The sequence below is a fragment of the Methylobacterium sp. J-090 genome, assembly GCF_022829345.1.
Lineage (GTDB): Bacteria > Pseudomonadota > Alphaproteobacteria > Rhizobiales > Beijerinckiaceae > Methylobacterium.
Window position 1 is genome coordinate 1 of the sequence record NZ_JAKSXV010000094.1, and the last position, 57,671, is coordinate 57,671.

41 protein-coding genes and 1 pseudogene (1 of these 42 running past the window's edge) are annotated in these 57,671 nt (G+C 68.5%); 26 read left to right on the forward strand and 16 right to left on the reverse strand.

Annotation, left to right across the window (positions count from 1 at the left end):
- Positions 1 to 8: 8 nt before the first annotated feature.
- Positions 9 to 545: an apolipoprotein A1/A4/E family protein gene (locus MKK49_RS16540; protein WP_244030520.1), complete on the reverse strand. Its 537-nt coding sequence runs from the start codon at positions 543 to 545 to the stop codon at positions 9 to 11.
- A gap of 405 nt (positions 546 to 950) precedes the next feature.
- Between MKK49_RS16540 and MKK49_RS16545 the strand changes: the two genes are divergently transcribed.
- Both MKK49_RS16545 and glgX read left to right on the forward strand, forming a co-directional pair.
- The gene (locus MKK49_RS16545) at positions 951 to 2,372 is read left to right on the forward strand and encodes a trehalose-6-phosphate synthase (RefSeq protein ID WP_244030354.1); all 1,422 of its coding nucleotides are present in this window, start codon (positions 951 to 953) and stop codon (positions 2,370 to 2,372) included.
- Positions 2,373 to 2,530: 158 nt separating this feature from the next.
- A complete protein-coding gene (gene glgX / locus MKK49_RS16550) occupies positions 2,531 to 4,627 on the forward strand; it encodes a glycogen debranching protein GlgX (RefSeq protein WP_244030521.1) in 2,097 nt (698 codons plus the stop codon).
- Positions 4,628 to 4,661: 34 nt separating this feature from the next.
- Here glgX and MKK49_RS16555 read toward each other — a convergent pair whose 3' ends face one another.
- Together MKK49_RS16555 and MKK49_RS16560 are read right to left on the reverse strand one after the other, a co-directional pair.
- On the reverse strand, positions 4,662 to 5,135 hold the full coding sequence (locus MKK49_RS16555) for a YidB family protein (protein ID WP_244030356.1): 474 nt from the start codon (positions 5,133 to 5,135) through the stop codon (positions 4,662 to 4,664).
- Between the two features lie 71 nt (positions 5,136 to 5,206).
- A complete protein-coding gene (locus tag MKK49_RS16560) occupies positions 5,207 to 5,419 on the reverse strand; it encodes a hypothetical protein (RefSeq protein WP_244030358.1) in 213 nt (70 codons plus the stop codon).
- A gap of 218 nt (positions 5,420 to 5,637) precedes the next feature.
- Here MKK49_RS16560 and treZ point away from each other — a divergent pair, with 218 nt between their 5' ends.
- The 5 genes from treZ to glgB all read left to right on the forward strand — a co-directional run bounded on the left by treZ (position 5,638) and on the right by glgB (position 21,631).
- Complete coding sequence (gene treZ / locus MKK49_RS16565; RefSeq protein WP_244030360.1) at positions 5,638 to 7,449, forward strand: malto-oligosyltrehalose trehalohydrolase; 1,812 nt, start codon at positions 5,638 to 5,640, stop codon at positions 7,447 to 7,449.
- Positions 7,449 to 12,356, forward strand: a complete 4,908-nt coding sequence (locus MKK49_RS16570; RefSeq protein ID WP_244030362.1) for a malto-oligosyltrehalose synthase — start codon at positions 7,449 to 7,451, stop codon at positions 12,354 to 12,356. Before treZ ends, MKK49_RS16570 begins: the two co-directional genes overlap by 1 nt.
- A gap of 169 nt (positions 12,357 to 12,525) precedes the next feature.
- Entirely contained in the window at positions 12,526 to 15,909 is a 3,384-nt protein-coding gene (locus MKK49_RS16575; protein ID WP_244030364.1) for a maltotransferase domain-containing protein, read from the forward strand.
- A 169-nt stretch (positions 15,910 to 16,078) separates the two neighbouring features.
- Positions 16,079 to 19,336, forward strand: a complete 3,258-nt coding sequence (gene treS, locus MKK49_RS16580) for a maltose alpha-D-glucosyltransferase (protein WP_244030366.1) — start codon at positions 16,079 to 16,081, stop codon at positions 19,334 to 19,336.
- The gene (glgB, locus tag MKK49_RS16585) at positions 19,337 to 21,631 is read left to right on the forward strand and encodes a 1,4-alpha-glucan branching protein GlgB (RefSeq protein WP_244030368.1); all 2,295 of its coding nucleotides are present in this window, start codon (positions 19,337 to 19,339) and stop codon (positions 21,629 to 21,631) included.
- A gap of 82 nt (positions 21,632 to 21,713) precedes the next feature.
- Here glgB and MKK49_RS16590 read toward each other — a convergent pair whose 3' ends face one another.
- The 4 genes from MKK49_RS16590 to MKK49_RS16605 form a co-directional block, all read right to left on the reverse strand.
- Positions 21,714 to 22,406, reverse strand: a complete 693-nt coding sequence (locus MKK49_RS16590; protein WP_244030370.1) for a hypothetical protein — start codon at positions 22,404 to 22,406, stop codon at positions 21,714 to 21,716.
- Complete coding sequence (locus tag MKK49_RS16595) at positions 22,403 to 23,383, reverse strand: hypothetical protein (protein WP_244030373.1); 981 nt, start codon at positions 23,381 to 23,383, stop codon at positions 22,403 to 22,405. Before MKK49_RS16595 ends, MKK49_RS16590 begins: the two co-directional genes overlap by 4 nt.
- A gap of 240 nt (positions 23,384 to 23,623) precedes the next feature.
- The gene (locus tag MKK49_RS16600; protein ID WP_056094434.1) at positions 23,624 to 24,655 is read right to left on the reverse strand and encodes an aspartate-semialdehyde dehydrogenase; all 1,032 of its coding nucleotides are present in this window, start codon (positions 24,653 to 24,655) and stop codon (positions 23,624 to 23,626) included.
- A gap of 279 nt (positions 24,656 to 24,934) precedes the next feature.
- Positions 24,935 to 25,945 (reverse strand): LLM class flavin-dependent oxidoreductase, encoded by a 1,011-nt coding sequence (locus MKK49_RS16605; RefSeq protein WP_244030375.1) that lies wholly within the window; start codon positions 25,943 to 25,945, stop codon positions 24,935 to 24,937.
- 248 nt (positions 25,946 to 26,193) lie between these two features.
- Between MKK49_RS16605 and MKK49_RS16610 the strand changes: the two genes are divergently transcribed.
- The 4 genes from MKK49_RS16610 to MKK49_RS16625 all read left to right on the forward strand — a co-directional run bounded on the left by MKK49_RS16610 (position 26,194) and on the right by MKK49_RS16625 (position 30,231).
- Positions 26,194 to 27,048 (forward strand): hypothetical protein, encoded by an 855-nt coding sequence (locus MKK49_RS16610; RefSeq protein WP_244030377.1) that lies wholly within the window; start codon positions 26,194 to 26,196, stop codon positions 27,046 to 27,048.
- A gap of 105 nt (positions 27,049 to 27,153) precedes the next feature.
- On the forward strand, positions 27,154 to 27,555 hold the full coding sequence (locus MKK49_RS16615; protein ID WP_244030379.1) for a hypothetical protein: 402 nt from the start codon (positions 27,154 to 27,156) through the stop codon (positions 27,553 to 27,555).
- A gap of 137 nt (positions 27,556 to 27,692) precedes the next feature.
- Positions 27,693 to 28,493: a TVP38/TMEM64 family protein gene (locus tag MKK49_RS16620; protein ID WP_244030381.1), complete on the forward strand. Its 801-nt coding sequence runs from the start codon at positions 27,693 to 27,695 to the stop codon at positions 28,491 to 28,493.
- Between the two features lie 259 nt (positions 28,494 to 28,752).
- Positions 28,753 to 30,231 carry a sensor histidine kinase gene (locus tag MKK49_RS16625; RefSeq protein ID WP_244030383.1) on the forward strand — a complete coding sequence of 493 codons (1,479 nt, stop codon included), beginning with the start codon at positions 28,753 to 28,755 and terminating at the stop codon, positions 30,229 to 30,231.
- A 3-nt stretch (positions 30,232 to 30,234) separates the two neighbouring features.
- Here the strand turns inward: MKK49_RS16625 and bioB are convergent, their stop codons facing one another.
- Positions 30,235 to 31,257, reverse strand: a complete 1,023-nt coding sequence (gene bioB, locus MKK49_RS16630) for a biotin synthase BioB (RefSeq protein ID WP_244030385.1) — start codon at positions 31,255 to 31,257, stop codon at positions 30,235 to 30,237.
- Positions 31,258 to 31,303: 46 nt separating this feature from the next.
- On the reverse strand, positions 31,304 to 32,188 hold the full coding sequence (locus tag MKK49_RS16635) for a fumarylacetoacetate hydrolase family protein (protein WP_244030387.1): 885 nt from the start codon (positions 32,186 to 32,188) through the stop codon (positions 31,304 to 31,306).
- Between the two features lie 379 nt (positions 32,189 to 32,567).
- On the opposite strand from MKK49_RS16635, the gene MKK49_RS16640 reads away from it, so the two are divergent.
- Positions 32,568 to 33,887 (forward strand): OmpP1/FadL family transporter, encoded by a 1,320-nt coding sequence (locus MKK49_RS16640; RefSeq protein WP_244030389.1) that lies wholly within the window; start codon positions 32,568 to 32,570, stop codon positions 33,885 to 33,887.
- Positions 33,888 to 34,345: 458 nt separating this feature from the next.
- Positions 34,346 to 35,590 (forward strand): sensor domain-containing diguanylate cyclase, encoded by a 1,245-nt coding sequence (locus tag MKK49_RS24705; protein WP_244030391.1) that lies wholly within the window; start codon positions 34,346 to 34,348, stop codon positions 35,588 to 35,590.
- A gap of 124 nt (positions 35,591 to 35,714) precedes the next feature.
- Here the strand turns inward: MKK49_RS24705 and MKK49_RS16650 are convergent, their stop codons facing one another.
- Positions 35,715 to 37,517, reverse strand: a complete 1,803-nt coding sequence (locus MKK49_RS16650; RefSeq protein ID WP_244030393.1) for a PHA/PHB synthase family protein — start codon at positions 37,515 to 37,517, stop codon at positions 35,715 to 35,717.
- 147 nt (positions 37,518 to 37,664) lie between these two features.
- Between MKK49_RS16650 and MKK49_RS16655 the strand changes: the two genes are divergently transcribed.
- From MKK49_RS16655 to MKK49_RS16670, 4 genes are all read left to right on the forward strand, one after another.
- Positions 37,665 to 38,000: a hypothetical protein gene (locus MKK49_RS16655; RefSeq protein ID WP_244030395.1), complete on the forward strand. Its 336-nt coding sequence runs from the start codon at positions 37,665 to 37,667 to the stop codon at positions 37,998 to 38,000.
- Positions 38,001 to 38,173: 173 nt separating this feature from the next.
- Positions 38,174 to 39,421 carry an LL-diaminopimelate aminotransferase gene (locus tag MKK49_RS16660; protein ID WP_244030522.1) on the forward strand — a complete coding sequence of 416 codons (1,248 nt, stop codon included), beginning with the start codon at positions 38,174 to 38,176 and terminating at the stop codon, positions 39,419 to 39,421.
- Between the two features lie 139 nt (positions 39,422 to 39,560).
- Positions 39,561 to 39,773 (forward strand): hypothetical protein, encoded by a 213-nt coding sequence (locus MKK49_RS16665; RefSeq protein WP_244030397.1) that lies wholly within the window; start codon positions 39,561 to 39,563, stop codon positions 39,771 to 39,773.
- A 139-nt stretch (positions 39,774 to 39,912) separates the two neighbouring features.
- Positions 39,913 to 40,230 carry a hypothetical protein gene (locus MKK49_RS16670; protein ID WP_244030399.1) on the forward strand — a complete coding sequence of 106 codons (318 nt, stop codon included), beginning with the start codon at positions 39,913 to 39,915 and terminating at the stop codon, positions 40,228 to 40,230.
- A gap of 16 nt (positions 40,231 to 40,246) precedes the next feature.
- Here MKK49_RS16670 and MKK49_RS16675 read toward each other — a convergent pair whose 3' ends face one another.
- A complete protein-coding gene (locus MKK49_RS16675) occupies positions 40,247 to 40,651 on the reverse strand; it encodes a DUF2809 domain-containing protein (protein WP_244030401.1) in 405 nt (134 codons plus the stop codon).
- A 98-nt stretch (positions 40,652 to 40,749) separates the two neighbouring features.
- On the opposite strand from MKK49_RS16675, the gene prfB reads away from it, so the two are divergent.
- Positions 40,750 to 41,878, forward strand: a protein-coding gene (gene prfB, locus MKK49_RS16680; protein WP_244030403.1) for a peptide chain release factor 2 whose coding sequence is annotated in 2 segments (ribosomal slippage) — positions 40,750 to 40,818 and positions 40,820 to 41,878 — 1,128 coding nt in all. Because the reading frame shifts where the segments join, the coding sequence is not laid out codon by codon here.
- An 8-nt stretch (positions 41,879 to 41,886) separates the two neighbouring features.
- Here prfB and MKK49_RS24545 read toward each other — a convergent pair.
- Positions 41,887 to 43,041, reverse strand: coding sequence for a M23 family metallopeptidase (locus tag MKK49_RS24545; RefSeq protein WP_279595585.1), 1,155 nt, complete (start codon positions 43,039 to 43,041; stop codon positions 41,887 to 41,889).
- A gap of 150 nt (positions 43,042 to 43,191) precedes the next feature.
- Positions 43,192 to 43,659, reverse strand: coding sequence for a peroxiredoxin (locus tag MKK49_RS16690; protein ID WP_244030405.1), 468 nt, complete (start codon positions 43,657 to 43,659; stop codon positions 43,192 to 43,194).
- Positions 43,660 to 43,797: 138 nt separating this feature from the next.
- Here MKK49_RS16690 and MKK49_RS16695 point away from each other — a divergent pair, with 138 nt between their 5' ends.
- Positions 43,798 to 47,247, forward strand: coding sequence for a DUF3971 domain-containing protein (locus MKK49_RS16695; protein WP_244030407.1), 3,450 nt, complete (start codon positions 43,798 to 43,800; stop codon positions 47,245 to 47,247).
- Positions 47,248 to 47,289: 42 nt separating this feature from the next.
- Here MKK49_RS16695 and tyrS read toward each other — a convergent pair whose 3' ends face one another.
- Positions 47,290 to 48,567: a tyrosine--tRNA ligase gene (gene tyrS, locus MKK49_RS16700; RefSeq protein WP_244030409.1), complete on the reverse strand. Its 1,278-nt coding sequence runs from the start codon at positions 48,565 to 48,567 to the stop codon at positions 47,290 to 47,292.
- A gap of 112 nt (positions 48,568 to 48,679) precedes the next feature.
- Here tyrS and MKK49_RS16705 point away from each other — a divergent pair, with 112 nt between their 5' ends.
- From MKK49_RS16705 to ribB, 4 genes are all read left to right on the forward strand, one after another.
- Positions 48,680 to 49,819 (forward strand): anhydro-N-acetylmuramic acid kinase, encoded by a 1,140-nt coding sequence (locus MKK49_RS16705; RefSeq protein WP_244030411.1) that lies wholly within the window; start codon positions 48,680 to 48,682, stop codon positions 49,817 to 49,819.
- Between the two features lie 78 nt (positions 49,820 to 49,897).
- Positions 49,898 to 50,989: a catalase family protein gene (locus MKK49_RS16710; protein WP_244030413.1), complete on the forward strand. Its 1,092-nt coding sequence runs from the start codon at positions 49,898 to 49,900 to the stop codon at positions 50,987 to 50,989.
- Between the two features lie 83 nt (positions 50,990 to 51,072).
- On the forward strand, positions 51,073 to 52,176 hold the full coding sequence (gene aroC, locus MKK49_RS16715; protein WP_244030415.1) for a chorismate synthase: 1,104 nt from the start codon (positions 51,073 to 51,075) through the stop codon (positions 52,174 to 52,176).
- Positions 52,177 to 52,226: 50 nt separating this feature from the next.
- A complete protein-coding gene (gene ribB, locus MKK49_RS16720; RefSeq protein ID WP_244030417.1) occupies positions 52,227 to 53,303 on the forward strand; it encodes a 3,4-dihydroxy-2-butanone-4-phosphate synthase in 1,077 nt (358 codons plus the stop codon).
- Positions 53,304 to 53,325: 22 nt separating this feature from the next.
- Here ribB and fusA read toward each other — a convergent pair.
- Both fusA and MKK49_RS16730 read right to left on the reverse strand, forming a co-directional pair.
- Positions 53,326 to 54,198: pseudogene (fusA, locus tag MKK49_RS16725) on the reverse strand (elongation factor G); the annotation flags it as partial.
- Positions 54,199 to 54,386: 188 nt separating this feature from the next.
- Positions 54,387 to 55,316: a histone deacetylase family protein gene (locus MKK49_RS16730; protein ID WP_244030419.1), complete on the reverse strand. Its 930-nt coding sequence runs from the start codon at positions 55,314 to 55,316 to the stop codon at positions 54,387 to 54,389.
- A gap of 190 nt (positions 55,317 to 55,506) precedes the next feature.
- Here MKK49_RS16730 and MKK49_RS16735 point away from each other — a divergent pair, with 190 nt between their 5' ends.
- From MKK49_RS16735 to MKK49_RS16745, 3 genes are all read left to right on the forward strand, one after another.
- Positions 55,507 to 56,148 carry a L,D-transpeptidase gene (locus tag MKK49_RS16735; RefSeq protein WP_244030421.1) on the forward strand — a complete coding sequence of 214 codons (642 nt, stop codon included), beginning with the start codon at positions 55,507 to 55,509 and terminating at the stop codon, positions 56,146 to 56,148.
- 167 nt (positions 56,149 to 56,315) lie between these two features.
- On the forward strand, positions 56,316 to 56,753 hold the full coding sequence (locus MKK49_RS16740; protein WP_244030423.1) for a hypothetical protein: 438 nt from the start codon (positions 56,316 to 56,318) through the stop codon (positions 56,751 to 56,753).
- 190 nt (positions 56,754 to 56,943) lie between these two features.
- A protein-coding gene (locus MKK49_RS16745; RefSeq protein WP_244030425.1) for an acetyl/propionyl/methylcrotonyl-CoA carboxylase subunit alpha crosses the window boundary here: on the forward strand, positions 56,944 to 57,671 show its start. Its footprint extends 1,276 nt past the window's final position; 728 of the gene's 2,004 nt are visible here — the first part of the coding sequence; the start codon lies at positions 56,944 to 56,946; the stop codon falls past the right edge of the window.

The window sequence follows — 57,671 nt, forward strand, 5'->3', positions numbered from 1 at the left end:
CGCCGGCCTCAGATGCCGTGATCGCGATGGAGGCCGGGTGCCGGCACGTCGCCCAGGGAACCGCCCCGGACCGGAACCTCACGGGGCTCGTAGTCGCGTACGGCCGACATGCTCGACGACTTGATGAATCGAGCCACCACGAACCCGGTCACGAACGTGGCGACCGCCACGGCCACCGGGGCCCGGCGGGCGAGCGCCTCGGCGTCCTCGTAGAACTCCGAGAAGCTCTTATTCTCGATCTGGGTGCCGAGGTGCTCCAGGCCTTCCGCAGCGCTGTCGAAGAAAGCGCGGATATTGGGCCGATCCTCGAAGGTCTTGCTGGAATCCCGTACCGTGCGCGCAAGGTCGTTGACCGACTGGGCTGCGTCGCCCTTGCGGCGCTCGACATACTCCTCGGCGTGCCCGCGTGCCGCGGAGACGAAGCCCCGGCCGCGCTCGACCGCCTCGTCGGCGATGCCCTCGACGTCGCCGCGCAGGGCTTTCCAGTCGGCCGTCTCGCGATTCGCCGCAGCCTCCGCACCCGGCGACCCAGTGGGTTGATTCACGTTCACGGTGATACTCCTCGGCGCTGATCGGTTGCGCTGTTGCCGCAGTTCAACAGCGCCCGTGGAGACAGGGTTCCGAACGGGCGAAACGCTGCGCGTCAGTCTGCGTTCAGGTCGCGGATCCTAGGAGGGAAAAGCTTGACCGGAGACCGTCGCCGTGACGACAGATCAGGACCGAGACCGTCGTGGCGTGCCGCTTCGGTGGACGCCCGGATCGCGGGTGTGGCGGATTCCGGGCGAGCGTATTTTGCCGTGAGGCGGGCGCGGGCGCCCCTTGACCGGGATAGTCTTAACGCGCTTGGCTGCAACCAACGGATCGCGCTCGGCTTCCGCGCGTTCACCCACTGTATCAGTCTGAGCGCGCGCGATTCCCGCGCCGCGCCCTGAGGACCGGAGCCGGCTTACGTGGCACGTCTCGTCATCGTATCGAACCGCGTCGCAATCCCCGAGGATGGGGGCAAGGCCGTGGCGGCCGGCGGTCTCGCCGTCGCGGTCAAGGAGGCCTTCACGGCCTATGAAGGGTTGTGGTTCGGCTGGAGCGGCAACGTCGTGGAGAATCCCTCCACGGAGCCGACCCTGATCGACCGCGGCCGAGTCCAGTACGCCGTCGTCGATCTCTCGCCCCAGGACCACCGGGAATACTACAGCGGCTTCGCCAACCGCGCCCTGTGGCCGATCATGCATTACCGGCTCGGCCTCGGCGCCTTCTCGCGCTCGGACTATGCCGGCTACCAGCGCGTCAACCGAATCTTCGCCCGGGCGCTGGCCGACTTGATCCAGCCCGACGACATCATCTGGGTGCACGATTACCACCTGCTGCCCCTCGCCTCCGAGCTGCGCGGCCTCGGCATCGCCAACCCCATCGGCTATTTCCACCATATCCCGTGGCCGGCGGCCGACGTGTTCAACACGCTGCCGGCGAGCAACGACCTCCTGCGCGGGATCGCCGACTACGACCTCATCGGCCTGCAGACCGATCCGGACGTCCACAACCTCACCCGCAACCTCATCGACGAGCTGCGCGCGATCCCGCTCGGCGGCGGTTCGCTGATGGTGGACGGGCGCCGAACCCGCATCCGCAGCTTCCCCATCGGGATCGATGTGGCGGGCTTCAAGGAAGCGGCGGAGAATGCCGGCGCCAACCGGACCGTGCGGGAGACCATGGCGGGCCTGCGCACCCGCAAGCTCCTCATCGGCGTCGATCGCCTCGACTATTCCAAGGGCGTGCCCGAGCGCATGGAGGCGGTGGAGCGCTTCTTCGCCTCGAACCCGGACCAGCGCGGCAACGTCGTCTATATCCAGATCACGCCGAAATCCCGGACGGAGGTTCCCGAATATGAGGAGCTCAGCCGCGAGGTGAACGAGACCGTGGGCGAGATCAACGGCAGCCTGGGTGAGCCGAACTGGACCCCGATCCAGTACGTGACCAAGGCCTATCCCCGCCCCGTCCTGGCCGGCCTCTACCGCGCCGCCCGCGTCGGCCTCGTCACGCCCATGCGCGACGGCATGAACCTGGTGGCCAAGGAGTACGTCGTCGCCCAATCCGACGAGGACCCCGGCGTTCTCGTGCTGTCGAAGTTCGCCGGCGCAGCGCGACAGCTGCCGGAAGCGCTCCTCGTCAACCCCTACGACCGGTTCGAAGTGGCCGAGGCCATTCGCACGGCCCTCTACATGCCGCGCGGCGAGCGCCTGGAGCGGTGGAAGCCGATGCTCGATCGCATGATGCGCGAGGACGTCGACTGGTGGGCGCGCAACTTCATGACGGAGTTGGAGAACTTCCGCACCGTCGAGCGTGAGCCGCCGAGAGCGGCGGCAGCCGCCGAATAGCCCCTGCGCGGTGGCAGCCGTTGAACCGATCCACGCGGCGGTGGTTGCCGAATCGATCCTACGCGGCGCGCGCTGCGGAATAAGCCTTGCAGGACCCCTGTCGGGCGGCCGATGCCCGCCGAGTGCCTCTCACGACGGACGTGCGTTTGACTGACGATATGATCGGCCTCGACGATGGCGTGCTCGCGCCGCTCGGGGCTCACTTCGACGGCCGCGGCGTCAACTTCGCGCTGTTCTCCCAGCATGCCACCGCCGTAGACCTCTGCCTGTTCGAGCCGGGCGAGCGCCACGAGACCCGCCGCATCCGGCTGCCCTGCCGCACGGACGATGTCTGGCACGGCCACCTGCGCGGCGTGTTTCCCGACCAGCTCTACGGCTACCGCGTCCACGGGCCGTGGGACCCGGCGCGCGGCCATCGCTTCAATCCGGCCAAGCTCCTCCTCGATCCCTATGCCCGCGAGATCCAGGGGCGTATCCGGTGGCACGATGCCCTCTACGGCCACCGGCGCGGAATCCTGCGCGAGGACCAGATCGACCGGCGCGACAGCGCGGCCTACATGCCGCGCGGCGTGGTCACCGCGCCGGAGGTGCCCAACCTCGCCACTAAGCCCGTGCGCCGGCCGCTCGCGCAGACGGTGATCTACGAGGCGCACGTCAAGGCTCTGACCCAGCTTCACCCCGACGTGCCCGAGGCCGCGCGCGGTACCTACGCGGCGCTCGCGCATCCGGCGATCATCGAACACCTGTTGAAGCTCGGCGTCACCGCCATCGAGCTCCTGCCGATCCAGGCCTTCGCCGACGACCGCTTCCTCGTCGACAAGGGGCTGGTGAACTTCTGGGGCTACTCGCCGCTGAACTACTTCGCGCCCGATCCGCGCTACCGGGGACCGGCCGGGATCGGCGGCCTCAGGGCGGCGATCCGCGAACTGGCGGCGGCCGAGATCGAGGTGTTCCTCGATGTCGTCTACAACCATACGGCGGAGGCCGACCATTCCGGCCCGACCCTGTCGTTCCGGGGCATCGACAACGCGAGCTACTACAAGCTCGAACCGGACAACCCGCGCCGGGAGATCGACTGCACCGGCTGCGGCAACACCCTCGACCTCGACCACCCCCGCGTGATGCAGCTCACCCTCGATTCCCTGCGCCACTGGGTGACGGCCTACGGGGTCGCCGGCTTCCGCTTCGATCTCGCCACCAGTCTCGGCCGCGTCCCCCACGATTTCTCGGCGAAGGCCGCGTTCTTCCAGGCCGTGGCGCAGGACCCCGTCCTGTCCCGGGTCAAGATGATCGCCGAGCCCTGGGACATCGGCCAGGGCGGCTATCAGCTCGGCGCCTATCCGCGCGGCTGGAGCGAGTGGAACGACCAGTTCCGCGACAGCGTGCGCGGGTTCTGGCGCGGCGACCGGGGCGTGCTGTCGAAGGTCACACAGGGGCTCTCGGGCTCGCGCGAGATCTTCGCCGGCTCCGGCCGCACGCCGCTCGCCAGCATCAACTACGCTGCCTCCCATGACGGCTTCACCCTCGCCGACGTCGTCGCCTACGAGGACAAGCACAACCTCGCCAACGGCGAGGACAACCGCGACGGCCACGGCCACAACCTCACGCGCAATTACGGCGTCGAGGGACCGACCGACGACCCCGCGATCGTCGGCCTGCGGGCCCGTCAGAAGCGCAACATCCTCGCTACGATCATGCTGGCGCAAGGCGTGCCGATGCTGCTGATGGGCGATGAGCGCTCGCGCAGCCAGGGCGGCAACAACAACGCGTACAACCAGGACAACGCCACGAACTGGGTCGATTGGGAGAGCGATCCCGATCCGGCGCTCACGGCCTTCGTCGCCAACCTGACCCGCCTGCGCCGGGAACAGCCGGCCCTGCGTCGGCGCGACTTCCTCGACGGCGGCGCCGTCGAGGACGGGCCGTTGCGCGACGTGCACTGGCTCTCGCCCTGCGGCGCGGAGATGGACGGGGACGCCTGGGCTGACGAGGGCCGGCAGGCCTTCGGCATGCAGATCGGCAACGATCTACCCGACGCCGACCGTCTCCTCCTCCTCGTCAACGCCGCCGAAGAGCCCTGCGACTTCACCTTCGCGGCCGTGATCGGAGGGCCCTGGAGCCTGGTGTTCGACACGACGCGCGCGACGGGCGCGGTTCCGGAGGGGCAGACCCTGTTCCCGGCCGGCGCGCGCCTGCGCCTCGATGGCCGTGCGCTCTACGTCCTGCGGACACGGCCGGCGACCTACGGCCGGTAGATCACCCGGGTGTCGGGGGGCCCGAGGCGACGCCTCACGCGTGCGACGGGAGCCGGCCGTCCGGGGTGTATTGATCGATCGCCCCGGGCAGATCCCGCGAGAGGCGGGCCAGCAACTCGTCCCGCGACAGGCCGGTCTGCCGTGTGAGAGTCGCGATCACGTCGGGGCCGATGGCTTGTTCGAGATGCGTCGGCTCGATGGTGCGGTTCGGCGCCGTATCCACCCACGACTTGGCGGTCTCCCCATGCCCTGCCTGGGTGAAGCGATCGACGAGTTCGGACACGCCGCCGCTCAGCAGACCTCCGACGCCCGCGCTGCCCAACCCGCTCAACAAGCCGCCGAGTCCGCCCTGTTGTGCACCCGCCCCGGGTGATTGTCCGTGGCTGGTCGGATCGGCGGTGCCCTTGGCGAGGCCGCCCAGCATCTCGGCGATCTTATCCCGGTTCTGGTATCCCGCCACGGCGAGTAATCCCAGAAGGGCGGTCATCGAAGGAAATCCGCGGCTCATTTGGCTGTCTCCCGAACACACGTTTTCGGGAACAAGCGGGCGATGGGCACGCGGGTTCCGCGACCACGCGCTCAGGGCGCCGGTGCGCGCCGAAGTTCGTGCCGGGCCTGTTCCAGGAACTCGTCGCGCTCGGCTTGGCTCAGGGCCAGGATCGGGCATCCGTTTCCCCGAATACCGTCGGGATCATCGAAGGGCTCGGCATCCCAGCAGCGTTCCCCATGCCCCTTGCGGGCAAAGTTCAGCTTGGCGCGTGCCAGCACCAGACTCTCTTCGGGTTCGCTCATGACGATCTCCCGCACCATATACAGGACAACGTATCAGGTTTGACGGCAGCGTCGATGGGCACGACCGCACCGCACAAAATCTAACCAGCTTGACGGTTGCCCCCGCCCGCCACCGCGTTACCTCGAAGGAGGGAACCAGACCGATGCACACGGCCTTCTGACAGGTGCGCGGCCCCGGACCCGCCGAACGACCCCACGATCACGGAGATGGCGACCTGATGCGGCGCAACCATACGATGCCCTTCGGTGCGCAGGTTGAGAAGGACGGCGTCCGCTTCGCCCTTTGGGCCCCCACGGCCACGGACGTGACCCTCGTCCTCGACGGCGCCGATCATGCGGTTCCCGACACGGGCGAAGGCTGGCGCGTCGTGACCGTTCAGGGCGTCGCGAACGGTGCCCGCTACGGCTACCGCATCGACGGCGACCTCGTGGTGCCGGACCCCGCCTCGCGCTTCCAACCCGACGACGTGTCGGGCTTGAGCGAGGTGGTCGATCCGCGCGCCTTCGACTGGACCGACGCCGCCTGGACCGGCCGCCCGTGGGAAGAAACGGTTCTCTACGAACTGCATGTCGGCACGGCGACGCCGGACGGCACCTACGCGGCACTGGAGGCCAAGCTCGAAGAACTGCGCGATCTCGGCGTCACCGCCATCGAGCTGCTGCCGCTCGCCGACTTCAAGGGCACCCGCAACTGGGGTTACGACGGCGTGCTGCCCTACGCGCCGGACGGCGCCTACGGCCGTCCCGGCGACCTCAAGCGCCTCATCGACAGGGCGCATTCCCTGGGCCTGATGGTCTTCCTCGACGCCGTCTACAACCATTTCGGCCCGGCTGGGAACTACCTCAACGCCTACGCCAAGACGTTCTTTACCGAGCGCCACCAGACGCCGTGGGGCGCCGGAATCAACTTCGACGGTGAGACCAGCGGCCGCACGGTGCGGGACTTCTTCATCGAGAATTCTCTCTACTGGTTGGAGGAGTATCACTTCGATGGGCTGCGCTTCGACGCCGTCCACGCCATCCTCGACGACTCCGAAAAACACTTCATCGGCGAACTCGCCGAGACGGTTCGCGCACGCCTGCCCGGCCGCCATATCCATCTGGTGCTGGAGAACGAGGCCAATCAGGCGAAGTGGTTGGAGCGCGAGGCCGACGGCCGGCCCATCCAGCACACGGCGCAATGGGCCGACGACCTGCATCATTGCTGGCACGTGCTGCTGACCGGCGAGGAGGCCGGCTACTACGAAAGCTTCGCCGACAAGCCCGTCGCCCACCTCGCGCGCTGCCTGGCGGAAGGCTTCGCCTATCAGGGCGAGCCGTTCCCGACCCTCGACAACCATCCGCGCGGCGAGCCCTCGTCCCACCTGCCGCCCTCCGCCTTCGTCACCTTCCTGCAGAACCACGATCAGGTCGGCAACCGGGCACTCGGCGAGCGCCTGAGCGCCTTGAGCGACCCCGCCAAGCTCGCCCTGGCGCGGGCCGGCCTGCTTCTCAGCCCGCAGATCCCCATGCTGTGGATGGGCGAGGAATGGTCGGCCTCGACGCCGTTCCTGTTCTTCGTCGATTTCGCGCCGGACGAAGAGCTGAACAAGGCCGTGCGCGAGGGGCGGCGGCGCGAGTTCAAGAGCTTCGCGGCGTTCGCCGACGACACCTCGGTCATCCCCGATCCGACGGAGGCGAAGACTTTCACGGATTCGCGCCTCGACTGGTCGGAAGCCGAGCGCGCCCCCCATCGCGGCGTGTGGGCCGACACCCGCAACCTTCTCCAGATCCGGCATCAGACCGTCGTCCCCCTGACCCGGACCGCCTATCGCGGGGCGCAGGCCTCCCTGCCGCGTCCCGACGCGGTGGATTGCACGTGGCGGTACGAGAGCGGGTGGCTGCGCTTCGTCGCCAATTTCGGCGACGCGCCCCTGGAGACACCGCGCGGCGGCGGCCAGATCGTCTGGTGCAACGGCGCCGACGTCGTCACCGGCGAGACCATCGAACTCCCGTCCTGGACGGGCATCTTCCTGACGGGTGTGAACTGATGAGCCGCGACCTCGAACGCCTCGCCGATCTCCTCGGCGTCGCCCCCGGCTACACCGACGCCTTCGGGCAGCCCGTCGAGACGAGCCTCGAGACCCGGCGGGGCATGATCGCCGCCCTCGGTTTTCCCGTCGGCGATGATGCCGAGATCGCCGAGAGTCTCAGCCTCGTGGCGAAGGTCCGCGAGGGCCTGACCCCGTCGCTCCTGCCCGTCGAGGCGCGCCGAGCCACGCGGGTGCCCCTGCGGGTGTCGGCGGCCGGCACCCTGGCGTGGCGCCTCGTCGATGAGCGCGGCCACACCCGCGAAGGCCGCGTCGCGGTTCCGGCCTCGGCACAAGCCGGCTTCGAGTTGCCGCCCCTGACGCCCGGCTATCATCGCCTGACGGCGACCCTCGGGGATCAGCGCGCCGAGTCCTGGGTCATCGCCGCCCCCCAGCGCTGCTGGCGTCCGCGCGCCTATGCCGACGAGGGTGCGCGCGACTGGGGCCTCGCCGCCCAGCTCTACGGCCTGCGCTCGCCGGACAACCTCGGCATCGGCTCCTACGCCGATGCGGGGCGCGCGGCCCGCGATGCCGGCCTGCGCGGGGCCTCGTTCCTGGGGCTGAGCCCGGTCCACGCCCTGTTCGCGACCGACCGCACCAAGATCTCGCCCTACTCGCCGTCCTCGCGCCTGTTCCTCGAGATCCTGTTCATCGAGCCCGGCGCCCTGCCGGGCTTCGTCGGCTCGAAGGCCGCCGATCTCCTCGCCTCCATGGGCGCGCGGGTCGAAGCCCTGCGCGAGGCCAAGCTCGTCGATCACGCCGGCATCTGGGGCGTGCTCTCGCCGGTGCTCCGCGCCCTGTGGCAGGAATCCGCTGCCCGCGACGGCACCGATGCGCGCTTCGCTGCCTTCCGCACCGCCGGTGGCGAGGATCTCGAGGCCCACGGCACCTTCGAGGCGCTGGCCGAACACTTCCAGGGGCAGGGCGCCCTCTGGCTCGGCGACTGGCCGGAAGACTTCCGGCGCAACGGCACCGACGCCGTGCGGGCCTTCGCGACCGCGCACGCGGAAGCCGTGACCTACCACGTCTGGCTGCAGTACTTGGCCGACCGGCAGCTGGAGGAAGCGTCCGAGGCGGCGCTCGGCACCGGCATGCGTCTCGGCCTCTACCGCGACCTCGCGGTCGGCGCCGACCGCGGCGGCTCCGAGATCTGGTCGCACCCCGAGCGTTTCGCCAACGGGGTCTCCATCGGCGCTCCGCCCGATCTCCTCGCCCCGAAGGGTCAGGATTGGGGCCTGCCGGCCTTCCACCCCTTGGAGATGGAACGCGACGGCCTCGCGGCCTTCAGGGCGCTGGTCCAGGCGAACATGCGCCACGCCGGCGCCATCCGCATCGACCACGCGTTCCAGCTCGCCCGCCTGTTCCTGATCCCGCTCGGCGCCACCGCCCAGGCCGGCGCCTACGTCGCCATGCCGTTCGAGCCGATGCTGGCGGTGCTGCGCCTGGAGAGCCACCGCGCCAAGTGCCTCGTCATCGCCGAGGATCTCGGCACCGCGCCCGAGGGCTTCTCCGACGCCCTGATGCAGGCCGGCATCCTGAGCTACCGCATCCTCGCCTTCGAGCGCGAGCACGGTGCCCGTTTCAAGCCGCCGGCCGCCTATCCGCGCGAGGCGCTCACCGCCATCACCACCCACGACCTGCCGACCTTCCTCGGCTGGTGGCGCGGTGTCGACACCGACACCCGCCAGGCGCTCGGCCTCTACGATTCCGAGCGGGCCGACACGGAGCGGCGCGAGCGCGTCGAGGAACGCGCCCGCCTGACGGAGGCCCTGGCCTCCGAGCAGCTGCTTCCGAGCTACGATCCTCCGGAAGCCGCTCCCCTGGAGGCCGCCGCGCGCTACCTCGCCCGCGCGCCCTCGATGCTGACGGCCGTGCAGTACGAGGACGTGGTCTCGGAACTGTCCCAGGCCAACGTGCCGGGCTCGACGGAAGGCTACCCGAATTGGCGGCGCAAGCTTGACCGGACCCTGGAGGCCATCGCAGCGCCGGGCGGCCCGCTCGCCAAGCTCGCCGCCTCTCTGTCGGCCGAGGAGCGCGGGCCGCGCTCGGGCGCCGCGCGCCTCGCCTCACCGCCGCCGCGCGCTACCTACCGCCTGCAGTTCCACAAGGACTTCACCTTCGCGGACGCGGAGAAGATCGTCCCGTACCTGGCGAAACTCGGCATCAGCCACGTCTACGCCTCGCCGATCCAGAAGGCGCGGCCGGGCTCGACCCACGGCTACGACATCGTCGACCACGCCACCATCAACCCGGAACTCGGCGGCGAGGAGGGCTTCGTGCGCTTCTCGGAAGTCCTGCACGCGGCCGGGCTGAAGCTGCTGCTGGACATCGTGCCCAACCACATGGGCGTCGGCGGCGCCGACAATCCGTGGTGGCTGTCCGTGCTCGAATGGGGCGGCCTGTCGCCCCATGCCGAGGCCTTCGACATCGACTGGTCCAGGCTCGGGGCCAACAACAAGCTCGTGGTGCCCTTCCTCGGCGACCGCTACGGCGAGGCCCTGGAGAAGGGGACGCTCGAACTGAAGTTCGAGCCCAAGAAGGGTGCCTTCAGCGTCTGGCACTACGAGCACGAATTCCCGATCTGCCCGCAGCAATACCCGACCATCCTCAACCGCTCGCTCGCGGCTTTGGGCGACATCGAGGATGCGGCGGCCTTGGAGGTGCTCGGCATTTCCGAGCGCCTACGCCTCATGGGCGAAAAGACGAACCCGGAGCGTCGCATGGCCTTCCCGGCCGAGGCCGAGGAGCTGAAGGAGCGCCTCGTCGAAGCCGTGGCGGCGTCCCCCGCCATCGCCGAGGCCATCGGCCGGACCCTGCGGCTTCTCAACGGCGCCAAGGGCCATCCCGACAGCTTCGGGCCCCTGCACCGCCTGCTGGAACAGCAATCCTATCGCCTCGCCCATTGGCGGGTCGCGGCGAGCGATATCAACTACCGTCGGTTCTTCGACGTGAACGGACTGGCGGGCCTGCGCGTCGAGAAGTCGGACGTGTTCCAGCGCTCCCACGAGACGGTGTTCCGCCACATCCGCGAGGGCCGCATCGACGGCTTGCGCATCGACCACATCGACGGTCTCGCCGATCCGCAGGGCTACGCCCGCGCCCTGCAGGCCGCCGTCGGCCCCGGCTTCTACGTGGTGGTGGAGAAGATCCTGGAGCCCGGCGAGCGCCTGCGGCCCTGGCCGGTGGCCGGCACCACCGGCTACGACGTGCTGAACCAGCTCGACGGCATCCTGGTCGACAAGGGCAGGCAGGCGGCGATCCGCGACCTCTACGAAGCGCGCACGCATTTCGACGAGCCCTACAAGTTCATGCTCCGGGCGGCGAAAGCCGAGATCCTGGAGATCAGCTTCGCCTCCGAACTCGAGGTGATGACCTCCGACCTCAAAGCCGTGGCCGATGCCGACCGGCGCACCCGCGACTTCTCCGTCAACGCCATCCGCCGGGCGCTCATCGAGATCATCGCGCGCTTTCCCACCTATCGCAGCTACCTGCCGGGCGACATCGACGAGAGCGACGTCGAGGACGAGGATGTCCGCCTCATCGAGAACGCGGTGAAGAAGGCCAAGCGCTGGAGCGCGCTGCCGGACCGCTCGGTGCACGATTTCGCCGCCGACGCCATGCTGGGCCGGATCGACGTGACGGGGCCGGGCCGTCCCGACCCCGAGGTGATCCTGCGCTTCCGCCGCCGCTTCCAGCAGTTGACGGGGCCGGTGATGGCCAAGAGCCTGGAGGACACCCTGTTCTACCGGTTCTCGGAACTGCTGGCGCTCAACGAAGTCGGCGGCGATCCGGGCGAGTACGGCCTCGACGCCGCGCACTTCCACGCGCTTCAGGCCGCTCGCGCCCGCGACTGGCCCAACGCCATGATCGCGACGGCGACGCACGACACCAAGCGCGGCGAGGATGCCCGTTCGCGCCTGCTCGCCCTCTCGGAGATGCCCGGGGAGTGGGCCGAGGCCTGGACCGCGTGGCAGGAGCTCGCCGGCCCGCACCTCACGGTCATCGACGGCGAGGTGGCGCCGGACGCCAACGACCAGTGGATGTTCTTCCAGGCGATCCTCGGCGCCTGGCCCCTCGAACTGCTCGACGCCGACGAGCCCGGCGCCATCGAGGATTTCCGCAAGCGCCTCGACGCCTATTCCGAGAAGGCCCTGCGGGAGTCGAAGCGCCGGTCGAGCTGGGTCAACGTCGACGAATCCTACGAGGGCGCCGTCCACGCGCTCTTCGCCAAGCTCGTCGTCCCGGGCTCGGACTTCCTGTCCAGGCTGCGGCCCTTCGCCAAGCGTCTGGCCCTTCTCGGCATGATCGCGGGCCTCGGCCGCACGGTGCTGAAGGCGACCCTGCCGGGCCTGCCCGACACCTATCAGGGTACGGAATCCTGGGATTTCTCGTTCGTCGATCCCGACAACCGCCGCCCCGTCGACTACCCGGCCCTGGCCCGGTCCCTGGAGGAGGGCGGCGCGGTCCCCGATCTCCTCGCCCACTGGAGCGACGGCCGGGTCAAGCAGGCGACCCTTTCACGGCTGCTGGCCGACCGCGCCGAGCGGCCGGCCTTCTACGCCGAGGCCGACTATCAGGCCGTCGTTCCCGCAGGTGCGAAGGCGGAGCATGTCATCGCCTTCACACGTTCGGATGCGACGAGTGGCGCGGGCGACTTGCTGGTGGCCGTGCCGCGCCTCGTCTCCGGGCTCGTCGGGGACGCGGTGTGGACCGGTGCGGCGTTCGCCGGAACTCACCTGCCGGTGGCGGCCGACAGCGCCTGGACCGACCTCGTCACCGGGGACACCGTAGAGATGACGGATGGACGGATCGAACTCGACCGCCTGTTCGCGCGTCTGCCCTACGCGGTCATGAAGCGGACCGGCTGAACGGATCGACAACCCTTCCCCTTTTCGGGGGAGGGTGCCTGCGGCGCAGGCGAGGAGAGGGAGACGCCTCTTCCGGACAACGCGCTCCCCTCTCCCGACCCGCTTCGCGGGCCACCCTCTCCCGTAGAGGGGTGAAGGCGGGGCGTCTCACCAAACTGATGGAGCACGCATGAACGCACCGAGCCCCGCAACGAGTACCGCCCAGCGGACCGACGCCGGCGTGGTGCCGCTTCCCCAAGGCCTCGCGCCCCGCGCCGTGGGGCCGCGCATCTACAACCTGTTCCCCCTCCTCGTCGGCCGGGTCTCGGCCTGGACCGCCGAACTGCCGCGCATCGCGGGCCTCGGGTTCGATTGGGTGTACCTCAACCCGTTCCACCAGACCGGTGGCTCGCGCAGCCTCTACGCGGTCGCCGACACCGACCGCCTCGACGAACGGTTCCGCGACCATGACGGCACCTCGGACGACGAGCAGATCCGCCGCTTCTGCGCCGCCGCCCGCGCCCAGGGCCTCTCGGTGATGACCGACCTCGTGGTCAACCACACGGCCCGCGACGGTGCGCTCGCCCGCGACCGGCCCGACCTGTTCCTGCGCGACGCCGATGGCGAGATCGAAAGCCCCTACGCCGTCGATCCCGACGATCCGACGAAGCGCACGGTCTGGGGCGATCTCGCAGAACTCGATTATCACACGCAGAAGAGCCGCACGGAGCTGACCGCCCTGTGGTCGGGCTACGTCAACCGCCTGCAGGACCTCGGCGTGGCGGGCTTCCGCTGCGACGCCGCCTACAAGGTGCCGGCCCCCGTCTGGCGCGACCTCATCGGCGCGGCCAAAGCTGTGGAGTCGGACTGCCTGTTCGCCGCCGAGACCCTGGGCTGCACCTTCGAGGAGGCGCAGGCGACGGCGGGCGCCGGCTTCGACTACCTGTTCAACAGCTTCGCCTGGTGGGACCTGAAGGCCCCCTGGGCCCTGGAGCAGTACGACCGCCTGCGCGTCGTCGCCCCCTCCATCGCGTTCCCCGAGAACCACGACATGGCCCGCCTCGCGGCGGATCTCGACGGCGACGCGGACGCGATCGGTCGGCACCTCAAGGCGCGCTACGCGCTCGCCGCCTTCTTCTCCGCCGGCGTGCTCATGCCCATCGGCTACGAGTGGGGCTACGTGAAGAGCCTGCACGTCGTCGAGACCACGCCCGAGACCCGCGAATCCGACACCGGCATCGACATTTCGGCCTACGTCACCGCCATCAACGCGTTGCGGGCCGAACTCCCGGCGGCCAATGTCGAGGGCGCCCAGGCGCGCATCTCGTCGCCGGACGCGGACTTCGTCGCCCTCCTGCGCTTCGACACCGGCCACGGCGCCTCGGCCAGCAGCGCCGTGCTGCTGCTGCACAACCCCGGCACGGCACCCGTGGCCGTCGACGCCGCCCCCCTCGTCGCCCGCACGGGCGGCATGCTCGGTGCGTTCACGGACCGCACGCCGGACGTGGCCCCCATCGCGTTCACCCCCGGCATCAGCGTCGACCTGCAGCCGGGCGAGGTCCGCATCCTCACCGCCGCCCGCGAAACGATCACGAAGGAGCCGCCGCTCACCACGCCGACGGGCGAGGGCCGCGTCGTCATCGAGGCCGTGGCGCCCGAGATCGACGGCGGCCGCTCGGCGGTCAAGCGCGTGGTCGGCGAGAGCGTCCACGTCACCGCCGACATCTTCAGCGACGGCCACGAGATCATCGACGCCGAGATCCTGTCGCGCGTCGTCGGCGAGGAGATCTGGGCCTCCGACCCGATGGTGTTCGTCGAGAACGACAGCTGGAGCGGGCACTTCCCCCTGGAGCGCAACGCCCGCTACGAGTTCACCATCCGGGCGTGGCGCGACGCGTTCTCGTCGTGGATGCGCGACACCCTGAAGAAGCGCGACGCCGGGGTCGATGTCCAACTGGAGACCGTGGAGGGCATCGCCTTCGTGGTCGATGGGGTCGACGAGGCCAAGGGCGCCGACCGCGAGCGGTTGAAGGCCCTGGCGAGCGCCCTCGAGGCGGAGAAGACCGGATCGGCGGCCCAGCTCGATCTCATGCTGATCCCCGAGAACGCGCGCCTCATCCGCCGCTACGCGACCCGGGTGAATCTCTCGCGCTACCCCGTCAACGTGCCCGTCATCGCCGACCGCCTCGCGGCCCGGTTCTCGGCCTGGTACGAGATTTTTCCGCGCTCGCAATCTATGGACGTCAATCGTCACGGCACCTTCGACGACGTGATCCGGCGCCTGCCCGAGATCCGCGAACTCGGCTTCGACGTCCTGTACTTCACCCCCATCCACCCCATCGGCAAGACCAACCGTAAGGGCAAGAACAACACCCTCAAGGCGCTCGAGGGCGATGTCGGCTCGGTCTACGCCGTCGGCTCGGAGGCCGGCGGACACGAGGCCGTGCATCCGGAGCTCGGCACGCTGGACGACTTCCGCCGTCTGGTGGCGGCCAGCCACGCCTACGGCATGGAGATCGCCCTCGACTTCGCCATCCAGTGCTCGCCCGACCATCCCTGGATCAAGGACCACCCGGAGTGGTTCGAGTGGCGCCCCGACGGCACCCTGAAATTCGCCGAGAACCCGCCGAAGAAGTACGAGGACATCTCCAACGTCCACTTCTACGGCGGCGCCTTGCCGTCGCTCTGGATCGAGCTGCGCGACATCGTGCTGGGCTGGGCCGCGCTCGGCGCCCGCATCTTCCGGGTCGACAACCCCCACACGAAGCCGATCCCGTTCTGGGAATGGATGATCGGGCAGGTGAACGGCCGCTACCCCGACGTGATCTTCCTGGCGGAAGCCTTCACCCGGCCGAAGATGATGAAGAAGCTCGCCAAAGCCGGCTACCAGCAGAGCTACACCTACTTTACTTGGCGCGACACCAAGGCCGACCTCATCGCGTATTCCACCGAGTTGGCGGGTGAGATGGGCGAGTATTACCGCCCAAACTTCTTTGCGAATACTCCCGACATCAACCCGATCTACCTCCAGACCAGCGGGCGGGCCGGGTTCGTGGTGCGCGCGACGCTCGCCGCGACACTCTCCAGCGTCTGGGGCATCTACAACGGCTTCGAACTCTGCGAGGCCGCGCCCTATCCGGGCAAGGAAGAGTATCTGAACTCCGAGAAGTACGAGCTGAAGGCCTGGGACTACGACCGGCCCGGCAATATCCGCGAGCACATCATCAAGCTCAACCGCATTCGCCAGGACAACCCGGCCCTGTGGGATTTCCGGAACGTCGTGTTCACGGGTGCGTACAACGACGCGATCATCGCCTACGCCAAGACCACTCCGGAGGGCGACAACTGCATCTTCACCATGGTCAACCTCGACCCGAAGAACCGGCAGGAATGCACCTACGAGGTGCCGCTCTGGCTTCTCGGCCAGCCAGACGACGGCGCCGTGGAGGTCGAGGACCTGCTCCTCGGCTACACGTTCGAGCTGCGGGGCAAATCCCACCGCATCGCCTTCGATCCGGCCGAGCGCTCGGCCATCGTCTGGCGCCTTCGGGCCCCGCGCCGGGTTGCGCCTTGAGCGCACCCATGTCAGCAGAAACCCCGGCGATCGGACCCGATCGTCGCGGTGTCGCCTCAGTGTCGGCGCCTATCCCTCCGACGGACGCCGCACCCGGCGCTTCCCGTCCGGGCCCCGGTGCGCACACTCCGACCACGCCCTTGAACTCGATGCATGAGGCAACGACGCGATGATCGATCGCAGCGATCCGCAATGGTACCGTGACGCCATCATCTACCAGATCCACGTCAAGTCGTTCTTCGACTCCAACAACGACGGGATCGGCGATTTCGAGGGCCTGACGCAGAAGCTCGACTACGTCCGCGACCTCGGGGTCACGGCAATCTGGCTGATGCCGTTCTATCCGTCGCCCCTGCGCGACGACGGCTACGACATCGGCGACTACCGGGAGGTCAACGCCTCCTACGGCACCATGGAGGAGTTTCGGAAGTTCGTGGAGGCCGCGCACGAGCGGGGTCTGCGCGTCATCACCGAGCTCGTCATCAACCACACCTCGGACCAGCATCCCTGGTTCCAGCGCGCCCGCGAGGCGCCGGCCGGATCGCCGGAGCGCGACTTCTACGTCTGGTCGGACACCGACACGCCATATGCCGACACGCGCATCATCTTCCTCGACACCGAAACCTCGAACTGGACCTGGGACCCGGTCGCCAAGCAGTATTTCTGGCACCGATTCTACAGCCACCAGCCGGACCTCAACTTCGACAACCCGGCCGTGCTGGAAGCCGTCATCGAGGTGATGCGCTACTGGCTCGACATGGGCGTCGACGGCCTGCGCCTCGACGCGATCCCGTACCTGATCGAGCGCGACGGCACGAACTGCGAGAACCTGCCCGAGACCCACACGGTCATCAAGGCGATCCGCGCGGCCCTCGATGCGAGCTATCCCGACCGCATGCTGCTGGCGGAAGCCAATCAGTGGCCGGAGGAGACGGCGCAGTATTTCGGCGACGGCGACGAGTGCCACATGGCGTTCCACTTCCCGCTGATGCCGCGCATGTACATGGCCATCGCCCGGGAAGACCGGCACCCGATCACCGACATCATGCGCCAGACCCCGGAGATCCCCGAGGGCTGTCAGTGGGCGATCTTTTTGCGGAACCACGACGAGCTGACCCTGGAAATGGTCACCGCCGAGGAACGTGATTACCTCTGGTCGTTCTACGCCGCCGAGCGCCGCGCCCGCATCAACCTCGGCATCCGGCGCCGCCTCGCGCCTCTGCTGGAGAACGACAGGCGCAAGATCGAACTGATGAAGTCCCTCGTCTTGTCGATGCCCGGTACGCCGGTGCTCTACTACGGCGACGAGATCGGCATGGGCGACAACATCTACCTCGGAGACCGCGACGGCGTGCGTACTCCGATGCAATGGTCGCCGGACCGCAACGGCGGCTTCTCCCGCGCCAATCCGGCGAAGCTCTTCCTGCCCTCCGTGCAGGACCCGATCTACGGCTTCGACGCCATCAACGTCGAGGCGCAGACCCAGTCGCAGACGAGCCTGCTGAACTGGACACGGCGCATGATCGCCATCCGCAACAATTCCGTGGCGCTCGGCCGCGGCGGGATGCAGTTCCTGTATCCGTCGAACCGCAAGGTGCTCGCCTGGATTCGCGAGTTCGAGGGCGAGCGCGTTCTGTGCGTGGCGAACCTGTCGCGGGCGCCGCAGGCCGTGCAGCTCGACCTGTCGGAGCTGCGCAACGCCGTGCCCATCGAGCTCACCGGCGGCTCGGAATTCCCGGCCATCGGCGAGCTGCCCTACCTGCTGACGCTGCCGAGCTACGGCTTCTACTGGTTCTCCCTCAGTGCTGCCAACACCGGCAGCATCGGCCCGCAGCCGGAAACGCCGGAGCTGTTCACCCTGGTGCTCACGGGCGGCATCGACACCCTGATGGCGGGGCGCGAGCGCATCGCCTTCGAGCGGACCGTGGCGCCGCGCTTCATCGCGACCCGCCGCTGGTTCGGCGCCAAGGGCTCGCGCATCAAATCGGTGAGCGTCACCGACAGCGCGACCCTCAAGGATGCCACCGGCGAGGCGCGCTTCCTCCTGCCGCGCGTGGCCGTCCACCTCGCCAACGGCGAGCGGCAGGACTACTTCGTGCCGGTCGCCGTCGACGAGGGCCGCGAGGACGAGACCCTGATGCCCTTCGCCGTGGCTCGCGTCCGGCGCGGTCCGCGCACGGGCCTGCTGTTCGGCGCCGCCGCCTCGCCGGCCTTCGTGGTCGCCATGGTGGAGGGCATGCGCGAAGGCCGCGAACTGGCGACCGAGACCGGTAAGCTCGTGTTCTCGACGACCTCCGCCTTCGACCCGGACCTCACGTTCGAGCCCGGCGAGGTCCGCCGCCTCAGCGCCGAGCAGAGCAACACCTCCATCGCCATCGGCTCGAAGATGATGTTGAAGCTGCTGCGGCGGCTCCAGACCGGCGTCCATCCCGAGATCGAGGTCGGGCGCTTCCTCACGGAGACCGCGCACTTCAACAACACGCCGGCCCTGCTCGGCGTCGTCGAGCATGTCGATCCGGACGGCGTGCGCACCGCTATCGCCGTGCTGCAGAAGTTCGTGCCGAACCAGGGCGATGCCTGGACCCTCATGCTGGAGGGCCTGCGTCGCGACTTCGACACGGTGGTGCTCGCCCCCGAGAGCGAGGCACCGACGCCCGAAGAGGCGTTCGAGTCCCACCTGCGCTGGGCGATCCTGCTCGGGCGGCGTACGGCCGAGATGCACAACGCCTTCGCGGTGACGACCGACGACCCGGCCTTCGCGGCCGAGCCGTTCGAGCATGCCGATCTCCATGCGCTGGGCGACGACACCCGCCGGCAGGCCGAGCGCGCCTTCCGGGGTCTCGATGCGCTGGCCGGACGCACGGCCAACGCAGCGAGCACGGAGCTCGCCGGGCGCCGCCGCGAGGTCGAGGACGCCATCGAGGCACTCACCGCCCGCGCGCCGCTCGGGGCCACGAAGACCCGCATCCACGGCGACTACCACCTCGGGCAGGTGCTCGCGGCCGAGGACGACCTCATCATCGTCGATTTCGAGGGCGAGCCCTCGCGACCGGCCGACGAGCGTCGCCTCAAGTCGACCCCCTTGCGCGATGTCGCCGGGATGCTGCGCTCGTTCGCCTACGGTGCCGAGACCGTGACCCGCGAGATCGCCGTGCGCTTCGCCGATTCCGAGGAGCGCGCGCGCCGGGCCTCCATCGCTTGGCGTGGCATGATCGATGCGGCCTTCCTCGACGGCTATCGGCAGACCGTCTCGGCCGGCGGTGGCGGGGTGACGGATGCGGAGACCGAAAGCCGGCTCCTCAAGCTCTCGCTCCTGACCAAGGCCCTCTACGAGGTCGATTACGAGGCGAACAACCGTCCCGATTGGATCGAAATCCCCGCACGTGGGGTTCTCACCATTCTGGATGACATCAAGAGAGGCGTTTGAATGACGGGCATCGACGAGACGTTCGCGGGCCGCACCGGGCACGCATCGGCAACCTCGGGAGCCGCGAACGTACCGCCTGTTGCCACGGGCACGCGGGCGCCCGAGACGCGCGGCGTGCATCCCGACGCGGTGGCCGCCATCATGGCGGCCAACCACGGCGACCCCTTCTCGGTTCTCGGCCCCCACGAGGTCGGGCCGGGCGCCTGGGAGGTTCGCGCCGTGCTGCCGGAGGCGAAGGGCGCGAACCTCCTGACGGGGGGCAAGCGCATCCCGTTCGAGCGCAAGCACCCGGACGGCTTCTTCGTCGCGAAGGTCGAATCCCGGGGCCGTCCCCTCTACGAACTCGCCGTGGAGGACTGGGACGGGACCGAGCGCACCCGGCATGATCCCTACGGGTTCGGCTCGTCCCTGGAGCAGCACGACATCGACGCCCTGCGCGAGGTCGGCAGCAACGTCACCTACCGCATCCTCGGCGCCCAGGCGCGCGCGGTCGACGGCATCCAGGGCTTCCGCTTCGCCGTGTGGGCCCCCAACGCCCGCCGCGTCAGCGTGGTCGGCGACTTCAACGCCTGGGACGGCCGGCGCCACCCCATGCGCCTGTGGCAGAACGGCGGCGTCTGGGAGCTGTTCGTTCCCGGCCTGAAGGCCGGCGCGCATTACAAGTTCGAGCTGCGCGGCCCCGACGGTGCACTCCTGCCGCTGAAGGCCGACCCCGTCGCCTTCGCGGCCCAGCAGCCGCCGGAGACCGCCTCCGTCCTGCAGGGCACGAACGATCCTGCCTGGCACGACGCGCAGTGGATGGCGACGCGCGGGGAGAAGGACCCGCGCCACGTGCCGATCTCGATCTACGAGGTTCACCTCGGCTCGTGGGCGCGCGTGGCGGAAGAGGGCAACCGCTACCTCACCTACAAGGAACTTGGCGACCGCCTCATCCCCTACGTCAAGGAGATGGGCTTCACCCATATCGAGATGCTGCCGATCACGGAGTTCCCGTTCGACGGCTCATGGGGCTACCAGCCGGTCTCCCTGTTCGCCCCGACGAGCCGCTTCGGCACGCCCGACGACTTCGCCGCCTTCGTCGATGCCGCACACGCGGCCGGCATCGGCGTGATGCTCGACTGGGTGCCGGGCCACTTCCCGCTGGACGCCCACGGTCTCGGCCAGTTCGACGGCACGCATCTCTACGAGCATGCCGACCCGCGCCAGGGCTTCCACCAGGATTGGGGCACTTACATCTACAATTTCGGCCGCACGGAGGTCTCGACCTTCCTGGCCGCCAACGCCCGGTTCTGGCTCGAGCACTACCACCTCGACGGCCTGCGCGTGGATGCCGTCGCGTCGATGCTCTACCTCGATTATTCGCGCCGGCAGGGTGAGTGGATTCCCAACCGCTACGGCGGCAACGAGAACCTCGACGCCATCGACTTCCTGCGCAAGACCAACGAGGCCACCTACGCCCACGCCCCCGGCACCCTGACGGTGGCGGAGGAAAGCACCTCCTGGCCCGGCGTCTCGCATCCGACCTATACGGGCGGCCTCGGCTTCGGCTTCAAGTGGAACATGGGGTGGATGCACGACACCCTGAACTTCGTCTCGAAGGAGACGATCCACCGCCGCTACCACCACCACGACCTGACCTTCGGCCTGCTCTACGCCTTCTCCGAGAACTTCATCCTGCCCCTGTCCCACGACGAGGTGGTGCACGGGAAGGGCTCGCTGCTCGGCAAGATGACCGGCGACCGCTGGCAGAAGTTCGCGAATCTCAGGGCTTATTACGGCTTCATGTGGGGGCATCCCGGCAAGAAGCTGCTCTTCATGGGCTGCGAGTTCGGCCAGGAGAAGGAGTGGAACCACAACCAGTCCCTCGACTGGCACCTCCTCGACGATCCCCACCACCAGGGCGTCAAGGATCTGGTCCGCGACCTCAACCACCTCTACGCCGCCGTGCCGGCCCTCCACACCCGCGACACGGAGGCTGCCGGCTTCCAGTGGCTGGTGGCGGACGACCAGGACAACAGCGTCATCGCCTGGGCCCGCAAGGGCCGCGAGGCCGGCGAGGTCGCCGTGGTGGTCTCGAACTTCACCCCCGTGGTGCGCGAGAACTACCGCATCGGCGTGCCGGAGGCGGGGTTCTACCGCGAGGCCATCAACTCGGATGCCGAGCGTTACGGCGGCTCCAATGTCGGCAACATGGGCGGGGTCCGGGCCGAGGCGATCCCGAGCCACGGCCAGAGCTACTCCATCAGCCTGACGATCCCGCCGCTCGCCACGACGATTTTCGTGCGCGAGGATTGAGGCCGCCCCTCACGGGGGATCACACGAAAGAGCCGGCGGTGTCCTCGCGACGCCGCCGGCTTTTTCGTGCGCCACCCACGGATCACTCTTCTTCGAGGGGCAGCAATTCTTTGACCCAATGAGGTTCGAGGGGGCTGCCGACGATGTTCTCCGCCTCCCACCGATGTAGGAGGACGGCCAGCCCCGCCCGGTCGTCGGCCATCAGCGGCACGTCGATCAGGCAGAAGCGGTCATATTCCAGCTGATGGATGGGTTCGTCCATGATGCGGCCTGGACGATAGAACCCCCGGGACTTCGCCCACATCGCCCGCGCCGCGTCGAGTTCCCCGAGCGCGATGTGGGCGAAGAGATGCCAATGCGCGTCGAGATATCCAATCGTGGCCCGACGCGTGCGGGCGAATTCGAGGCACGCGCGCGCGGTGCGCAAAGGCCGAAGCGTCGCGAGGGCGTCCGCTTCCACGCGGGTCACGATGTCCGTGTAGATGGTCGGATCGGACCAGTACCAACCTTGCCCTCCCTCGAACCCTGCGGAGCGGCTTATCAGATCATTGCAGCGGCCGAGCCTGTCCCAGGAATAAGCACTGGGCATGAAGAATTCGGACAGGTACCAGCTGACCCGACAGCACTCCGCCCGGCTTGTTCGGTCGATGAGCACCAGCCGTCCGACCGATCCCACCGGTCGGAGCCAAAGCGTATCGCGACCAATTATGGTGAGATCCGAGTTTCTCTCCAAGAGCGGCCGGACGAGGTCCTTGATCTGCTGCTTCGTCGTCAAGGTTGTGGCTTGATCTGAATCATGATGACGCCTCTTGCTTGCGGAAAGTGCTTTTTCGCGGTTCTTGCCAAGCGAAGAGCCCGCTCTGGATCAAGCTCCGCCTCTCCGGTCTTATGATCATATGTGCAAACCATATCTTCTGGAGTCAATTCATAAAGATCGAGACGTACTGACCTTGGTGCACCATAGCGTATCTCGAATCCCGATGTATCGAGGGAGAGTTCAACTTTAACATTAGGATACCCTAATTTCCTAAATGTCGCCGCCACGTCGTAATGGATCAAATTGCCAAGTCTCGTATTATCCAGATGGGGATATAGTGCTCGCAATCGCTTCGCCGCCTCATTCACCACCGCCTGCACCTCGCGATTGAGGGGACACGCCTGATTGAGCATCGTTTGGCTGACCGGTCCGACCCAGATCAACGGATATTTCTTGTCCACATCCGTGGCGAAGTCGTAACGCAGGGCGGTCGTACCGGGCGCCTTCCCGAAACTCGGCCCATGGGCCGCGAGGTAGGTGAACAGGAACGCGGCCGCTTCCAGCGTCGCTGCGACGGCGGGGACAACGACGAACGGCAGGAAGACCGGCTGCACCGTCGCATCGAGTGGCGCACCCGCTCCTAGAAACGTCCCGCGCGAGAGGATCTCGCCGGATTGTCCGTCGCGGATCGTCTGGGTGTCGCCCGAGTTCTCGAACAGGCGGCTGTCGCCGCCGGGGGTGATGACCCGGTGCTGTTCGTCCCCCGCGTCGCGGCGGGAGCGAATGCGCAGGGTGAGGACCTCACCGCCACCATCGAGCAACGTCCGCTGCTGGATCTGCCCGGGCGAACCGTTTCCGCCGCCGGGCGGACTCCATTGTCCGCCGCCGCCCTGACCGGCTGGAACGCGAGGCTGATTCGGGTCGTACTTCCGCATCAGGTGGCGGACGCGGAGCAGCTTCGTCTCCGTGGTCAGGAGGGCGAGGCGAAGCCGCATCTCATCGCGATCATCCGTCGTCCGGGGGCGGAAATCTCGGTCGCGCACTGGCATGACGAACACCTTTGTTCATGAAATGTTCTACCGTAAGATGCATGAAATAGGAAATTATTCTAGGAGATTCGGTTTCGGTCCGTCGACCGCCGAGCGGGTCCCCGAACGCAAAACGCCGCCCCGCGAACGGGACGGCGTCGATCGTGCTCGTCGAGTCCCCGGTCCGTAATGGACCGGGGAGGGGCCTCAGGCGGCCTGATGGCGCGGCAGCAGCTTCCGGTTCACCAGCATCTCGGCGATCTGCACGGTGTTGAGGGCGGCGCCCTTGCGCAGGTTGTCCGACACGCACCAGAACGCCAAGCCGTTCTCCACGGTGGCGTCCTCGCGGATGCGCGAGATGTAGGTGGCGTCCTCGCCCGCCGCCTCGTGCGGGGTCATGTAGCCGCCGGGCTCGCGCTTATCGACCACGAGGATGCCGGGCGCCGAGCGCAGGATCGCCCGGGCCTCGTCGGCCGACATCGGGCTCTCGAACTCGACGTTGACCGCCTCGGCGTGGCCGATGAACACCGGCACGCGGACACAGGTGGCCGTGAGCTTGATCTTCGGGTCGAGCATCTTCTTGGTCTCGGCCATCATCTTCCACTCTTCCTTCGTGAAGCCATCTTCCATGAAGACGTCGATCTGAGGGATGACGTTGAAGGCGATGCGCTTCGGAAACTTCTCCTGCACCATCTGGCCGGCGGTGAAGACCGAGCGGGTCTGCTGGAACAGCTCGTCCATGGCGTCCTTGCCGGCACCCGAGACCGATTGATAGGTCGAGACCACGACGCGCGTGATCTTCGCGACATCGTGGAGCGGCTTCAGGGCAACGACGAGCTGGGCCGTCGAGCAGTTCGGGTTGGCGATGATGTTGAGCTTGGAGAAGCCCAGGATCGCGTCCGGGTTCACCTCGGGCACGATGAGCGGCACGTCCTGGTGGTAGCGGAACGCCGACGAGTTATCGATGACGACGCAGCCGGTCTGACCGATGCGCGGCGACCATTCCTTCGAGGTCTCGCCGCCCGCCGACATCAGGCAGATGTCCGTGTCGGAGAAGTCGTAGGAATCGAGCGCCTGCACCTTCAGGATCTTGTCGCCGAAGGAGACATCCTGCCCCATGGAGCGGCGCGAGGCGATGGCCACCACCTCGTCGGCGGGGAAGGCCCGCTCGGACAGGATATCCAGCATCTCGCGGCCCACATTGCCCGTGGCACCGACGACGGCGACCTTGTAACCCATGATCCTCACCACTCCGCTCGAAGCGCCCGATCCCGGGACGGCGCTCGACTGAAGCCAAGCGGCAGCGTTCGGGACCTGGGCGCCGTCCTAAGGGCCTCCTCACCGTGCGCCGCACCACCCGGGACGGGCAGCGCGGCTGCCTGCCGGCCGCGGAGGTCGCACATCCCGGGACATCCGGCATGCCGTCCCATGCCGCGTTGCGGCATGAGTCGTGAAGCGCGGGAGCAAGACGCCTTGCCCCCGGGCCTGTCAAGGGTTCACCACTCCCGGGAGGGGTGTTCAGGCGACGCGGGCGGGCCGGTGTTCCAGGCCGTCGCGCACCTCGGCGAGGAGCGCGTAGGAGCGCCGGCGTGCCGCCGGATCGTGGATCGCCGACGCCACCATGAGTTCGTCCGCGCCCGTCTCGGCGACGAGGTCGGCGAGCCCGCGCGCGATGGTCTCGGGCGATCCGACGAGGGAGCGGGCCAGCATCCGGGAGGCCTGCGCCTTTTCCGATGCCGACCAGTAGGTCTCGATGTCGTCGAGGGGCGGCTGCAGTAGGCCCCGCGTGCCGCGCAGGAGGTGGGTGAATTGCTGCTGGGCCGAGGTGAACAGCCGCCGCGCCGCCGCATCGGTCTCCGCCGCTACCACGTTGACGCCGATCATCGCATGCGGTGCCGCCAACTGGGGGGAGGGGACGAAGTTCGCCCGGTAGGTCGCCAGGGCCGGCAGCAGGGCGTCGGGCGCGAAATGCGACGCGAAGGCGTAGGGCAGGCCGAAGGCGGCGGCGAGCTGCGCGCCGAACAGGCTCGATCCGAGAATCCACAGGGGCACCTTCAACCCGGTGCCGGGCACGGCCTGCACCGTCTGGCCGGGCTGGAGATCGCCGAACAGGGCCTGCAGTTCGCGGACATCCTGCGGGAAGGTGTCGGCCGCCTCGGGCGCGCGGCGCAGGGCCCTGGAGGTGCGCGGATCGGTGCCCGGCGCGCGGCCGAGGCCGAGGTCGATCCGGCCGGGATACAGGGCCTCGAGGGTGCCGAACTGCTCGGCGATCACCAGGGGCGAATGGTTCGGCAGCATGATGCCGCCGGCCCCGACCCGGATGGTGCGCGTACCGGCCGCGAGATAGCCGACCACCACCGCCGTCGCCGCGCTGGCGATGCCGATCATGTTGTGGTGCTCGGCCACCCAGTAGCGCCGATAGCCGAGGTCTTCGGTGTGGCGGGCGAGCGCGAGGGCGTTGCGCAGGGCATCGCCCGGGGTCGCCCCTTCCGGCACCGGCGCGAGGTCGAGGACGGAAAGCGGAATCATCGTGTGGCTGTCCTTCATCGATCCGGAAGACGGATCGCAATACCCCCGTCCATGAGATCGCGACGGGTGCGCGCGGGCGCAAGCGCCCCCCGTCATGCCGTCATCGCATGGGTCGAGCCCGCGACGCTTAAGCAGCGATTCACCGCGACTCGGGAAAACCGCCGCCGCCGCGCCCTGTCGAAACCGGATCGTACCGGCCGGCCTGCAAGGATCGCCGCAATGGGCGGTCCCGAGCGGAGGCGGTGCGGTTGCGGCAGATCACCACGAGCGACGACAGAACGCCGGAGACCGGCCCGGCCGATCCCCGGCGGCGCCCGGCGGCGGCCCTGCGGATTCTCCCGCGCCTCGCCTGTGCCGCGGCCATCATCGCCGGGTTGAGCCTGCTCGCGCGCGAGACCCGTCCGCAGGGCGCGAGGTCCGAGCGCGACGCTCCGGCGGCCGTCTCGGAGGCGCCGGCACCCTTCGTCCCGAGCGTGAGCCTCGCCGTCCGGCCGGCGATGCCGAGTGCCGTCGCGGCGCCGCGCTTCCGCCTCGACGATTCCGGGGCCGGGGAGCCGGCCCGGACCGAGGCCGTGCGCCTCGATTCCGCCAGCGGCCGGCGCGAGGAAACCCTGAGCCTCGGCGCCTTCCCCAACATCGAGGCGCCCTACCTGCGCGTCACCGTCGGCGAGGCCGGGCCGGGCGACCCGGCCGGACGCCTGTTCATCACCCTCGCCCGGCGCGCCGCGGACGGCCCCGGACTATCGGTGATCCGCACGGGCGAGCGCGGGCGCATCGAGACGAAGTTCGGCGCCGTCGAGACCCTGGAGGCGACGGTCAGCGGCCCCCTCGACCGGATCTGCACGGGCTTTGCCGGCTCGGCCGGCGCGGCCCTCCGGTTCGACGGCTGGCTCTGCGCGCCCCTCGGCCAGGCGCCGGAGCCCCGCGCCGTGGCCTGTGCCGTCGATGCCCTCATGGCCACCGCGCCGGACACGCCAGGCTTTTCCGGACGGCGCGATCCCGCCTGCCGTCCGCCGCCGGATACCCGGACGGGCTCCCTCGCCACGGGCAGCGCACGAAAAAATGAGGCCAGAATGCGGCGCAATACGCAAGCGCAGCCTTAATCGTGGAACCAAGGCGGGGCTCGAACGTCAACCCCACATACGAATGGCCGAGTTTCTTAACGAGTTCGGCCTACACAATCGCTCCAGATTTACACAAGGTGCATCATGCGCTCTGCCACGATTGCCCTGATGGGCGCCCTGACCCTCGCCGGCGTCGGCCTCAACACCGCCGCCGAAGCGCAAGGGCGCTATGCCCCCGCCGGCGTGCGCGTGAGCCAGCCGCTCCCGATCCGCATCCGCCCGCGCAGCTGGCTCGATGCCGGCAACGTCGTGGAGGCGAACAACGGCTCCGTGAGCAACCCGGCCACGAACCCGCAACTCATCACGGCGAGCTACCTGAACTCCCCGCCCTACGGCCGCAACGACCGCTTCGGCACCGGCATCCTCGCCGATCCGATCACCAACGGCCCGTTCATCGGCGCCCGGTCGAGCGCGATCCGCAACATCGACTTCTCGCCCCTCGACCCGATCCTCGATCCGACCTCCCCCCTGGCCGGCCGCTACTGAGCGGACGGCACCGTTTCGAGCGAGCAAGGCGTCGTCCCCCGGGACGGCGCCTTTTTCGTATGTCCGAAGGCGGTTGAAATCGCGCCGGTGTGCGACGACAACCACGCACCTTCGCAGGCCGATCGGACGGACCCGACATGACACGAGAGGACACGCCGCCGGAGGTGCCGCCTCGGCCGACCTGGCGACGGACCCTGCGCTGGCTGCCGCTCGGTCTGCTGGTCATGGCCTCCCTGGCGATCCTCGTCTCCGGCGTAGCCCACCTTCTCGATCTCGACCGCCTCCTCGCCTCGCGGGCCTGGCTGAGCGCCGCCGTGGCCGAGAACCCAATCCAGGCCATGGCCGTGGCAGCCCTCGCCTATGTGGGGGCCGTGGTGGTTTCCGTCCCGGCCAGCCTGTTCCTCACGGTCCTGTGCGGGTTTCTCTTCGGCATCGTGCCCGGCGCCCTCATCGCCGTCGCCTCGGCGAGCACGGGTGCGGCCATCGTGTTCTCCATCGGCCGGGGTCCGGCGTCGGAACTCCTGCGGCGTCGCGCCGGTCCCCGCCTCGCCGGCCTCGCCGCGGGGTTCCGGCGGGACGCCTTCGGCTACATCGCCTTCCTGCGGCTTCTGCCGATCTTCCCGTTCTGGCTGACCAACCTCGCGCCCGCCGCCTTCGGCGTTCCCCTGCGCACCTTCCTCCTTGCGACGATCGTCGGCCTCAGCCCCGGCGCCCTGGTCTACGCCACCACGGGGGCCGCCATCGAGGACGTCGTCGCCACCCATGAGGCGGCCCGGGCGGCCTGTCACGCGGCGGCAGGGCTCGACTGCGCGCAAACCCTCACCCTGCGGAGCCTGATCACGCCCAAGATGGTCGCCGGTCTCGGCGCCCTGGCGGGCTTCGCCCTGCTGTCCGTCGTCCTGCGGCGCCGCCTCACCCGCCAAGCGCTGTCCGGTTGATCGCGTCGCGATGCGGGACGATGCCCATGAGGCACGGACGCATGTCCGCGCATGCATTTATAATCCATCGCACGGCCCGAGTTTATTCCGGTCCACCACACCCTTAGCCATGCATCCATTTGGCTTCACACGCATTGCGCTTGGGGCGACCCGTCGTTCGACAGCATCGAACGACCGATCGGCGCATCCGAGGCTCACCCCCTCGCCGATCGTCCTGCTTCAAGACTCTCCCGCGGGCCAGCCGGGGTCGGAAATCTCGATGAAACCGCGCTCGGAACTGGAGGCCATGCAGACGGGATCGTCCTTCACCGCCGAGGAGACACCAGCGACCGGGACGCAGGCCGCCTGGGTCTCCCGTCGCCTCGGCCTCTCGGGCCGGGTGTTCCTGCTCACCATCGCCCTCGTGGGCCTGTGCGAGATCCTGATCTACGTGCCGACGGTGGCGAACTACCGGGTGATGTGGCTGTCGGACCGGATCGCGGCGGCCTATGTGGCGGCCCTCGTGATCGACGCGACGCCGGATCACACCGTCTCGGTCGACCTCACCGAACGCATTCTGACCGGCGTCGGCGCCCAGGCGGTGATCGTCACCAGCGGCGATGCCCGCAGGATCATCGCGCGCGCGCCGCTGTCGGACAGCGTGTCCCGGGTGGTCGATCTCCGGTCCAACCCCTGGACCCACTCCATCGCCGGCGCGTGGGCGACCCTGTTCCAGCCGGCACCGACGCCGATCCGGGTCATCGGCAAGTACCGCGAGGGGTTCGATCCGGTGGAGGTCGTCCTCGACGAGGCGCCCCTGCGCCGCGCCATGGCGGCCTTCTGCCTGCGGCTGCTGGGGACCTCCCTGACCATCGCCGCCGTCGTCGCCGGCCTCGTCTTCCTCGTGCTGCAGCGGGCCATCGTGCGGCCCGTGCGCCTGCTGGTCAGCAACATCACGAGCTTCGCCGACGAACCGGAAGAGACCGGGCGGGTCATCGTCCCGTCGGGGCGCAACGACGAGATCGGCGATGCCGAGGTGGCGCTGGCCCGCATGGAGGCGGCCCTCGCCGCCGAGTTGCGGGCCAAGCGCCACCTGGCCGATCTCGGCCTCTCCGTGAGCAAGATCAACCACGAGATGCGCAACCTGCTGACCACGGCGCAGCTCCTCGGCGACCGCCTCGAAGGCGTGGCCGACCCGGCGGTGCAGCGCGTGGCGCCCCGCCTGGTGACGACCCTGGGGCGGGCGATCCGGTTCTGCGAGGAGACCCTGGCCTACGGACGGGCGACGGAGCGCAATCCCCAGCAGCGTACGGTCCCCCTGGCGCCGATCCTCGCGGACCAGGCGGACATGTCCGGTCGGGAGCCGGATTCCCCCGTCGTCATCCGGGAACGCTGCGCGCCCGACATCACCGTCCACACCGATCCGGAGCAGCTTTCGCGGGCCCTGGCCAACCTCGTGCGCAACGCCGTGCAGGCTCTCTCGGCCGAGGGCGGGAACAGCGCCCCCCGGATCAGCCTCGAGGCCCGGCGGACGGACGGCAGCGTGACGATCCTGGTGATCGACAACGGTCCCGGCCTGCCGGCGCGGGCGCGGGCGCACCTGTTCGAGCCGTTCAAGGGCTCGACCCGGCCCGGCGGCACCGGCCTCGGCCTGGCCATCGCCGCCGAACTGATCGAGCTCAACGGGGGCACCATCACGCTCGATCAGGCGGAGGCGGGCGTCTGCTTCCGGATCACCATGCCGGCGGGGAAGGCGTAGGGGCTACTCGGCCGCCGCCAGGGTCAGGCCCGGGACCGTGATGCCGATGTCGCGCAGCAGCTCGGCGTCGGCGTCGGTCTCGTTGTTGGCCGTGGTCAGCAAGCGCTCGCCGTAGAAGATCGAGTTGGCGCCGGCGAGAAAGCACAGGATCTGCGCCTCGCGGGTGAGGTCCTTGCGCCCGGCGCTGAGGCGCACGCGGGCGCGCGGCATCACGATGCGGGCGGTGGCGCACATGCGCACGAGGTCGAGGGGATCGACGGCCGGTCGCGCCTCCAGGGGGGTGCCGGCGACGGCCACGAGGGCGTTGATCGGCACGCTCTCGGGGTGCGGGGCGTGATTGGCCAGCACCTGCAGCATGGCGGCGCGATCCTTCACGCCCTCGCCCATGCCGACGATGCCCCCGCAACAGACGCCGATGCCGGCGTCGCGCACGTTCCGGAGGGTGTCCAGGCGATCCGCGTAGGTCCGGGTCGAGATGATGTCGCCGTAGAACTCGGGCCCGGTGTCGAGGTTGTGGTTGTAGGAGGTGAGGCCGGCTTCCGCGAGGCGCGTCGCCTGCGAGGGGTTGAGCATGCCCAGCGTCACGCAGGCTTCCATGCCGAGGTTGCGTACGCCCCGCACCATGGCGAGCACGGCGTCGAACTCCGGCCCGTCCTTGGGCTGGCGCCACGCCGCGCCCATGCAGAAGCGATGCGCCCCCGACGCCTTGGCGGCGGCGGCCTCGCGCAGCACGGCATCCACCGGCATCAGCCGCTCGCGCGGCACCCCGGCCTCCTTGTGGTGGGCCGATTGCGGGCAGTAGGCGCAATCCTCGGGGCAGCCGCCGGTCTTGATCGACAGCAGGGCCGCCCGCTGGATGTCGGCCGGATCGTTGTGCGCGCGGTGGACCTCCGCCGCCCGGTAGACGAGGTCGAGGAGCGGCAGGTCGTGGATCGCCTGGATCTCGGCCACGGTCCAATCGTGCCGGATCGCGGAGGTCGCCAGGGCGGGGCGGGGAGCGGAAAGCTCGGTCATCGTCTCGATCATGGCTCCAGAAGGCGAATCCCGGCCGGAAAATCAAGCCTGGGCGCGATCAGTGGGTCGGCTCGCCCGCCGCCACCTTGGCGGTCCAGTCGTCGAAGGCCACCACCTCCTGGCGCTGGGTGCCGAGGCCGTCGATGCCCAGCGTGATCACGTCGCCGTTCCTGAGGAAGCGCGGCGGCTTAACGCCCATGCCGACGCCCGGCGGCGTGCCGGTGGTGATGACGTCGCCCGGCATCAGCATCATGAAGTGCGACAGGTAGGCGACGATCTGGGCGACGCCGAAGATCATCGTCGCCGTCGAACCGGTCTGCATCCGCTCGCCGTTCACGTCGAGCCATAGGCCGAGAGCGTCGAGGCGCGGGATCTCGTCCAGGGTGACCAGCCAGGGGCCGAGGGGGCCGAAGGTCGGGCAGCCCTTGCCCTTGGTCCAGGTGCCGCCGCGTTCGAGCTGGTATTCGCGCTCCGACAGGTCGTTGCAGAGGCACACGCCCGCCACGTAGGACAGCGCCTCGTTGGCGTGGACGTAGGACGCGCGCGCGCCGACCACGATGGCGAGTTCCACCTCCCAGTCGGTCTTCGCCGAGCCCTTGGGGAGGATCACCCGGTCGTTCGGCCCGACGATGCAGGACGGCGCCTTGTTGAACACGATGGGTTCGGCCGGGATGTCGGCGCCGATCTCGGCGGCATGGTCGGCGTAGTTGAGGCCGATCGCGATAAAGTTGCCGGTGGCCCCGACGCAGGGGCCGAGGCGCGTGTCCGGCGCCAGCAGGGGCAGGCTCGCCGGATCAATGACGCGCAGGCGGTCGAGCCCCTCCCGCGAGAGGGCGAGTCCCGCGATGTCCCGCACGTGCCCCGACAGGTCGCGCAGGCCGCCCGCGGCGTCCACGAGCCCCGGCTTCTCGTCGCCGCTCGCACCATGCCGAATCAGTTTCATCGCGCACTCCCTCGTGGCTCCGGGAGGACGCCATGGCCCACCCGCACCTCCGCCGCAAGGGTGACGAAAACGGCGCCGGACGAAAAACCCACGGTCCGGTGTCGCCGGAATGCGACACCCCTCGACGGAAACGGGCGGCGGATCACTTTTGCGGGAAGTCCCGGAACAATCGCGAGAAAGTTTACATCTAAACCAAAATCACCGGCCATCGAACGGATACACGAAGGCCAGGATAATTACTCAGCAATAGAAATATAAATCAATTATAGATGAAATAAATACTTGTTATTCATTCGATTGCGAAGTCGCGGCAAGTACGCCACTCTGCCCCTCAAGATGCCGGTTTCGAGCATCATTTCGACGATTGGGGAGCAGATCCATGGCAGGTACGATTCGGTCCATCGCCCGCGCGGGCGTCTCGTCGGCGATCCTGCTGGGCGGGATCGCGGGCGCCTCCGCCGGCGCGTTCGGCATCCGCGAGCAGAGCACGCAGGCTCAGGGCGAGGCCTTCGCCGGGGCCGCCGCCGGCTCGGGCGGCGTCTCGTCGATGTTCTGGAACCCGGCCGCCGTGACCATGCGGCCCGGCTGGGTCACGGAGCAGAACCTCACCTTCATCGGCCTGTCCGGGCACATCACCCCGCAGGCCGGCACCAACCCGGGTTTCCTGCCGCTGGGCGGCAGCAACGACATCGGCCAGGGTGCCGTGGTGCCCTCGGGCGCCACCTCGTACCAGCTCAGCGACCGGGTCTGGATCGGCATCCAGACGGGCGCCCCGTTCGGCCTGGTGACCAAGCCCCGCAACGTCTGGGCCGGCGAACTCTACGGCCGCTCCAACCGGATCTTCACCCTCGCCTTCAACCCGGTGATCGGCTTCAAGGTCAACGAGTGGCTCTCCGTCGCCGCAGGCCCGAACATCGAGTATTTCCGCCTCACCCTGCGCCAGGCGGTGCCGCTGCCCATCAACCCGGCGGCCCTGCCGAGCTCGTTCCTCAAGGGCGATTCGTGGGGCGTCGGCTTCACGGCGGGCGCCCTCGTCACCCCGTGGGCGGGCACGGCCTTCGGCGTCGGCTACCGCTCCTCGGTCCATCACGACATCGAGGGCTCCATCGGCGTGCCGCTCCTGGCCCTGGCGCCGCTCGGCGGCCAGGTCCGGGCCAATCTCAACACGCCGGAGAAGCTCAGCGTCGGCCTGACCCAGGCAGTCTCGCCCGTGGCCCGTGTCAGCCTCGGGTTCGAGTGGGACAACTGGACCCGGCTCGGGACCATCGGCATCGTCTCGAAGACCCGCGGCGTGCCGGTGAGCGTCCTGCCCCTGAACTACAAGGACGGGTTCACCTACTCCATCGGCGGCGAGTACGACTGGTCGCCGGCCCTGACGCTCCGCGCCGGTGTGGCCTACGAGGAATCGCCCATCGACTTCTCCAACCGCTCCGTGCGCCTGCCGGACACCGACCGCGTCAACGTCTCGGTCGGCGCGAGCTACCGCTGGAGCGAGAAGCTGACCCTGAACGTCGCCTACTCGCACCTGTTCCTCGACAAGGCCCGCATCCTGTCGGGGGTGGGCCGCGACTACAACGTCCAGAACATCGCCTTCGCGGGCGTGGCCGACGGCAGCGCCGACCTCGTGTCGGTGGGCTTCCGCTACGTGTTCGGGGACGTGGCGGTGGCTGCCCCGGCGCCGATCGTGCGCAAGTACTGAAGGCGCGGATTTCAGGCGGGCGGCGGAACCGGTTCGGTCCTGCCGCCCGCCTCCCCGTGGACGCTGTCCGATCCGAGACGCACGCCGCTCGGGACCGTCCGAATACGGGACAGCATCGAAAGATCGTCGGCAGACCAATCGAACGCGCACATGGGCCGAAGACCCTTCAGTCGTTGCACGCGAGAGACGATCCTGCAGACAGTCAACCCACTCCCTCGAAGAGGCGACATTCCTAATCTGAAATTAAAGGCCGAAGTTCGACAAATCTATTTGCCGAATCAATGATCAAGAGATGCGAACGCTTCTTATGAGACTAAAAGATGAATTAAGTAATCATAATATTATATATATTTATTATGTAGATACAAAATCATTCAAATAAAAGTCTCCCATCAATCAAATGTTATTTTCGGCCGTGCTACGACCCAGCGGTGGTTGTCCCATCAGGTGGGTGCGCTGTGAATGTCGAAGACCTGAACGCCTGGCTGGCGCGATACCAATCGTTCGGACTCGTCCGTCTGCCGGGCGCACTGGAGGCAACGTTCGCGAGGGAGGAGCGCGAACCACAGCGCCGGATCGGTCTGGTGGGAGTGTCGCTCGGCACCCTGTACTTCCTGCTGTTGATGGTTCTCGACTGGGACATTGACCGCGATCTATTCTGGACCAGCTTTGTCCTGCGTCTCGGCATCGCGATCCCGATTAACTGCTCCATGATCTGGATCTTGCTCGATCCCGAACGTCGTGCCGCGACCTATCAGGCAGCCGCTTCCATCGCGGCGGGCATGGCGTGTGTCACCTTCTCGATCCTTTTCGCACAGTCGTACAAACTGGCGGCCCTGACGTATCTCAGTGCCAACATCATTGTGATGGGCTTCACGATCAACCTATTGGGGCTGTCGACACTCGCCTCTGCGATCGTCTGCGGCGTGAGCCTTTCCAGCATGCTCACTGCGGTCACGCTGTCGCCGATCTCCAACGGCGCCGTCGTCACGACCTATGCGCTCGTCGGGGCAATGGTAGCGTTCACCAGTATCCTGGCAAACCACTGTCTCCAGAACGAACGACGCCGCAACTACGCAACGATGCTCCGGGAGGAAATCCATCTCGAGCAGATCGCCCGCCAGCAGGCCATGATGGAGAAGCTGGCCGCGATCGATCCGTTGACCCAGATCGCGAACCGTCGCGGCTTCGATGCGCAACTGGACGATGCCCTCGCGCACTCGATCCACGGCAACCTGTCCGTGGCGATGATCGATATCGATTACTTCAAGCGATTCAACGACACGTACGGCCACCCCAAAGGAGACGAGGTGTTGTGCTCCGTAGCGCTCTGCCTGTCGCAAGCCTGCGGATCGCTCGCCCTGGTCGGCAGAATGGGCGGTGAGGAATTCGCGATCGCAGCGGTCGACATGCGGATGGAAGCCTTTCACCCCCTGGCAGAACGGCTTTGCCGTGCGGTGGAAGCACTTGGCATCACCCATCGGAACAACGACGCGGCGCCGGTCGTCACCGTCAGCATGGGATTGGCCAGCGGCTCCGCCGTGGATCGACGGGCGTGCAGGGCGCTGTTTCAGGCGGCGGACGAAGCCCTCTATGAGGCGAAAACATCCGGACGCAATCGCATCGTCGCATCGACGGACCACGGACAGGCCACACCGGAGGTGCGGCTACCCGCCGTCATCCAGCCGTCGCTCGAACACTGACCCCCCTCTACAACCACCCACGACGAGGTTCACCGGCGGGGTGCCGGGCGCCGGATCGGGTCGGCACGAACCGCTTTCCCGTGCCCCTCGGTATCCCGGTCCGGCACGCTGACCCGCCCGGCGTTCACGCCTTCATCCGCACATACGTTCCCGGGGCCGGCCCGAGGGACGGCAGGCCGGCCTCGCCCGGCACCCGCGCCGGCACCCGCGTGGGGGCCTGATGGTCCAGCCAGGAGAACCAGTACGGCCACCACGAACCCTTGGTCTCGGTGGCGGCCGAGATCCACTCCTCCAGGGTCCCGCTCACGGGACCGCCGGTCCAGAAGCCGTATTTCGGCTTGGCGGGCGGATTGACCACGCCGGCGATGTGACCCGAGCCGGCGAGCACGTAATCGACGGGTCCGCCGAATTTGCTCGACCCCTCGAACACCGACAGGGCGGGGGCGATGTGGTCCTCGCGGGTGGCGAGGTTGAAGACCGGGACCGTGACCTTCTTCAGGTCGAGGCGGACGTTGCCGAGCATCATCCTGCCCTGGGCCAGGGTGTTCTCGAGGTAGCAGTTGCGCAGGTAGAACGAGTGGTTGGCCGCCGGCATCCGGGTCGCGTCGGCGTTCCAGTACAGGAGGTCGAAGGGCATCGGCGCCTTGCCCTTCACGTAGTTGTTGACGACGTAGGACCAGATCAGGTCGTTGGGCCGCAACATGTTGAAGGCGGTCGCCATGCCGGTGCCCTCGAGGTAGCCGCGCTTCTTCATGCGGGCCTCGATGAGGCGGATCTGAGCCTCGTCGGCGAACACCTTCAGGTCGCCCGCATGGGTGAAATCGACCTGGGTGGTGAGGAAGGTGGCGCTCTTGATGCGCTTGTTGCCGGTGGCCGCCTGCATCGCCAGGGTGACGGCGAGCAGGGTGCCGCCGACGCAGTAGCCCGCCGCCGCCACCTCGCTCTCGCCCGTGGCGATCCCGATGGCGTCGATGGCCGCCTCGATGCCCTCGCGCATGTAGCTCTCGAAATCCTTGTCGGCGTGGCGCTCGTCCGGGTTCACCCACGAGATGCAGAACACCGTCAGGCCCTGCGCGACCATCCAGGCGATGAGGCTTTTGGCCGGGTTGAGATCGAGGATGTAGAACTTGTTGATCCACGGCGGCACGATGAGGAACGGGCGCTTGATCACCGTCTCGGTGGTGGGCGCGTACTGGATGAGTTCCATCAGGTCGTTGCGGAACACCACCTCGCCGGGCGTCACCGCCACGTTGACGCCGACCTCGAAGCCCGCCGCCGGGTCGGTCTGGCGCACGCGCAGCTGGCCCTTGCCGGCCTCGATGTCCTCGGCGAGCATCTTCATGCCGCGAACGAGGTTGGCGCCGTTCTCGTCCAGGGTGTGGCGGATGAGTTCGGGGTTGGTCATCACGAAGTTCGACGGCGACAGGGCGCCGACGATCTGGCGCAGGTAGAACTGCGCCTTGTGCCGGGTGTGCTCGTCGATCCCGTCGGCCTCGTCCACCAGCCCTTCCGCCCAGCGCGAGGTGATGAGGTAGCTCTGCTTGATGAAGTCGAAGACCGGGTTCGTCGACCACTCGGCATGGGCGAAGCGCGTGTCCTTGGCCTCCGGCACGGCGACGGGCTGGGCCGCCTCGCCCTGGAAGCGGTTCCAGGTCTGGCCCCACAGGCTGATGAAGGCCTCGCTCAGCTTGGCCTGGGCCTCGACGGTCTTCTGCGGGTCGACCAGCCAGCGCTCGGCCACGGTGCCCAGCGTCCGCACGACGTCGTTGACCTCCTCGGGCGGCTCGGGCGAGGCGTTCAGGGCATCGACGTCCGTGGCCGGCTTCATATAGACGGCGGCGGCGCGCCCGAATTCCTCCATGAGCCGGCTGGCATTGCGCGACAGGGCGTCGATGTCGGGCAGCGGCGTCGTCCGTTCGGTCGTCACGCGTGCTTCTCTCCCTAGCCGGAGGCGCGTTCGCGAGAGACCGGCACCGGGTGGGCGACGGCGGCTCGGGGCCTCGTTTCCGACAAATTAACGCGGCATCGCGAACTTACGCCAGACCGCATCGCATTTCATCGGCCCCCATCCGTCATGAACAGGCCCTCGATTCACGCCGCCGCGACCGGCGCCTGCCTCCTTGCCGTGGCGGGCCTCGCAGGCGCGTGCTCGAGCGACCTCAACCCCCTTAAGGCTGCCTACCAGCCGGGGCCGGCGGCCCCTGCCTTCGTCGCCGAGTCGCGCAAGGAGGGCGGCGATTTCCTGCCCGTGGGCGTCTCGGCGCCCGCCCGCCCGATCCGGGCGAAATCGGCCGAAGGCACCAAGGCCCTGGAGGCCGAACTCGTGGGCGCGCGGGGCCGCAACGAAGCGCAGGGGCGCTCGGCCGAGAGTGCCGGCCGCGCCACCCGGCCGGCCTCCGCGACACCCTGAAGCATCCGCCACGGCTGCCGGAAACGAACTTTCCTTGGGGTCGGCGCCAAAAAGATAACGGTCGGCGCGAAACGCGCGAGGTGATAGACCACGCCGGTATCTCCGGGTGATGACAGCCCCTTCCTTTTCGCGCGCCTCGGTCCCGATCCGCGCCCATGGACACCGTGAAGGCCATGACCGACTTCCACCGCATCAAGCGCCTGCCGCCCTACGTCTTCGAGCAGGTGAACCGGATCAAGGCCCAGGCCCGCGCCAACGGCGCCGACATCATCGACCTCGGTATGGGCAATCCCGACCTCGACGCCCCGAAGCACGTCATCGCCAAGCTGGTCGAGACCGCCGGCCGTCCGCGCACGGACCGCTACTCCTCCTCGAAGGGCATCGCCGGCCTGCGCCGCGCCCAGGCGAACTACTACAAGCGCCGCTTCGGCGTGAGCCTGAACCCCGACACCCAGGTGGTGGCGACGTTGGGCTCGAAGGAGGGCTTCGCCAACATGGCCCAGGCGATCACGGCGCCGGGCGACGTGGTGCTGGTGCCCAACCCGAGCTACCCGATCCACGCCTTCGGCTTCCTCATGGCCGGCGGCGTGATCCGCTCCGTCCCGGCCGAGCCGACCCCGGCCTTCTTCCCGGCGATCGAGAAGGCGATGCAGCACTCGATCCCCAAGCCCGTGGCGATCGTGGTCTGCTATCCGTCGAACCCGACGGCCTACGTGGCGAGCCTCGATTTCTACCGGGACCTCGTCGCCTTCGCGAAACGCCACGAGATCATCATCCTGTCGGATCTCGCCTATGCCGAGGTCTATTTCGAGGGCGAGCCGCCGCCCTCCGTGCTGGAAGTGCCCGGCGCCATCGATTGCACGGTGGAGTTCTCGTCCCTGTCGAAGACCTTCTCCATGGCCGGATGGCGCATGGGCTTCGCCGTCGGCAACGAGCGGCTCCTCGCAGCGCTGACGCGGGTGAAGTCCTACCTCGATTACGGGGCGTTCACGCCGATCCAGGTGGCGGCGACCGCCGCCCTCAACGGGCCGGAGGATTGCATCGTCGAGATGCGGTCGATCTACAAGAAGCGCCGCGACGCCCTCATCGAGTCGTTCGACAAGACCGGCTGGAAGATCCCGAGCCCCTCGGCCTCGATGTTCGCCTGGGTGCCGATCCCGGAGAAGTACCAGTCCCTCGGCAGCCTCGAATTCTCCAAGCTGCTCCTGGAGAAATCCGACGTGGCCGTGGCCCCCGGCATTGGATTCGGCGAGCATGGCGACAACTACGTCCGCATCGCCCTCGTCGAGAACGAGCAGCGCATCCGTCAGGCCGCGCGCAACATCCGGCGGTTCTTCGACACCTCCGACCGGACGCTGCACAACGTGGTCCCGCCCGTCGAGCCGCCAGCGGGCTCGACCCCGCTCGCCAAGGCCGGCTGAGGCGTGGTCTCGCCGCGGTTGTTGCGCGGCGGCGACAGGCACCGGCAAAGCGGTGCGCGGGCGGCCGGCGCGGCTTGTCACCCGCGTTCCGCATCCGCAGGGTCGGGCGATGACGCGAGTTCATTCGCCAGAGGATCGCATGCGCCGATTGACCCTCCTTGCCGCGCTGGCTCTCGCCGCGTCGGCCGGCGCCTGCGCCCCGAAGCCCATCGTCGCTCGCGATCCGGTGCCCGCTCCGGCGCCCGGTCTCGGCTATGCCTGCGATTCCCGCCCGACGGTGCTCAACGCGTTCTACTCGACCTGCACGCCCGTCCAGCGCGAGCGCGATGTCGTGATCCACTCCAAGGGCTGACCGGGAACAGGGGGGTTACCGGGAGACGCGTGGCGTTTCCCACAGGGCGACCCTCAAGCGCCACGGACAGGCCGACGGGTTTGCGCCATGGTGGACCGCAGCGTACTTCCTCGATCCCGCCCGTCCCTGGAGTTTATCCGTGCCGCTGACCTCGCGAACCGCCCTCGCCGCCGGCCTCATCGGCCTCGGACTCACCGCCTCTGCCCTGGCCGAGACCCGCTACCACGGCGCCGATGGCCCGGTGGTGCTGCCCACCGATCTCGGCACGGGACGGCCGTTTCCCGACGATCCGCGCGCCATCCCGGTGCCCAGCGTGATGAACGGCGGCGGCTTCGGTTTCACGGGCACAGAATACTTCAGCGACAGCCGCAGCGAGGGCCGCCTCGACGGTTCGACCCGCCCGCGCGAATACGTCCTGAACCCCGCCCGCATCGGCCCGCAGGATTATCGGCGCTAAGGGAACGGGCCGCGCCTCAGGCGGACCCGCGCCGTAGCCGCAAATCCACGAGGGCGGCAACCGTGATGCCCGTGCCGTAGGCCACGACATTCCACGGCGAAAAGATCCGCCCGAGGAGGAGCTGGCCCGCGAGGGTCAGCCGGAAGGCGTCGAGCCCCGGCGTGTGGACAAGGCGGAACAACTCGACGGCAAGCGCCACGACGGCGGCCAGCACGACGATGCGGCGGCGGGGCCGTGGCAGGAGGGTCGCGACGAGGCCGTAGACCATGGCGCCCCACAGGATCGACCCGCCGTACTTCACGATGCCCGGCGGAAATCCCACGGGCACGAGGCGCAACGCCGTCCCAGTCGCCACTACGGCGAGGGTGGCGGCGAGGAGGCTGAGGCGCTCGCCGAGGGGGGAGACAGGGTCGCGGGTCATGGTTCGGGGCGCCATAGTGGGGAGGTCCGGCGTTTACACCACGCGGGCGGGTCGGTATCACCCGCGCTCACACCTCGCACACGAGTCCGAAACACCAGATGCGCGCCGAGATCGAACAACTCTCGGATGCCGCCAAGCAGTCGATCGGACTGCTGAGGAGGCATCTTTGACTGGGATACCGTCGAGAAACGCCTCGCGGAGCTGAACGCGGCGTCCGAGGACCCGGCCCTGTGGAACGACGCGGAGGCCGCGCAGACCGTCATGCGCGAGCGCACGCAGCTCGACGAGGCCGTCACCTCCATCAAGCGCCTGTCGCAGGACCTCGAGGATGCCGCCACCCTCATCGAGCTCGGCGAGATGGAGGGCGACCAGGACATCGTCCTGGAGGGCGAGAACGGGGTTCGTGCCGTCGAGGCCGAGGCCGCGCGCCGCCAGATCGAGACCCTGCTGTCGGGCGAGGCCGACGGCTTCGACACCTACCTCGAAGTCCATTCGGGCGCCGGCGGCACGGAGAGCCAGGACTGGGCCAACATGCTCCAGCGCATGTACGGCCGCTGGGCCGAGCGCCGGAAGTACAAGGTCGAGATCGTCGAGTGGTCGGACGGCGACGAGGCCGGGATCAAGGGCGCCACGCTCCTGATCAAGGGCCACAACGCCTACGGCTGGCTCAAGACCGAGTCGGGCGTGCACCGGCTGGTGCGCATCTCGCCCTACGATTCGAGCGCGCGCCGGCACACGAGCTTCGCCTCCGTGTGGGTCTATCCGGTGATCGACGACCGCATCGTCATCGAGATCAAGGAATCCGACTGCCGCATCGACACCTACCGGTCGTCGGGGGCCGGCGGCCAGCACGTGAACACCACGGACTCGGCCGTGCGCATCACCCACAACCCCACGGGGATCGTGGTGGCGTGCCAGCAGGAGCGCTCGCAGCACAAGAACCGGGCCACCGCCTGGAACATGCTGCGCGCCCGCATGTACGAGGCCGAGCTGAAGAAGCGCGAGGAGAAGGCGAGCGCCGAGGCCGCCGCCAAGACGGATATCGGCTGGGGTCACCAGATCCGCTCGTACGTGCTCCAACCGTATCAGCTGGTGAAGGACCTTCGCACGGGGACACAGTCCACGGACCCGGACGCGGTGCTCGACGGCGCCCTCGATCCGTTCATGGAGGCGTCCCTGGCCCAGCGCGTCTACGGCGGTGCCGATGCCGTCGAGGACCTCGACTGAAGCGAGGCCTAGGGCTGGCTGAGGATATCGGCCACGCGCAAGAAGCGCTGCGGATCGACGGGCTCGCCGTCGATCCGGGTCTCGTAATGGAGGTGGCTTCCCGTCGAGCGCCCCGTCGAGCCGACCCGGCCGACGATCGCCCCGGCGGCGACCCACTGCCCCGGACTCACCGCGTAGGCGGAAAGGTGCGCGTACCGCGTCGCCAACCCGTGACCGTGATCGATCTCCACCATGTTGCCGTAGCCGCCGTTGTAGTCGGCCACCGTGACACGGCCGGCCGCCGTGGCGCGGGCCGGCTCGCCGGTCTCGGCGCGGAGATCCAGGCCCGTATGCATGGCGTAACCCCGGGTGAACGGGTCGAGGCGCGCCCCGAAGGTGCTCGACACGGGCGCGGATCCGGAGATGGGCCGGCGCAGTGGCAGGGCCTCGGCGATGCGGCGCAGGCCCGCCGCCTCCGCGACGGCGCGCTGGGCCTGCGCCACGGCGAGGCCGAACGGATCGTCGCCCAGGGGCACCAGGGGACCGCCGAGTCCGGCCTCGGGGGGCTCGAACCGCGACGGGTCGAGACCGATCCGGGCGACGAGGCCGCGCAGGCGCTGGACCGTGCGGCCGGCATTCGCACCGATCCCCGCGATGGTGCGGGACTGGGCTTCGGCGAGGCCGTCGAGGCGCCGTTCCAGATGCGCCACGGTGATGCCGGTGCGGCGGGCGGATTCGCGCGCCCCGCGCAGGTCGAGGGAGTCCGTATTCGGCTCGGGCGTCGGGAACGGCTTGGCCACCGTGCCCGGGCGCCGCGAAGCGGCATCGACGGGGGCTTCCTCCTCGACCGTCGTTTCGGGCAGGCGTCGGCCGAGCGAGTCGCCGGCCAGGGTCGAGAGCACGCCCTGACGCGATTCGAGGGCGGCCTGGCGCCGGGACAGATCCGTCAGCCGCGCGGCGAGACCGTCGCGGGTCGTCACCTGCTCCAGGGTCGTCCGTTCGAGCTCGAGGCGCAAAGCCGCAATACGCGACTCGTAGCCGTACTGCATCGTGCTCTGCTGGGAGACGAAGCGAGCGAGCACTTCGTCATGGAAGACAAGGTAGTAGGTGGCGCCTCCGGCCCAGACCGTTGCGCATGCCAGCGCCACCCCGAGCCCCCGAACAAGACCGGTTCCCGCGCGCATCTTCGCAGGGAGCACCGTCTTGCCGGGTGGCTTACGGGAGATGTGAGGCATCGATGCGCACCTGATTCAACGCGCACCATCTGACCGGATCAGGGTTAACGAAGCCTCACTGCGACCCGTATGGGATTCACCATGCCCCTGCGCGGCGGATCACGCCTGGGCCTGCGCCGCCGCCAGCACCTCTTCGGCATGACCCGGGACCTTCACCTTGGGCCAGATTCGGGCAATGCGCCCCGTGCGATCGAGGAGCATGGTGGTGCGCTCGACGCCCATGTACTTGCGACCGTACATGCTTTTCTCGGCCCAGACGCCGTAGGCCTCGAGCATGGCCTTGCTCTCGTCGGAGGCGAGGGGAAAGGTGAGGTCGTACTTCGCCCGGAATTTGTCGTGGCTCTTGACCGAATCCGGCGACACCCCGATCACGATCGTGTCGGCGGCCGCAAATGCCGCGCCCAGGGCGTTGAATCCCTGCGCTTCCAGGGTACACCCGCTCGTGTCGTCCTTCGGATAAAAGTAGAGCACAATTTTGCGGCCCGCGAGGTCCGCGAGACGGACGGCGTCGCCGCCCGCCCCCGGCAGGTCGAAGTCGGGAGCCTGATCTCCGGTATCGAGGGGCATGATGCCTTCCTTTCGGCCGATTGATGGTGTGCCTGGGGCCAACGCCACGGCCCGGGCCGGATGCCCGAGAAGCCTTTCCTCCACGGACCGCCGCTCGATAGCCCGAGGGTGCGTTCCGATCCAGCGGCTCAAGGATTGATGGTTCAGGACACGGTCACGGGTGTGCGACCGGGCCGCGTGGCCGGACAGCGGCGGCGCTGGCTGCTCTGGCCGGCGCTGATCCTCGTGCTCGGCCTCGGCATCGGTCTCGCCGGTCTGGTCTGGCGCTTGTCGAGCGGCCCCTTGCGCATCGACGGCATGTCGGAGCGCGTCGCGTCGGCCATCGCCGGCAGCATCGGCGCGGGCTGGCGCGTGTCCCTGCGCGACAGTGCCCTCGAACTCGACTCCGAGAACTCACTGGCCCTCAGGGTGGCCGGCCTCGACATCTACAATTCCGAGGGCGCCCTCGTGGTGCGGGCGCCGCAGGCCGTGGTGAGCCTCGACACCTGGGGCCTCGCCCGCCTGTCGGTGCAGCCCCGGGCCATCGAGTTCCGCGATCTCCAGATGACGGCGCTGGTCCACCGCAACGGCGCCATCGCCTTCGCGGCCTCCGACCCCGCCCAGGCCGGGACCGTGCAGCCCCACACCCTGCCGAGCGTCGATGCGACGCAAGGCGCCGTCTCGCCCATCTCGGCCACCGTCGCGTCGATCTTCGGCGTCGTGCTCGATTCGGCCGGCATCGTCGGAGCGCTGGACCGGGCGCGGATCACCAACGGCCGCCTCACCCTCATCGACGACGACGCCCGCCAGCGCGCGGTGTTCGAGCACGTCAACGGCCTGTTCCACCGCGACGCCACCCGCAACGCCCGGGTGTTCGAACTGCGCATCGACGGGCCGCACGGGGAATGGCGCTTCGGCGGCGACCTGCAGGAGGCCGGCGGCACCCATCGCAGGGGCGTCATCACCCTCGACGATCTGCCGATCACCGATCTGCTCCTCCTGTCCGGCCAGTCGAAGCTGCCCGTGGAGACCGATCTGAAGCTCTCGGCCAGGGCCGACGTCGCCCTCGATGCCGGGCGGATCGAGACGATGGCGGCCACCATCCGCACCAGCGACGGAAACTTCCTCATCGAGGAAAAAGACTTCAACCCCGTCACCATCGAGAGCCTGGAGGCGCAGGTGAGCTGGGACGAGGCCGGCCGCGCCATGAAGCTCGATGCCCTCGATTATCGCGGCGGCGGCAATTCCGCCCACCTCACCGGGGCGTGGATCGCGGGCGGGCCGGACTCCGACATCGCCTGGACCATGACCCTCGACGGGCGCGACGCTACCCTGAGGGGCGCCAATGCGCAGGACCCGCCCGTCGCCATCGATTCCCTGTCAGCCCACCTCACGGGCCGGGCCGGCGGCATCGCCATCGACGATTTCTCGGTGAAGGCCGGGCCGGCAAGCGGACGGATCACCGGCACCCTCGGCACCACCGCCGACGACGACGGGTTGACCCTGCATATCACCGCCGGCAACACCGACGGGCGCATGGCCCTGCGCCTGTGGCCGGAACACGTGGCCCCGCCGGCCCGAAACTACCTCGTCGACTATCTCCGCGGCGGCCGGGTCGACACCGTGGACATCACGGTCGACATGAGTGGCAGCGAGCTCGCCGCCGCGACGCGCGGGGAGCCGATGCCGGACAACGCCGTGCGGATCGCCTTCTCCGTCTCCGACGCGACGCTGGCCGTCTCGGCCGATGCACCGCCCCTGAGCCGGGGCCGCGTCACGGGCGTCATCACCGGTCTCACCACCACCATCCGGGGTGTCACCGCCGACCTGCGCATGCCCGATAACCGCAGCCTGTCGATCACCGACGGCGCGTTCGTAATCCCCCGAATCACTCCGGAGGCGGTGGTGGCCCAGATCGGCCTGCGCCTCGGCGGTGGAGCCGACGCCCTGGTGTCCCTGATGCAGACGAAGATGTTCAAGAGCCTCACCGGTGTCGATATCGATCCGGCGAGCGTCAAGGGCACGGCCGACCTGCGCATCGATTTCCCGCTCAACCTCAAGCACATCCCTGACCTGCCCGATCTTCCGGTGACCATCGCGGGGACGCTGGCCGACATCGGCGTCGACAAGGCCTTCGGCAAGGAGCGCCTCGATGCCGGGCGGTTCACGGTGTCCTACGATCGCGGCGCCTTCGCCCTCAAGGGCGACGCGCGGGTGCTGGGCTCGCCCCTCACCGTGGATCTGCGCCAGCCCAAACCCGGGGCCCCCGGCGAGGTCCTCATCAACCTCAGCCTCGACGAAGCCCTGCGCGCCAAGAAGGGCCTGCCGGTCAGCCCGCAGATCACCGGGTCGATCCCCGTGAAGATTGCCGTGCCCATCGGGCGCCCGGGGACGGGCAAGCCGCCGATCCGGATCGAGGCGGATCTGGCCCGCGCCGCCATCGACGGCGTCGTCCCGGGCTTCGCCAAGGCCGCCGGAAAGCCGGGACGCCTCGCGTTCACCCTGACGGAGAGTGCCGGGGGCGGATCCTACGAGTTGCGCGACATCGTCCTCGACGCCGCCCCCGCCCAAGCGCGGGGCACCGCCACCCTCGGCGCCGACGGCCAGGTCGAGCGGGCCGACCTATCGAGCCTCAAGCTTTCGCCCGGCGACGACATGCGCCTGCAACTGGAGCGTTCCGGGAACAGTTACCGCATCGCCGTGAAGGGCGCCGTGGCCGATGCCCGGCCGGTCCTGCGCGGCCTGACCGGCCCGGAGGGCAAGGGCAAGAGCGACTCGGCTCCGAAGGATATCGACGCCGACCTCTCGCTCGCCATTCTCACCGGCTTCAACGGCGAGGCCCTGACCAACGCCACCGTCAAGCTCGTCCTGAAGGGCAGGGACGTGCGCTCCGGCCGCGTCCAAGGCCGCTTCGGCGCTGCCCCGTTCAGCGCTCAGATCGGCCGCTCGGATCAGGGACCGATGCTCACGGTGGATACCCAGGACGCTGGCGCCACCCTGCGCTTCGCCGACATCTACAAGCGCATGTACGGCGGCAAGCTCATCATGAGCACGGCCCTCAACGATGGGCCGCAGGCGGGCGTCGTGCAGGTCCGCAACTTCGTCCTGCGCAACGAGCCGGCCCTGTCGAGCATCATGGCGCAGGGCCCGGCGAGCACCGAGATCGTCGATGCGCGGGGCCGCAAGCAGGTGGTGCAAAACGCCGGCAACGACGTGACCTTCGACCGTCTGCGCGCCAACTTTGTCCGCACCGGCGCCAGGGTCGATTTCACCGATGCGGCGATCTCCAACGCCGCCATGGGCTTCACCATGAACGGCTACCTCGACACGGCCAAGGAGCGCACGGACATCAACGGCACTTTTGTGCCGCTCTACGGCTTGAACAACGTCGTCTCGCAGTTGCCGATCCTCGGCCAACTCCTGGGCGGGGGCCACAACGAGGGCCTGTTCGCCCTCAATTTCCGCGTCGCCGGGCGGTTGGCCAAGCCCGATGTCAGCGTCAACCCGCTCTCTGCCCTGGCGCCGGGCATCCTGCGCAAGCTCTTCAGCGCAGGCGGCGGCAACGATGGGATCGCCGGGGCCGCGCCCATGGGCGAGACCGAACGATAGCCGTCCGCCCAGCCCGACGGATGGCGAGCGGGAAGCGCAGGCCTAACCGACCTTCAACAGGACGTGTTTCTTGCGGCCGAACGAGAGCTTGATAACACCGTCCGCTGTCACGTCGCCCGTGCGCAGCACGGCGCGCTCGTCGGTGAGCGCCACGTCGTTGACCCGCAGGCCGCCGCCCTTGATCTGGCGCCGGGCCTCGCTCGTGGACGGCACCAGCTTCGCGTATTCGGGACCGAAGGCCGAGAGCACGCCGAGGCCGGCGTCGAGGAGCGCGGCCGAGACGATTACGGTGGGCAGGTCCTGGGCCACGCTGCCTTCGACGAAGGTCTTGCGGGCCGTCTCGGAGGCAGCGTCCGCCGTCTCGCGCCCGTGCATCAGGGCCGTCGCCTCGCTGGCCAGCACCTTCTTGGCCTCGTTGATCTCGGCGCCCTGGAGCGCGGACAGGCGGGCGATCTCCCCCATGGGCAGCAGGGTGAACAGCTTGAGGAAGCGGCCGATATCGGCATCCTCGGTGTTGCGCCAGAACTGCCAGTAATCGTACGGCGACAGCATGCCGGCATCGAGCCACACGGCCCCGGCGGCGGTCTTGCCCATCTTGGCGCCCGACGCCGTGGTGAGAAGCGGGCAGGTGAGGCCGTAGAGCTGCGGAGTGCCCATCCGGCGGCCGAGATCGATGCCGTTGACGATGTTGCCCCACTGGTCGGAGCCGCCCATCTGCATCGTGCAGCCGTACCGGCGGTTGAGCTCCACGAAGTCGTAGGACTGCAGGATCATGTAGTTGAATTCCAGGAACGACAGTTCCTGGTCGCGCTCCAACCGCATGCGAACGCTGTCCATGGACATCATCCGGTTGACGGAGAAGTGCCGGCCGATGTCGCGCAGCATCTCGATGTAGTTGAGCTTCGTCAGCCATTCGGCGTTGTCGACCATGGTCGCGGCATTGCCGCCGCCCTCGAAGATGAGGAACCGGGCGAAGGTCTTCTGGATGCCGACCTTGTTCTCCTCGATCTGATCGAGGGTGAGGATCTTTCGCGATTCGTCGCGGCCCGAGGGGTCGCCGACCCGGGTGGTGCCGCCGCCCATGAGGGTGATGGGGGTGCCGCCCGTAGCCTGCAGCCAGTGCAGCATCATGATCGACAGGAGGTGGCCGACATGGAGCGAGGCCGCCGTGCAATCGTAGCCCACATAGGTGGTGAGCCGTCCGTCCAGCGCCGCCGCGTCGATGCCGGCGAGGTCCGAGCCCTGATGGATGAAGCCGCGCTCGGACAGGACCCGCAGGAAGTCGGATTTCGGGGCGAAGGCGTCGGGCGCGGAGGACATGGACGGTTCCGGTGTCGGAGGATTGCGGATCGGGACAGGGCGCGGACCGGCGTGATAGCACCGCGCGTCATTGCGCCGGCTCTTAGCAGGGCTGACCGAGGAAGGCACGACCATGACCATGATGCGCGCGATCGGCCTGATGAGCGGCACCTCCCTCGACGGCGTCGACGTCGCCCTCATCGAGACCGACGGGCACGACGTCCGGGTGGTGCAGAGCCACAACGGCTACCTCGAACCTCTCGGCCCCACGGGCTATCGCGGCTACTCGGACGAGGATCGCGACCTGCTCCGCCGCGCGCTCGCCGATTCCGAGGCCGTCGTCGCACGGGAGGACCGGCCGGGGTGCCTCGCCGAGGCGGAAGCATTCGTCACCACGGCCCATGCGGAGGCGGTGGAAAGTTTTCTTGCGGACAATGGTCTCACGGCCGCCGACATCGACGTCATCGGCTTTCACGGTCAGACCGTGGTGCATCGGCCCGACCAGCGCATGAGCGTGCAGATCGGTGACGGTGCCGCCTTGAGCCGTCGCCTCGGCATCCCCGTGGTGTCGGACCTACGTCATGCCGACATCGCTGCGGGCGGCCAGGGGGCGCCGCTGGTGCCGGTGTTCCACCAGGCCCTGGCCCGCGCCTCCGGCTTCGAGGGGGCGCTCGGCATCCTCAACATCGGCGGCGTCGCCAACGCGACGCTCATCGCCTCGAACGGCGAGGTCATCGCCTTCGACACCGGCCCCGGCAACGCACTCATCGACGACTGGATGCGCGAGCGCACGGGCCGCCCCCTCGACGACGGCGGCCGTACCGCCGCGCGGGGTCGGCCCGACGAGCCGCTGCTGGCCTGGCTCCTCATCCACCCGTTCTTCGCGCGCCGGCCGCCGAAATCCCTCGACCGCAACTGGTTCTCGCACAAGCTCGCGGGGCAGCTCTCGACGGAGGACGGCGCGGCGACTCTGACCGCCTTCACGGCGCGTGCCGTGGCCCGGGCCCTGGACCACGCCCCCGAGATTCCGACCCGATGGATCGTGGCCGGCGGAGGCGCGCGCAACGGCGAACTCGTGCGCCTGCTCAACTACCATTTGCGCGCCGAGATCACGACGGCCGACGCCATCGGCTGGTCCTCGGCTTATCTCGAGGCCCAGGCCTTCGCGCATCTGGCCGTGCGCTCGATGAAGGGGCTGCCGATCACGTTTCCCTCGACCACCGGGGTCCGCGAGGCGATCACGGGCGGCGTGCTGGCGCGGCCAGGCGACTGAGGTCACACACCGATTCGTGACCGGACACGGAGGCGGCGGCGCGCGTTCTCCCCTGGAATTCCTCCAGACGGGTGGACCATGACCAAGACCTACCTCCGGTATCACGACGACATCGAGACGCCGAAGCCCGATGAGGATGCGGTGATCGACCAGATCATCGCCTCGATGACCCGCGAGAGCGAGACCACGGCCAAACGCTACGGCCACGCCGTGCGCGCCTCTCATGCCAAGGTCAGCGGTGTCGTGGTCGGCGAGCTCCAGATCCTCGACACCTTGCCGCCGGAGCTGGCGCAGGGCCTGTTCGCCAAGCCCGGCACCCATCCGGTGGTGGTGCGGTTCGCGCAGGGCCCCGGAGAGCTCCTCAAGGATTCCGTCTCGACCCACCGCGGCATGGCGATCAAGGTGTTCGATGTGGAGGGCGAGACGCTGCCGGGTCACGACGGCACCACCCAGGATTTCGTGTTCGCCACCGGCCCGGTCTTCCCCGATCCGGACGCCGCGGGATTTCTCGGCAGCATGAAGCAGCTGGAGATGGGCACCAAGGCGCCGGAGGACATGAAGGTCGCCGTCTCGAAGCTGGCCCAGGCCGCCAACACCCTGGTCAAGACCTTCACCGGCAAGGACACGCCGATCCTCGACTTCTTCGGCCATGCGCCGAAGCATCCCCTGGCCGAGCCGTATTATAGCCAGGCGGCGCTCCGCTACGGCGACCACGTCGCCAAGGTCGCCGCCTTCCCGGCAACCCCAGACCAGGACGCCCTGGCTCGGCAGACACTCGATCCGGGCGCCGACCCGGACGTGTTCCGCCACGCCGTGGCGGCGCATTTTCGAGAAGCGGAGGTCGTGTTCGAGATCCGGGTCCAGCTCTGCACCGACCTCGAGGCCATGCCGGTCGAGGACGCCTCGAAGGAATGGTCCGACGCGAGAAGCCCCTATCGCACGGTCGCCCGCCTCGTCCTGCCGGTGCAGGTGGCCGACAGCCCGGCGCGCCTCGCCTACGCCGACGACGTGCTGTCGTTCCGCCCCGCCCACAGCCTCGCCGCGCACCGGCCGCTCGGCTCCCTCATGCGGGCACGGCTGAAGACCTATGCGGCCCTCTCGCGCTTCCGGCACGAGCGCAACGCCGTCCGTGAGATGGAACCGCGGGGAATCGCGGACGTCCCGGCCTGAGCATCGCCGGGCTGGTGCCGCAGGGGACGGGCACCGGCCCGGCATTTGTGAGTCGCGAAAACCCGCGCTAGAGCGGGGGCACCATGTCCCACAACACCTTCGGCCATCTCTTCCGCGTCACCACCTTCGGCGAGAGCCACGGGGTCGCCCTCGGCTGTGTCGTCGACGGCTGCCCGCCCGGGATCGCCATCGAGGCGGCCGACATCCAGGCGGAACTGGATCGGAGAAAGCCCGGCCAGTCGCGCTTCACCACCCAGCGCCGCGAGCCCGATCAGGTCCGCATCCTCTCGGGCGTCTTTTCCGATGACCGCACGAAGGGCGTCCAACTCACCACCGGCACGCCCATCGCCCTCGAGATCGAGAACACCGACCAGCGTTCGAAGGACTATTCCGAGATCCGCGACAGCTATCGCCCGGGCCACGCCGACTACGCCTACGACGCCAAGTACGGCATCCGCGACTATCGCGGCGGGGGTCGCTCCTCGGCACGGGAGACCGCCGCCCGGGTGGCGGCCGGTGCCATCGCGCGCCGGGTCCTGCCCGAGGGCGTGATCATCCGCGCCGCCCTGGTGCAGATGGGCCCGCACGCCGTCGACCGGTCGCGCTGGGACTGGGACGAGGTCGCCCGCAACCCGTTCTTCTGCCCCGATGCCGAGACGGCTGCGTTCTACGAGACCTATCTCGACGACATCCGCAAGGATGGCTCCTCCATCGGCGCGGTGATCGAGGTGGTGGCCGAGGGTGTGCCTCCCGGCCTCGGCGCGCCGATCTACGGCAAGCTCGACGCGGATCTGGCGAGCGCGATGATGTCGATCAACGCGGTCAAGGGCGTCGAGATCGGCGACGGCTTCGCGTCCGCCGCGCTGCGCGGCGAGGACAACGCCGACGAGATGCGCTCGGGCAATGCCGGGGCCCCGACCTTTCTCGCCAACCATGCCGGCGGCGTGCTCGGCGGCATCTCCACCGGCCAGCCCCTCGTCTGCCGGTTCGCCGTCAAGCCGACCTCCTCGATCCTCACCCCGCGCATGAGCGTGACCCGCGACAACCGCGACGTCGATCTCATCACCAAGGGCCGCCACGACCCCTGCGTCGGCATCCGCGCCGTGCCGGTGGCCGAGGCCATGATGGCGTGCGTGCTCGCCGATCACTATCTGCGCCACCGGGGGCAGGTGGGCGCGCGGGCCTGAGCCCGCCGCACACCGCCGTGCCCGCCTTAGCGATCCTGAGAGATTTGCCCGTGCCTCACACCCATGTCACGCAGGCCATCGAGGCCTATGCCCGCGGCGAGATCGTCGTGGTCACCGACGACGACGACCGCGAGAACGAGGGCGACCTCGTCGTCGCCGCTTCCCTCTGCACGCCGGAAAAAATGGCGTTCATCGTCCGCAACACCTGCGGCATCGTCTGCGCGCCCTTGACCCGCGCCGAAGCCCGGCGGCTGCGCCTCGACCCCATGGTGGCCGCCAACGACGCGCCGCTCGGCACCGCCTTCACCGTGACCGTGGACGTCAAGCACGGCCTCACCACGGGCATCTCCGCTGAGCAGCGCTGCAACACCGTGCGGGCGCTCGCCAACGGCAACATGGGCGAATCGGACTTCGTCCGCCCCGGCCACGTCTTCCCGCTCATCGCCAAGGATGGCGGCGTGCTCATGCGCTCGGGCCACACCGAGGCCGCAGTCGACCTGTGCAAGTTGGCGAACCTGCCGCCCGTGGGCGTGATCTGCGAACTCGCCAACGACGACGGCACCGTGATGAAGGGCCCACAGATCACGGCGTTCGCGGACCTGCACAACCTCAGGCGCGTGTCGGTGGCCGACCTCATCGCCTACCGCCAGTCCCGCGAGAAGCTGGTGGAGCGGGTAGGCACCTTCCCGGTCAACACCGAGTCCGGCGCGATGACGGGCTACGCCTACACCACGCCCTTCGAGACCGTGCAGCAATTCGCCTTCGTGCATGGCGACATCGGCGACGGCCACGACGTGCTTGTGCGCCTGCATCGCTCCAACGTGGTCGCCGACGTCATCGAGGGCGGGAAGCAGATCGAGGCGGTGATGCGCCGCTTCGCCCGGGAAGGGCGCGGCATCCTCGTCTACCTTCGCGACGGGTCGGCGGGTGTCCCGCTCCAGTCCTATGCCGAAGAAGGCGCGGAGGCTCAGCGCGTCCGGGCGTGGCGCGAAGTGGGCCTGGGCGCCCAGATCCTGCGCGACCTCGGTGTCGTCTCGATCCGGAATCTCGCGACCTCGTCGCGCGCCTATGTCGGCCTGTCGGGCTTCGGGATCGAGTTTCTGGGAGATGAGCGGCTGGAGGGGTAGGCTTCGAAATCCCGGAGTCGGGTCAAGCGCGCAGGGCGAGCGCCGCCGCGGGTGGGTGCCGCCCGTCGTTCGGCGGCACGGGGGCGTAGTGATTGAAGGCCATCGTCAGGGTCGCACGTCCTGAGGCGAGGCGGCTGAGCCGCTTGGCATATCCCAGCATTTCCGCCAGCGGCACCATCGCGCTCACGACATTTGGCCGGCCAGAAGGGACCCGATCCTGAATCTGGCCGCGCCGACCTTCGAGATCGTTGGTGATGAGGAGGGCTTCCTCCTCCGGCGCGACCACCTCGACAGACATCATGGGCTCGAGAAGCTGCGAAACGCCCATCCGGAGGGCTTCGCGAAGCGCCGCCCGCGAGGCGACCTCGAAGACGAGCGCCGATGAATCGATGTCGTGATAGGCAACGTCCACCAGCTCGACCCGGATATTGACCACGGGGAAACCCGCCAGGATGCCGGCTCCGAGCACTGCGTCGAGGCCTTTCTCCACGCCCGGACGGTATGCCCGCGGTACGACATCGCCGATGATCTTCGAGGCCAGCGCGAAGCCTTTACTGGGTTGGTTCGGCTCGACGACGAACCTCACGCGGGCGAACCGACCGATACCGCCGGTCTGCTCGTCGTGGGTGTAGTCGACCTCGGCGCGCTCTGTGAGCGTTTCACGATACGACACCTGCGGCCGGCCGATCGTCGCATCGAACGTCTCCGTCCGGCGCAGTACATCGACGATCCTGTCGAGTTGAACCTCGTCCATCCCCTTCAGAATCGTCTGGCCGGACCGACGATCGACTGAAAAACGGAACGACGCATCACCAGCCGCGAGCCGTGAGAGGGCAAGGCCGAGCTTCTCTTGGTCCGCCTGCGATTTCGGCTCAACGGCGATTTCGATCAGCGGCCAGGAAGCAGATGTCACGACTGCCTCACGTATCCAGTTTCGTAAATCCAGGAACGTCCCCGAATCTCCAGACGAAACTCGTACACGATGGTGAATGGGTTCCGCAGCGGGCGTCAACCTTAAACTCGGACGTCACCGCGACATCGTCACGGTTCCCTTCCGTGGCATCGCCGTGATCCGGCGACGCCTCAACGCCCCATCAAGGCATCCATATGGGCGGCGACCGACAGACCCAACCCCTTGAGGCTGTAGCCTCCCTCCAGCACGGAGACGACGCGGCCACCCGCGTGCTTCTCCGCGATCTCCATGACCCGTCGCGTGGCCCAACCGAAATCGGCTTCGTCGAGCTGGATATGGGCCAGGGGATCGAGCCGGTGGGCGTCGAAACCCGCCGAGATCACGATGAGATCCGGGGCGAACGCCTCCAGCCGGCGCAGGATGCCGGCCTCGAACACCTCGCGGAACCGCTCGCTGCCGTCGCCGGCGCGCAGGGGCACGTTGACGATGGTGTCGTGGTTGCCGCGCTCGGAGGAGGCGCCAGTGCCGGGATAGAGCGGCATCTCGTGGGTCGAGGCGTAGAGCACGCTGGCATCGTCCCAGAAGATGTCCTGCGAGCCGTTGCCGTGATGGACGTCCCAGTCGACCAGGGCGACGCGGTTGGCGCCGTGGGCTTGCCGCGCGTGGCGGGCCGCGATGGCGGCGTGGTTGAACACGCAGAAGCCCATGGCCTGCATGCGCTCGGCGTGGTGCCCGGGCGGGCGCATGGCGACGAAGGCGTTGCGGCACTCGCCCGTCATCACCGCGTCGACGGCGTGAACCGCACCGCCGACGGCGCGCAGGGCCGCCTCGATGGTGCCGGGCGACAGGAGCGTGTCGCCGTCGATCTGGACGAACCCTTCGCGGGGAGCCGCCTCGATGAGGGCCTGCACGTAGGGCACGGGATGGACCAGGGTCGGCACCGCCGGGTCGGCGAGGGGCGCGAGCCCGCGCACCAGACCGGCGAATCGCTCGTCCTCCAGGACACGTTCAACGGCGCGGATACGGTCCGGGCATTCGGGATGCCCCGCCGGCATGGCGTGGTCGAGGGCGGCGGGATGGCTCACGTAAAGCGTCGTCACATCATCCCTCCCGAGCGGATACCACCGTTGTCGTTGCTTCAAGGCAACAGGCGATGCAAATGCGCCACGTCTTGCGTGCGTGACCCTACGCCGGGATGCGCGCTCGGGTTAGGTTGCGCAAGACCTTATCAACCAAGTTTATGTCGAGCCGGATCTTCGGCCGATATGGGCACGCCGACAGGCCCGTTCCATGCGCGCACTTCCGCTCCTCGCCGTCCTCGCGGGCGCACTCCCCCTTGCCGCCTGCAACACCCAGACGGCGAACGTGGCGGCGCCCACCGCGCCGGTGGTTCAGACGTCCCTCGCCGCTCCGGCAGCCCTCACGGGCGAGGCACGCGACAAGGAGTGGATGAAGCTTGCGCCCAGCGCCGTCATCGATCCGAAGATCGCCCGCGCCACCATCGACTATCCGACCCGGGAGGCGCCCGGCACCGTCATCGTGGTCACCAAGGAGCGCCGGCTCTACTTCGTGCTGCCCGACGGCAAGGCCGTGCGCTACCCCGTCGCCGTCGGCCATGCCGGCATGGCCTGGGCCGGCACGGCGGAGGTCGATCGCAAGGGCGAGTGGCCCGACTGGAACCCGCCGCCCGAGATGCTGGCGCGCCGGCCCGATCTGCCCAAGCGCCTAGAGGGCGGCCCGACGAGCCCGCTCGGAGCCCGCGCGCTCTATCTCGCCGAGAACAAGAAGGACAATCTGTTCCGCATCCACGGCACCAACGAGCCGGAGAAGATCGGCCAGGCGGTCTCGTCGGGCTGCATCCGCATGCTCAACGCCGACGTCGTCGATCTCTACGAGCGCGTGCCCATCGGCTCGAAGGTCGTGGTGCGCTGAGCCGGGCGGGTTTAGACATCTTTCGATAAGTCTCATTCGTGATCAGGCTTTAACCTGAACGTCGATTCAGATTTGGCCGTTAACTGCTTGAAGCCTCCCGGCCCGCATAGTCCAACCATAGACACGGGCACAGACCGGCAAAGATGAAGCCGGGGAGGAATCAAGACATGATCAACCATTCGCTTCAGCTCTTCTGCAACCGTACCGTCGCCGCCGGCCGCATCACCGTTGCCGACACCCAGGCGCTCATGCGCGATGTGCTGTCGGACGGCCTCACCCATCGCGACGAGGCCGACATGCTCATCGCCCTCGATCGGGCGGTGCCACAGATCGATCCGGCCTTCCGCCTCTACCTCACCGCCGCCATCGTCGATTTCACCGTCTGGGGCGAGCGGCCCACGGGCACCATCGATAGCGACACGGCGCGCTGGCTCGCCGCTTCCCTGCGCAACGGCACCGGCCCGACGTTCCTCGCCGGTCAGATCGCCCAGGCCGTGGTGCGCGAGGCCCAGTCCTGCGACGAGGCCCTCATCGCTTTCGCCCTGGAGGCCAACCGCCGCCGCGCCGCCGAGCCTACCCCGGTGGAATTCCTCGCGGCGGCCTGAGCGGGCGGCGGCGAGCCGGGTTTCACCCGAAGCCCCGGACGCGACCTCGGGGCCCGGGCAGACCTGGACTGAAGAAACCCCATCACACCGGGCCGGTCAGCTTTCCGAAGCCGGAGAACTGCTTTAACGGGAACGAGCTTGGGCGTCCCGCGCGCCCCGACCTTTCCTGACCGACCAGAGTGCCGGACCGATGTTCGAGAAGATCCTGATCGCGAACCGTGGCGAGATCGCCTGTCGCATCATCAAGACGGCCCGCCGCATGGGCATCAAGACCGTGGCGGTCTACTCGGACGCCGACCGTGACGCCGTGCACGTCGCCATGGCCGACGAGGCCGTGCATATCGGCCCGGCCCCGGCGGCACAGTCCTACCTGCTCATCGACAAGATCATCGACGCCTGCAAGCAGACCGGCGCTCAGGCCGTGCATCCGGGCTACGGCTTCCTGTCCGAGCGTGAATCATTTCCGCGTGCCCTGGAGGCCGCCGGCATCGTCTTCATCGGCCCCAATCCGGGTGCCATCGCCGCCATGGGCGACAAGATCGAATCGAAGAAGGCGGCATCCGCCGCCAACGTCTCCACGGTGCCGGGCTTCCTCGGCGTCATCGAGAGCCCCGAGCACGCCGTCACCATCGCGGACGAGATCGGCTATCCGGTGATGATCAAGGCCTCGGCTGGCGGCGGCGGCAAGGGCATGCGCATCGCCTACTCCTCCGACGAGGTCGCCGAGGGCTTCGCCCGCGCCAAGTCCGAGGCGGCCTCGTCCTTCGGCGACGACCGGGTGTTCGTGGAGAAGTTCATCACCGATCCGCGCCACATCGAGATCCAGGTGATCGGCGACAAGCACGGCAACGTGATCTATCTCGGCGAGCGCGAGTGCTCGATCCAGCGCCGCAACCAGAAAGTCATCGAGGAAGCGCC

Bases quoted from the DNA above. Each gene is read 5' to 3' on its own strand.
- glgX (WP_244030521.1), top strand. From the start codon at position 2,531: ATGATCGGCCTCGACGATGGCGTGCTCGCGCCGCTCGGGGCTCACTTC.
- MKK49_RS16555 (WP_244030356.1), bottom strand. From the start codon at position 5,135: ATGAGCCGCGGATTTCCTTCGATGACCGCCCTTCTGGGATTACTCGCC.
- MKK49_RS16560 (WP_244030358.1), bottom strand. From the start codon at position 5,419: ATGAGCGAACCCGAAGAGAGTCTGGTGCTGGCACGCGCCAAGCTGAAC.
- treZ (WP_244030360.1), top strand. From the start codon at position 5,638: ATGCGGCGCAACCATACGATGCCCTTCGGTGCGCAGGTTGAGAAGGAC.
- MKK49_RS16570 (WP_244030362.1), top strand. From the start codon at position 7,449: ATGAGCCGCGACCTCGAACGCCTCGCCGATCTCCTCGGCGTCGCCCCC.
- MKK49_RS16575 (WP_244030364.1), top strand. From the start codon at position 12,526: ATGAACGCACCGAGCCCCGCAACGAGTACCGCCCAGCGGACCGACGCC.
- treS (WP_244030366.1), top strand. From the start codon at position 16,079: ATGATCGATCGCAGCGATCCGCAATGGTACCGTGACGCCATCATCTAC.
- glgB (WP_244030368.1), top strand. From the start codon at position 19,337: ATGACGGGCATCGACGAGACGTTCGCGGGCCGCACCGGGCACGCATCG.
- MKK49_RS16595 (WP_244030373.1), bottom strand. From the start codon at position 23,383: ATGCGGCTTCGCCTCGCCCTCCTGACCACGGAGACGAAGCTGCTCCGC.
- MKK49_RS16600 (WP_056094434.1), bottom strand. From the start codon at position 24,655: ATGGGTTACAAGGTCGCCGTCGTCGGTGCCACGGGCAATGTGGGCCGC.
- MKK49_RS16605 (WP_244030375.1), bottom strand. From the start codon at position 25,945: ATGATTCCGCTTTCCGTCCTCGACCTCGCGCCGGTGCCGGAAGGGGCG.
- MKK49_RS16615 (WP_244030379.1), top strand. From the start codon at position 27,154: ATGCGCTCTGCCACGATTGCCCTGATGGGCGCCCTGACCCTCGCCGGC.
- MKK49_RS16620 (WP_244030381.1), top strand. From the start codon at position 27,693: ATGACACGAGAGGACACGCCGCCGGAGGTGCCGCCTCGGCCGACCTGG.
- MKK49_RS16625 (WP_244030383.1), top strand. From the start codon at position 28,753: ATGAAACCGCGCTCGGAACTGGAGGCCATGCAGACGGGATCGTCCTTC.
- bioB (WP_244030385.1), bottom strand. From the start codon at position 31,257: ATGATCGAGACGATGACCGAGCTTTCCGCTCCCCGCCCCGCCCTGGCG.
- MKK49_RS16635 (WP_244030387.1), bottom strand. From the start codon at position 32,188: ATGAAACTGATTCGGCATGGTGCGAGCGGCGACGAGAAGCCGGGGCTC.
- MKK49_RS16640 (WP_244030389.1), top strand. From the start codon at position 32,568: ATGGCAGGTACGATTCGGTCCATCGCCCGCGCGGGCGTCTCGTCGGCG.
- MKK49_RS16655 (WP_244030395.1), top strand. From the start codon at position 37,665: ATGAACAGGCCCTCGATTCACGCCGCCGCGACCGGCGCCTGCCTCCTT.
- MKK49_RS16660 (WP_244030522.1), top strand. From the start codon at position 38,174: ATGACCGACTTCCACCGCATCAAGCGCCTGCCGCCCTACGTCTTCGAG.
- MKK49_RS16665 (WP_244030397.1), top strand. From the start codon at position 39,561: ATGCGCCGATTGACCCTCCTTGCCGCGCTGGCTCTCGCCGCGTCGGCC.
- MKK49_RS16675 (WP_244030401.1), bottom strand. From the start codon at position 40,651: ATGACCCGCGACCCTGTCTCCCCCCTCGGCGAGCGCCTCAGCCTCCTC.
- MKK49_RS24545 (WP_279595585.1), bottom strand. From the start codon at position 43,041: ATGCGCGCGGGAACCGGTCTTGTTCGGGGGCTCGGGGTGGCGCTGGCA.
- MKK49_RS16690 (WP_244030405.1), bottom strand. From the start codon at position 43,659: ATGCCCCTCGATACCGGAGATCAGGCTCCCGACTTCGACCTGCCGGGG.
- MKK49_RS16695 (WP_244030407.1), top strand. From the start codon at position 43,798: ATGGTTCAGGACACGGTCACGGGTGTGCGACCGGGCCGCGTGGCCGGA.
- tyrS (WP_244030409.1), bottom strand. From the start codon at position 48,567: ATGTCCTCCGCGCCCGACGCCTTCGCCCCGAAATCCGACTTCCTGCGG.
- MKK49_RS16705 (WP_244030411.1), top strand. From the start codon at position 48,680: ATGACCATGATGCGCGCGATCGGCCTGATGAGCGGCACCTCCCTCGAC.
- MKK49_RS16710 (WP_244030413.1), top strand. From the start codon at position 49,898: ATGACCAAGACCTACCTCCGGTATCACGACGACATCGAGACGCCGAAG.
- aroC (WP_244030415.1), top strand. From the start codon at position 51,073: ATGTCCCACAACACCTTCGGCCATCTCTTCCGCGTCACCACCTTCGGC.
- MKK49_RS16735 (WP_244030421.1), top strand. From the start codon at position 55,507: ATGCGCGCACTTCCGCTCCTCGCCGTCCTCGCGGGCGCACTCCCCCTT.
- MKK49_RS16740 (WP_244030423.1), top strand. From the start codon at position 56,316: ATGATCAACCATTCGCTTCAGCTCTTCTGCAACCGTACCGTCGCCGCC.